54 protein-coding genes (2 of these 54 only partly in view) are annotated in these 55920 nt (G+C 73.6%); 25 read left to right on the top strand and 29 right to left on the bottom strand.

The features are described 5' to 3' along the window. Positions 1-677: the 5' portion of an ABC transporter substrate-binding protein gene (locus AB0C87_RS17690; RefSeq protein WP_345171921.1), read on the bottom strand. It extends 241 nt beyond the left edge of the window; the window shows 677 of its 918 coding nt (coding positions 1-677); the start codon lies at positions 675-677; its stop codon lies off the left edge, out of view. 279 nt (positions 678-956) lie between these two features. Here AB0C87_RS17690 and AB0C87_RS17685 point away from each other — a divergent pair, with 279 nt between their 5' ends. After that, positions 957-1577 carry a helix-turn-helix domain-containing protein gene (locus AB0C87_RS17685; protein ID WP_345171923.1) on the top strand — a complete coding sequence of 207 codons (621 nt, stop codon included), beginning with the start codon at positions 957-959 and terminating at the stop codon, positions 1575-1577. Then, positions 1574-1951 carry a VOC family protein gene (locus AB0C87_RS17680; RefSeq protein WP_360578471.1) on the top strand — a complete coding sequence of 126 codons (378 nt, stop codon included), beginning with the start codon at positions 1574-1576 and terminating at the stop codon, positions 1949-1951. The genes AB0C87_RS17685 and AB0C87_RS17680 overlap by 4 nt, the downstream gene beginning before the upstream one ends. Here AB0C87_RS17680 and AB0C87_RS17675 read toward each other — a convergent pair. Together AB0C87_RS17675 and AB0C87_RS17670 are read right to left on the bottom strand one after the other, a co-directional pair. Beyond that, on the bottom strand, positions 1938-2843 hold the full coding sequence (locus AB0C87_RS17675; protein WP_345171927.1) for an LLM class F420-dependent oxidoreductase: 906 nt from the start codon (positions 2841-2843) through the stop codon (positions 1938-1940). The genes AB0C87_RS17680 and AB0C87_RS17675 overlap by 14 nt on opposite strands. A gap of 349 nt (positions 2844-3192) precedes the next feature. After that, positions 3193-3525 carry a hypothetical protein gene (locus AB0C87_RS17670; RefSeq protein ID WP_345171931.1) on the bottom strand — a complete coding sequence of 111 codons (333 nt, stop codon included), beginning with the start codon at positions 3523-3525 and terminating at the stop codon, positions 3193-3195. 452 nt (positions 3526-3977) lie between these two features. Here AB0C87_RS17670 and AB0C87_RS17665 point away from each other — a divergent pair, with 452 nt between their 5' ends. Further along, positions 3978-4769, top strand: a complete 792-nt coding sequence (locus AB0C87_RS17665; protein ID WP_345171933.1) for an alpha/beta fold hydrolase — start codon at positions 3978-3980, stop codon at positions 4767-4769. 83 nt (positions 4770-4852) lie between these two features. Continuing rightward, positions 4853-5764, top strand: a complete 912-nt coding sequence (locus AB0C87_RS17660) for a hypothetical protein (RefSeq protein ID WP_360578469.1) — start codon at positions 4853-4855, stop codon at positions 5762-5764. A gap of 14 nt (positions 5765-5778) precedes the next feature. On the opposite strand, the gene AB0C87_RS17655 is transcribed toward AB0C87_RS17660, so the two are convergent. From AB0C87_RS17655 to AB0C87_RS17645, 3 genes are all read right to left on the bottom strand, one after another. After that, a complete protein-coding gene (locus tag AB0C87_RS17655) occupies positions 5779-6135 on the bottom strand; it encodes an MmcQ/YjbR family DNA-binding protein (RefSeq protein ID WP_360361233.1) in 357 nt (118 codons plus the stop codon). Between the two features lie 41 nt (positions 6136-6176). After that, positions 6177-6542 (bottom strand): VOC family protein, encoded by a 366-nt coding sequence (locus AB0C87_RS17650; RefSeq protein WP_345171940.1) that lies wholly within the window; start codon positions 6540-6542, stop codon positions 6177-6179. A gap of 185 nt (positions 6543-6727) precedes the next feature. Further along, entirely contained in the window at positions 6728-7678 is a 951-nt protein-coding gene (locus tag AB0C87_RS17645) for an alpha/beta hydrolase (protein WP_360578467.1), read from the bottom strand. Between the two features lie 433 nt (positions 7679-8111). Here AB0C87_RS17645 and AB0C87_RS17640 point away from each other — a divergent pair, with 433 nt between their 5' ends. From AB0C87_RS17640 to AB0C87_RS17625, 4 genes are read left to right on the top strand one after another with little or no spacing between them, the layout of a single operon-like run. Continuing rightward, on the top strand, positions 8112-8756 hold the full coding sequence (locus AB0C87_RS17640) for an ABC transporter permease (RefSeq protein ID WP_345171944.1): 645 nt from the start codon (positions 8112-8114) through the stop codon (positions 8754-8756). Continuing rightward, complete coding sequence (locus AB0C87_RS17635) at positions 8753-9763, top strand: ABC transporter ATP-binding protein (protein ID WP_345171946.1); 1011 nt, start codon at positions 8753-8755, stop codon at positions 9761-9763. Before AB0C87_RS17640 ends, AB0C87_RS17635 begins: the two co-directional genes overlap by 4 nt. Next, positions 9760-10533 carry an ABC transporter permease gene (locus AB0C87_RS17630; protein ID WP_360578465.1) on the top strand — a complete coding sequence of 258 codons (774 nt, stop codon included), beginning with the start codon at positions 9760-9762 and terminating at the stop codon, positions 10531-10533. The genes AB0C87_RS17635 and AB0C87_RS17630 overlap by 4 nt, the downstream gene beginning before the upstream one ends. Before the next feature lie 19 nt (positions 10534-10552). Further along, on the top strand, positions 10553-11509 hold the full coding sequence (locus tag AB0C87_RS17625; RefSeq protein WP_360578463.1) for a glycine betaine ABC transporter substrate-binding protein: 957 nt from the start codon (positions 10553-10555) through the stop codon (positions 11507-11509). Positions 11510-11519: 10 nt separating this feature from the next. Here AB0C87_RS17625 and AB0C87_RS17620 read toward each other — a convergent pair whose 3' ends face one another. Both AB0C87_RS17620 and AB0C87_RS17615 read right to left on the bottom strand, forming a co-directional pair. Beyond that, on the bottom strand, positions 11520-12035 hold the full coding sequence (locus AB0C87_RS17620; protein WP_360578461.1) for a cupin domain-containing protein: 516 nt from the start codon (positions 12033-12035) through the stop codon (positions 11520-11522). A gap of 2 nt (positions 12036-12037) precedes the next feature. Beyond that, positions 12038-13438: a gluconate:H+ symporter gene (locus AB0C87_RS17615; RefSeq protein WP_345171954.1), complete on the bottom strand. Its 1401-nt coding sequence runs from the start codon at positions 13436-13438 to the stop codon at positions 12038-12040. 138 nt (positions 13439-13576) lie between these two features. Between AB0C87_RS17615 and AB0C87_RS17610 the strand changes: the two genes are divergently transcribed. Then, a complete protein-coding gene (locus AB0C87_RS17610) occupies positions 13577-14278 on the top strand; it encodes an FCD domain-containing protein (RefSeq protein WP_345171956.1) in 702 nt (233 codons plus the stop codon). 4 nt (positions 14279-14282) lie between these two features. Here AB0C87_RS17610 and AB0C87_RS17605 read toward each other — a convergent pair whose 3' ends face one another. Beyond that, positions 14283-15134, bottom strand: a complete 852-nt coding sequence (locus AB0C87_RS17605; protein WP_353833622.1) for a DUF72 domain-containing protein — start codon at positions 15132-15134, stop codon at positions 14283-14285. A gap of 434 nt (positions 15135-15568) precedes the next feature. Here AB0C87_RS17605 and AB0C87_RS17600 point away from each other — a divergent pair, with 434 nt between their 5' ends. After that, positions 15569-17887 carry a LuxR C-terminal-related transcriptional regulator gene (locus AB0C87_RS17600; RefSeq protein ID WP_360578459.1) on the top strand — a complete coding sequence of 773 codons (2319 nt, stop codon included), beginning with the start codon at positions 15569-15571 and terminating at the stop codon, positions 17885-17887. Between the two features lie 17 nt (positions 17888-17904). Then, the gene (locus AB0C87_RS17595; RefSeq protein ID WP_360578457.1) at positions 17905-18513 is read left to right on the top strand and encodes a restriction endonuclease; all 609 of its coding nucleotides are present in this window, start codon (positions 17905-17907) and stop codon (positions 18511-18513) included. A 13-nt stretch (positions 18514-18526) separates the two neighbouring features. Here the strand turns inward: AB0C87_RS17595 and AB0C87_RS17590 are convergent, their stop codons facing one another. The 12 genes from AB0C87_RS17590 to AB0C87_RS17535 form a co-directional block, all read right to left on the bottom strand. Then, positions 18527-22201: a CHAT domain-containing protein gene (locus AB0C87_RS17590; protein ID WP_360578455.1), complete on the bottom strand. Its 3675-nt coding sequence runs from the start codon at positions 22199-22201 to the stop codon at positions 18527-18529. A gap of 71 nt (positions 22202-22272) precedes the next feature. Further along, positions 22273-22620 carry a barstar family protein gene (locus tag AB0C87_RS17585; protein WP_360354810.1) on the bottom strand — a complete coding sequence of 116 codons (348 nt, stop codon included), beginning with the start codon at positions 22618-22620 and terminating at the stop codon, positions 22273-22275. Positions 22621-22635: 15 nt separating this feature from the next. Further along, positions 22636-23046, bottom strand: coding sequence for a ribonuclease domain-containing protein (locus AB0C87_RS17580; RefSeq protein WP_360578453.1), 411 nt, complete (start codon positions 23044-23046; stop codon positions 22636-22638). Positions 23047-23262: 216 nt separating this feature from the next. Then, on the bottom strand, positions 23263-23673 hold the full coding sequence (locus AB0C87_RS17575) for a VOC family protein (RefSeq protein ID WP_345171972.1): 411 nt from the start codon (positions 23671-23673) through the stop codon (positions 23263-23265). A gap of 248 nt (positions 23674-23921) precedes the next feature. Then, positions 23922-24794: an alpha/beta hydrolase gene (locus AB0C87_RS17570; protein WP_345171974.1), complete on the bottom strand. Its 873-nt coding sequence runs from the start codon at positions 24792-24794 to the stop codon at positions 23922-23924. A gap of 5 nt (positions 24795-24799) precedes the next feature. Then, positions 24800-25246: a response regulator gene (locus tag AB0C87_RS17565; protein ID WP_345171976.1), complete on the bottom strand. Its 447-nt coding sequence runs from the start codon at positions 25244-25246 to the stop codon at positions 24800-24802. Further along, positions 25243-27009, bottom strand: coding sequence for a CHASE3 domain-containing protein (locus AB0C87_RS17560; RefSeq protein ID WP_360578451.1), 1767 nt, complete (start codon positions 27007-27009; stop codon positions 25243-25245). The genes AB0C87_RS17565 and AB0C87_RS17560 overlap by 4 nt, the downstream gene beginning before the upstream one ends. Continuing rightward, a complete protein-coding gene (locus tag AB0C87_RS17555; RefSeq protein WP_345171982.1) occupies positions 27006-28208 on the bottom strand; it encodes a SpoIIE family protein phosphatase in 1203 nt (400 codons plus the stop codon). Before AB0C87_RS17555 ends, AB0C87_RS17560 begins: the two co-directional genes overlap by 4 nt. 254 nt (positions 28209-28462) lie before the next feature. Then, entirely contained in the window at positions 28463-28906 is a 444-nt protein-coding gene (locus tag AB0C87_RS17550; protein ID WP_360578449.1) for a winged helix-turn-helix domain-containing protein, read from the bottom strand. Positions 28907-29094: 188 nt separating this feature from the next. Beyond that, positions 29095-29460: an STAS domain-containing protein gene (locus tag AB0C87_RS17545; RefSeq protein ID WP_345171986.1), complete on the bottom strand. Its 366-nt coding sequence runs from the start codon at positions 29458-29460 to the stop codon at positions 29095-29097. 67 nt (positions 29461-29527) lie between these two features. Further along, positions 29528-29860 carry an STAS domain-containing protein gene (locus tag AB0C87_RS17540; RefSeq protein ID WP_345171988.1) on the bottom strand — a complete coding sequence of 111 codons (333 nt, stop codon included), beginning with the start codon at positions 29858-29860 and terminating at the stop codon, positions 29528-29530. Further along, on the bottom strand, positions 29857-34035 hold the full coding sequence (locus tag AB0C87_RS17535; RefSeq protein ID WP_360578447.1) for a SpoIIE family protein phosphatase: 4179 nt from the start codon (positions 34033-34035) through the stop codon (positions 29857-29859). Before AB0C87_RS17535 ends, AB0C87_RS17540 begins: the two co-directional genes overlap by 4 nt. Positions 34036-34309: 274 nt before the next feature. Here AB0C87_RS17535 and AB0C87_RS17530 point away from each other — a divergent pair, with 274 nt between their 5' ends. Both AB0C87_RS17530 and AB0C87_RS17525 read left to right on the top strand, forming a co-directional pair. Further along, on the top strand, positions 34310-35632 hold the full coding sequence (locus AB0C87_RS17530) for a GAF domain-containing SpoIIE family protein phosphatase (RefSeq protein ID WP_360578445.1): 1323 nt from the start codon (positions 34310-34312) through the stop codon (positions 35630-35632). Next, positions 35629-35988 (top strand): STAS domain-containing protein, encoded by a 360-nt coding sequence (locus AB0C87_RS17525; RefSeq protein WP_345171994.1) that lies wholly within the window; start codon positions 35629-35631, stop codon positions 35986-35988. The genes AB0C87_RS17530 and AB0C87_RS17525 overlap by 4 nt, the downstream gene beginning before the upstream one ends. A 15-nt stretch (positions 35989-36003) precedes the next feature. On the opposite strand, the gene AB0C87_RS17520 is transcribed toward AB0C87_RS17525, so the two are convergent. Both AB0C87_RS17520 and AB0C87_RS17515 read right to left on the bottom strand, forming a co-directional pair. Further along, positions 36004-36663, bottom strand: a complete 660-nt coding sequence (locus tag AB0C87_RS17520) for a response regulator transcription factor (protein WP_360578443.1) — start codon at positions 36661-36663, stop codon at positions 36004-36006. Continuing rightward, the gene (locus tag AB0C87_RS17515) at positions 36660-37802 is read right to left on the bottom strand and encodes a histidine kinase (RefSeq protein WP_360578441.1); all 1143 of its coding nucleotides are present in this window, start codon (positions 37800-37802) and stop codon (positions 36660-36662) included. Before AB0C87_RS17515 ends, AB0C87_RS17520 begins: the two co-directional genes overlap by 4 nt. 163 nt (positions 37803-37965) lie before the next feature. Between AB0C87_RS17515 and AB0C87_RS17510 the strand changes: the two genes are divergently transcribed. Beyond that, positions 37966-39417, top strand: a complete 1452-nt coding sequence (locus tag AB0C87_RS17510; protein ID WP_360578439.1) for an MFS transporter — start codon at positions 37966-37968, stop codon at positions 39415-39417. A gap of 14 nt (positions 39418-39431) precedes the next feature. Then, positions 39432-39863: a cupin gene (locus AB0C87_RS17505; protein WP_360578437.1), complete on the top strand. Its 432-nt coding sequence runs from the start codon at positions 39432-39434 to the stop codon at positions 39861-39863. Here AB0C87_RS17505 and AB0C87_RS17500 read toward each other — a convergent pair. Next, positions 39814-40305, bottom strand: coding sequence for a flavin reductase (locus tag AB0C87_RS17500; protein ID WP_353834434.1), 492 nt, complete (start codon positions 40303-40305; stop codon positions 39814-39816). The two genes, AB0C87_RS17505 and AB0C87_RS17500, sit on opposite strands and share 50 nt — an antisense overlap. Positions 40306-40355: 50 nt before the next feature. On the opposite strand from AB0C87_RS17500, the gene AB0C87_RS17495 reads away from it, so the two are divergent. The 6 genes from AB0C87_RS17495 (at position 40356) to AB0C87_RS17470 (ending at position 45889) form a co-directional block, all read left to right on the top strand. Beyond that, positions 40356-41510: an FAD-dependent oxidoreductase gene (locus AB0C87_RS17495; protein ID WP_345172003.1), complete on the top strand. Its 1155-nt coding sequence runs from the start codon at positions 40356-40358 to the stop codon at positions 41508-41510. A 48-nt stretch (positions 41511-41558) separates the two neighbouring features. Then, entirely contained in the window at positions 41559-42098 is a 540-nt protein-coding gene (locus tag AB0C87_RS17490; RefSeq protein WP_360578435.1) for an SMI1/KNR4 family protein, read from the top strand. 147 nt (positions 42099-42245) lie between these two features. After that, entirely contained in the window at positions 42246-42935 is a 690-nt protein-coding gene (locus AB0C87_RS17485; protein WP_360578433.1) for a DUF4389 domain-containing protein, read from the top strand. Between the two features lie 90 nt (positions 42936-43025). Then, on the top strand, positions 43026-44066 hold the full coding sequence (locus AB0C87_RS17480; protein WP_360578431.1) for a zinc-dependent alcohol dehydrogenase family protein: 1041 nt from the start codon (positions 43026-43028) through the stop codon (positions 44064-44066). 70 nt (positions 44067-44136) lie between these two features. Beyond that, complete coding sequence (locus AB0C87_RS17475; protein WP_360353188.1) at positions 44137-44970, top strand: universal stress protein; 834 nt, start codon at positions 44137-44139, stop codon at positions 44968-44970. Positions 44971-45022: 52 nt separating this feature from the next. Next, complete coding sequence (locus tag AB0C87_RS17470) at positions 45023-45889, top strand: universal stress protein (protein ID WP_345172012.1); 867 nt, start codon at positions 45023-45025, stop codon at positions 45887-45889. Positions 45890-46019: 130 nt separating this feature from the next. On the opposite strand, the gene AB0C87_RS17465 is transcribed toward AB0C87_RS17470, so the two are convergent. Next, the gene (locus tag AB0C87_RS17465) at positions 46020-46460 is read right to left on the bottom strand and encodes a pyridoxamine 5'-phosphate oxidase family protein (protein WP_360578429.1); all 441 of its coding nucleotides are present in this window, start codon (positions 46458-46460) and stop codon (positions 46020-46022) included. Between the two features lie 101 nt (positions 46461-46561). Then, complete coding sequence (locus AB0C87_RS17460) at positions 46562-48979, bottom strand: glycosyl hydrolase family 65 protein (RefSeq protein ID WP_360578427.1); 2418 nt, start codon at positions 48977-48979, stop codon at positions 46562-46564. A 218-nt stretch (positions 48980-49197) separates the two neighbouring features. Here AB0C87_RS17460 and AB0C87_RS17455 point away from each other — a divergent pair, with 218 nt between their 5' ends. Then, positions 49198-50049, top strand: a complete 852-nt coding sequence (locus tag AB0C87_RS17455; protein ID WP_360578425.1) for a universal stress protein — start codon at positions 49198-49200, stop codon at positions 50047-50049. A 52-nt stretch (positions 50050-50101) separates the two neighbouring features. Here the strand turns inward: AB0C87_RS17455 and AB0C87_RS17450 are convergent, their stop codons facing one another. Both AB0C87_RS17450 and AB0C87_RS17445 read right to left on the bottom strand, forming a co-directional pair. After that, complete coding sequence (locus AB0C87_RS17450; protein WP_345172020.1) at positions 50102-50626, bottom strand: CBS domain-containing protein; 525 nt, start codon at positions 50624-50626, stop codon at positions 50102-50104. After that, positions 50623-53346: an HAD-IC family P-type ATPase gene (locus AB0C87_RS17445; RefSeq protein ID WP_353834441.1), complete on the bottom strand. Its 2724-nt coding sequence runs from the start codon at positions 53344-53346 to the stop codon at positions 50623-50625. The genes AB0C87_RS17450 and AB0C87_RS17445 overlap by 4 nt, the downstream gene beginning before the upstream one ends. Before the next feature lie 199 nt (positions 53347-53545). On the opposite strand from AB0C87_RS17445, the gene AB0C87_RS17440 reads away from it, so the two are divergent. Genes AB0C87_RS17440 through AB0C87_RS17430 form a run of 3 tightly spaced genes read left to right on the top strand, consistent with a single transcriptional unit; the run spans position 53546 to position 55787 of the window. Next, positions 53546-54430 carry a universal stress protein gene (locus tag AB0C87_RS17440; protein ID WP_360578423.1) on the top strand — a complete coding sequence of 295 codons (885 nt, stop codon included), beginning with the start codon at positions 53546-53548 and terminating at the stop codon, positions 54428-54430. Beyond that, a complete protein-coding gene (locus tag AB0C87_RS17435) occupies positions 54427-54924 on the top strand; it encodes a flavodoxin domain-containing protein (RefSeq protein WP_345172026.1) in 498 nt (165 codons plus the stop codon). The genes AB0C87_RS17440 and AB0C87_RS17435 overlap by 4 nt, the downstream gene beginning before the upstream one ends. Continuing rightward, a complete protein-coding gene (locus AB0C87_RS17430) occupies positions 54921-55787 on the top strand; it encodes a universal stress protein (protein ID WP_360578421.1) in 867 nt (288 codons plus the stop codon). The genes AB0C87_RS17435 and AB0C87_RS17430 overlap by 4 nt, the downstream gene beginning before the upstream one ends. A 73-nt stretch (positions 55788-55860) precedes the next feature. Here the strand turns inward: AB0C87_RS17430 and AB0C87_RS17425 are convergent, their stop codons facing one another. Beyond that, positions 55861-55920, bottom strand: the final stretch of a protein-coding gene (locus AB0C87_RS17425) for a response regulator transcription factor (RefSeq protein ID WP_345172030.1). The gene runs 630 nt beyond the window's last position; the window shows 60 of its 690 coding nt (coding positions 631-690); its start codon lies off the right edge, out of view; its stop codon occupies positions 55861-55863.

Below are 55920 nucleotides of genomic sequence, written 5' to 3'. Positions count from 1 at the left end.
TCGCCGGAGGCCTTGTCCGCCTTGTCGGCGATGTTCTGCAGGCCGAACATCCCGTACACCTGGCCCACGAAGGTCTTCGACGTCACCGAGTGGAGCTGGTTGTCGAGCTCGTGGTAGTACGTGAGGCCCTTGGCCTTGGACGACGCGGCCACCGTCTTCTGGATGTCCGCGCGCATGCCGTCGGTGACCTTCTTGGCCTCGGCCTCGTGCCCGGTGGCCTGCCCGAGGTCGCCGATCTCGTCGTAGGCCTCGTCCAGGTTCTTCGCCGCCGGCTCCAGCAGGACCGGGACCTTCACCTTCTCCAGCGCCTTGACGATGCCGTCCATGTCGTCGGACAGCACGACGAGGTCCGGCTTGTGGGCGATGATCGCCTCGGCGTTCGGCTTGAAGCCCGACAGCTTCGTCCGCGGGGTGCCGGCCGGATAGTTGGAGTAGTCGTCCACCGCGACCACCTGCGGCCCGGCGCCGATGGCGAAGAGCGTCTCGGTGTGCGTGGGGGAGAGGGAGACGATGCGCTTCGGCTTGGCCGGGACGGACACGGCCCCGTTGGCGGCCTGGACGGTGACGGCCTTTCCGTCCGGCGCACCGCCGGACTTGCCGTCGTCGCCGCCGCATGCGGCGGCGAGCGTGACGACGCCGATCGCCATCACCGCGCCCAAGGTGCGTACGGGTCTCACAGGTGCCTCCTGGGTGGTGCAGGGAAGCCGCGGCCCGTCATGACGGATCGCCCTTCCACGAGGTCGACAATCGTCGGCGCGCGAGGAGGCGACCTGGCTCGGCCACTTCGAGAGGGGCACCACAGTTGCGGGACAGCGCCGGATTTTCCACCGGACTTCGCTCCTGGCGCGCAGCATCGCAACGGTATCAGCCACCGAATCCTGATCTGTCGGGTTGTTCGGAGTGAGTACTCACTTCGCTCTTGACGGAGTGAGTGCTCACTCCGTACTGTCGCGGGCATGGAGGAGAAGAGCCGGCGCCGCGCTCCCGGGATGAGCCCGGAGCAGCGGCGCGAAATGATCATCCGGACGGCGTTGCCGCTCGTCGCCGAGCGCGGCACGGCCGTCACCACGGCGCAGATCGCCCGCGCCGCCGGCATCGGCGAGGCGACGATCTTCCGCGTCTTCGCCGACAAGGACGAACTGCTGGACGCCTGCGTCGCCGAAGCGCTGCGGACCGACCACGTCCTCGCCGAGATCGGTGCGATCCCGCTCGACCAGCCGCTGCCCGCGCGGCTCGCCGAGGCCGCCGCCGCGATCGACGCCTACCTCGCCCGCATGGGCCTGGTGATCGGCGCGCTGCACGCCTCCGGCCGGCGCGCGCGCCCCGAGCCCGGCGCCGGCGAGCCCGGCCCCGACCGCGCGGCCGCCATGACCCGCACCCGCGAGGCGCTCGCCGAGCTCTTCGAACCCGAACGGGACCGGCTGCGCCTGCCCGTCGACCAGATCGCGGGCCTGTTCCTGGGCTTCGTGTTCAGCCGGGCCCGGCCCGCCGCCGGCCCCGACGCGCAGCCCCTCTCCGTCGAGGAGTACCTGGACGTCTTCCTGCACGGCGCTCTCAAGGAAGGAACCACCGCATGACGATCAGCCTGAACCACGCGATCGTGACGGCCGCCGACAACGACGAGGCGGCCCGCTTCTTCGCCGCCGTCCTGGGCCTGGAGTACACCGGCCCCCACCCGCACGCGCGGCACTTCGTCCCGATCCGCGTGAACGAGGGCCTCACCCTCGACTTCATGACCGTCGCCTACCCGCAGGGCCACCACCTGGCCTTCGACGTGGACGCGGTCACGTTCGACGCGGCCGTGGACCGCCTCGAAGCCCGCGAGATCCCCTACGGCGACGACCCCGCCCACGCCGACGACGGCCGCGTGGACGAGGACCACCCGCTCGGCGGCCGCGGCCTCTACTTCTCCGACGCCAGCGGCAACCTCTACGAACTCATTTCGCCGTGACCGTCTTCAGGAACTCCCGGGTGCGCCGGTCGCCCGGCATGTACTCGGCGGCGACGAAGTCGGTGACGCCCGCCTCCGACAGCTCCTCCAGCTTCGCCGCGACCGCGTCCTCGTCCCCGACGACCGCCAGGTCCTTCGGGCCCTCCACGCCCTCCCGGTCCATCATCGCCCGGTAGGACGGCAGCACCCCGTACACCTCGAACGTCTCCCCGGCCTGCTCCCGCGCGCGCTCCACGTCACCGGTGACGCACACGGGCAGGACGCACACGACGCGCGGCGCGTCCCGTCCGGCCGCCTCGGCCGCCGCCGTGATGGTCGGCGCGATGTGCTCGCGGACGGTGACGGGGCCGGTCATCCACAGCACCGTCCCGTCCGCCCGCTCCGCCGCCAGCTTCAGCATCTTCGGGCCGAGCGCCGCGAGCAGCAGCGGCACCCGCCCCTCGTTCGGCACGTTCAACCCGATGTTGCCCCGCAGCGTCTCGCCGTCGAAGGAGGCGTTCTCCCCTTCGAGCAGCGGCGCCAGCACCGACAGGTACTCGTCCATGTGCCGCAGCGGCCTGCCGAAGTCGTACCCGTACATGTCCTCGATGACGATCTTGTGCGACAGGCCGACGCCGAGAGTGAACCGTCCCCGCAGCGCCAGCGCGGTCGTCCTCGCCTGCTGCGCCAGCACGGCCGGATGCCGCGGATACGTCGGCACCACCGCCGTCCCCAGCTCGATCCCGGACACCCCGCTGCCCGCCACCGCCAGCGCGGTCAGCGCGTCCACCCCGAAGATCTGCGACATCCACGCCGAGGAGAACCCGTCGTCCGCCGCGCGCCGCACGTCGTCCGCCAGCTTCCCCAGCGCCTCGACCCCGCCCCGCTCGTTGAGCAGCACCCCGACCCGCACAGGACCTCCCAGTGAGATAACCAGATCCTTACCTGACCTCTCCCTACCTAAGCGCCCCGCCCCGGCGGCCACAAGGCGGACACCCGGCGAGCCGAAAAGGCCCGGCATCGCGGGAGACGCCGGGCCTTTCCCATGTCGAGGGGGTCGGTCCCGCCGGGCGCCTCGCGCATCCCTGGCGCGGGCGCGGCTGAGCCGGGAATGGACGGTGCCGGTGGCGATGCCGAGGGCCGCGTCGATCTCGGCCGGGGACAGGTCGCCCGACGCGGGCAGCAGCAGGACGTCCCGCTGCCCGCGGTTCAGGGGTGCTGGACCCTGGCCGCCGGCGTCGTGCCGTCGTGAGGATCTGCCGTCAGGCGCCGCCGAGTGCGCCGTGGGGGGAGTGTTCCTGGGCCAGCCTTCTGTCGTTGTCGGCCCATCGGCGGTGGCGGGCGGCCGACTGGAGGTGCAGTTCGGCCTCTTCGGGGTGGACGGTGGCCATGTCCTCCAGAAGCGACGCGGCGCGGTCGTGGGCTCGCGCCGAGGAGACCATCGCCTGCTGCGCGTACTCCTCGGCCGCGCGCCTGTACTCCGAGGCCGTCGCGGAGGCTTCGGGAACGTCCGGCGCCCGCGTCGTCGCGCCGCGCTCGCCGGCTCGCCGCGTACGGCGCGCCCTCACCCGAAGCGTGCGATCTTCGCTGTCCATAGCAGCCAATCCGACGCCAAAGCCCGTCGACCAACCAGCCCACCAGACACGATTGATTTGTACCCAGCACCGTGTCCTTTCAGCCCACTCTGGCGGACAGATACTTAATCCGTCATTTCCCTATGGGCGGCCATGGGGTCGCGGAGGCTCGGGTGCCGGTATCGATGGTGTTGACCTGCGCGGCTTCCTTGTGACCGTGAGGAGGGGAGGAAGGGAATTGTTCTTGGTGCGGGAAGTAATCGCTGGCCCTGGTAATGGCGGATTCCTTGTTCGTTCGTGCGCATGGCGCCGGTCCCCACAGCCTGAGACGGAGACGTATCCGGCGTCGTCGCGCCATAGCAGCGGACGTGCGACGGCCACTTCTTCCCATCCACAACCGTGACGGGCCGCTCGCCGACGTGTCGAGGCGGGTGGTTCTTCGACCATCGCGGCCGATGAGCGACCATGGAAGTGTGGCGACTCCCGAACCGCTCACCCTCTACACCGCCGACGGTGTCCGAATCGACGCAGGTCACACGCCTTCCGACGGGGAGGTCTGCTTCGTCCTGGCGCACGGCTTCACCTGCTCGTGGCGCCGGCCCGCGCTGCGCCGGATCGCGGCGGCCCTCGGCCGGCACGGCGGCGTGATCGGGCTCGACTTCCGCGGACACGGACGGTCCGGCGGCCACTCCACGGTCGGAGACCGCGAGGTGCTCGACATCGACGCGGCGGTCGCGGCGGCCAGGCGACGGGGATACGGGCGGATCGTCCTGGCGGGCTTCTCCATGGGCGGTGCCATCGTCGTCAGGCACGCGGCGCTGCACGGCGGCGTGGACGCCGTGATCTCGGTCAGCGCGCCGGCACGCTGGTACTACCGCGGAACGGTGCCGATGCGGCGCGTGCACTGGGTGATCGAACGGCGCGCGGGGCGGATGGCCGTCCGCCTGGCGCGCGGCACGCGCATCGCGCCCAAGGGCTGGGATCCCGTTCCGGAGGCGCCGCACGAGGTCGCCGGACGGATCGCGCCGGTGCCGCTGCTGGTCGTCCACGGGGCAGCGGACGCGTTCTTCCCCGTCGAACACGGCCATCAGCTCTACGAGGCGGCGTCCGACCCGAAGGAACTGTGGATAGAACCGTCCTTCGGCCACGCCGAGGTGGCCGCCGCCCCTGAGTTGATCGACCGCATGGCCGCATGGGCGACGAGAGTGGTCTCCGCGACGCCCGTCCCAGGCGCAGAGCCGCCACAAGGCCGAACTCGCGACTAGCGCACTGACCTCGGATAACTCAAAGTTATCCACATTCTCGCCACCCCCTGCCCGGCACCGCCGGACAAGGCATCCTCAATCCCATGGACGGATTCACCCTCACCTGGAAGCGGACGGCCGCCGACTCGATCATCCCCATCGGGCCGGACGCCTACTTCGTCCCCGTCAAAGGGACCGGCCTCGCCGCGCGCGCCGCGGCGTTGAGCAGCATCCTTCCCCCGGAAGCCGTCATCGCGCGGCGCACCGCCGCATGGATCTGGGGCCTGGACGTCTTACCTCCGGGAGTGAGCGAGCTCGACTGGGACGTCGAACTCGTCACTCCCCGACCCCCTGAGGCCCCACCGGCCCCGGTCCCGATCACCGCCGACAGCGTCGACCTCCCGCCCGAACACATAGTGAAGGAATCCGATGTACGCCTCACCTGCCCGACCCGCACCGCCCTCGACTGCGCCCGCTGGCTTCCCCGCTACGAGGCGGTCGCGGCGCTGGACCAGTTCCTGCGCCGAGACGTGGCCGTGGAGGAACTCGCCGCGATGGCCCGCACGCTGCGGGGATACCGCGGGAACCAACGGCTGCGCCAGATCCTCAGGCTCGCCGACCGCGGCGCGGCCTCCCCCGGCGAGAGCTGGATCCGCGTCGCCGTCGCGGACACCGGCTTCCCGCGCCCTGAGACGCAGATCCCCGTGCGAAGCGCGAAAGGCAACTGGTTCTATATCGACCTCGGCTACCGCGAGTTCCGCGTCGGCCTCGAATACGACGGCGAACGCCACCACACCGGCCGAGAGGCCAGAAGCCACGACGCACAGCGCCGAAGCTGGCTCGACAAGGAGATGGGCTGGGACGTCATCCCCGTCACCAAGAACTTCTTGACTCGTCCCGCCCCTTACCTGGGCGCTCTCCTGACGGCGCTGCTCCAGCGCGGCTGGCAACCCGACAACGCCACGATGGACCACATAGCCGCACGCCTCGCACGTCTGGAACGCCGACCACGCTGAACGCCAAGGGCCGGCTACCCGCGGTCGAGGAGATCGACCAGCCGTTTGGGGGCGATGAGCCGGTAACTGTCCTCGATCAGCTCGGCCATCTCATCCCAGTCGTGGTCGGCGTCGAGCCGCGCGCCGACCCAGCCCTTGGCGCCCACGTACTTCGGGACGAAGAAACGCTCGGGCGCCTCCGCGACCAGAGCTTCCTGCACACCGGGTCCGGCCTTGAACGTCAGAGACAGGCCGTCCTCGGAGGTCATCGCGAACAGCTTGTCGCGCACACGGAAGGAGGGCGCTGTATGACCGCCGAAAGGCTTCTCCGTCACCTCTGGCAACGACATGCAGATCTCTCGAATCCTGAGCAGGGCATCAGAGTCGTCCATCGCCGATTCCTTCTTCTCCAGGCGGCATGGTCGCGGGACCGCTATTCGATGAGGGAGGCGTGAGGCCGCAACACACAGAACTCGTTCCCTTCGGGATCCGCGAGCACGACCCACGACACGTCGGCGGACTGGCCGATGTCGACGCGGCGAGCACCGAGGGCGAGGATGCGCTGGACTTCGGCCTCCTGGTCGTCCGGGTCGAGGTCTATGTGCAACCGGTTCTTCACAGCCTTCGTGCCGTCGACCCGGAGGAAGCACAGCCCGGGATAGGTGTGGGGGTCCGCGCCGACGATGACCTCGTCCTCCGAGCGGTAGAGCACCGGCTGATCGAGGACGGCCGCCCAGAACTCGGCGAGTACGGAAGGCTCCCGAGAGTCGACGACCAGGTGATAGAAGCGCGATGCCATCCCCAGAGGCTAGCCCCCGCCCCCGACACCCCGAAAAAGCCAACAAGGCGCGCCCCATCCCCAAAGCCACCCCCACCAGCCCAACCCAAGCCAACCCAACCCAAGCCAACCCAACCCAGGCCAGGCCAGGCCAGGCCAGCCAAGAGGCGGTGATTTGTGGGATGCGGTTTGGGGGCCTGCTGGGTTCACGGGATGGGGTGGAGGGCGCGGTGGAGGGCGGTGGTGCGGTCGGCGATCATGCGTTGGGTCACGGGGGCTTCTGTGATCATGGTGGAGCCGTGGAAGGTGCCGGGGTAGTGGTGCAGTTCGGTCGGGACGCCCGCCTGGATCAGCCTCTGCGCGTAGGCCAGGCCCTCGTCGCGTAGCGGGTCGAACTCGCACGTCGTGACGTAGGCGGGTGGTAGGCCGGAAAGGTCCTCGGCGCGGGCGGGGGCCGCGTACGGGGAGACGCCGTCGGTGCCGCGGACGCCCTTGCCCAGGTAGTAGTCCCAGCTCAGCTCGGCGTTGGAGCGGTGCCAGATCGGTGTGTCGGTGAAGGCGCGCATGGACGGGGTGTCGAGCCGGTCGTCCAGCTCCGGGACGCCGAGGAACTGGAAGCGCAGCGGCGGGCCGCCCCGGTCGCGGGCGAGGAGGGCGACGGCCGCGGACAGTCCGCCGCCCGCGCTCTCGCCGCCTATGGCCAGCCGCGCCGGGTCGATCCCGAGGTCGGCGGCGTTCGCCGCCGTCCAGGTGAGAGCGGCGTAGCAGTCTTCGAGCCCGGCCGGGAAGGGGTGCTCGGGAGCGAGGCGGTACTCGACGGACACCACCACGGCGTCGACCTCCATCGCGAAAGCGGTCGCGTCGTCAGAGGACAGGTCGATGCTGCCCAGGACGAATCCGCCCGGGTGGAGGTAGACGAGCCCAGGGAGGACTCCCGCCCGGTTCGCCGGCGCATAGATGCGAAGCGGGACGGCCGGTGCGTTGGGCGGGCCGGGAATGGTGAGGTCGCGGGTCTCGACCGGTGCGGGAGGGGTGTATTCCGGCGTACCGGCGAACATGTCTTTCTCGTCCCGGCGGGTCTGCTCGATGTCGGCGATCGAGAGGCGCGGGACTCGCTCCATCCACGGGAGGAGGTCTGGATCGTAGGCGTAGGGCACCTCGGGGCTCCTTTCGGCGTGACCAGTGTCGGACGGTTCGTGGCGCTTGCCCAGTTGTTGATCGCTTGTTGCTGGTGGGGGGTGTTGTGGGGTGGGGTGCCTGCCCGTTCGGGGCTGGTCTTGGGGTCGGTGTCGGACGGTTTGTGGGGCTTGCCCAGTTGTTGTTCGCTTGTTGCTGGTGGGGGGTGTTGTGGGGTGGGGGCCTGCCCGTTCGGGGCTGGTGTCGACGCGTGCGGTGCGTGCCGTGAGGGGGCGTGGTGGGGGGCCTTCGCGGGCCCCTGGTGCGGCGGTGGGGACGTGTTCGAGCGTTCGGTCTCACCGATCCGTTATTGCCAGACTGATCATCCGTAGGCAGCCTCTGAGGTATGGGAGACGCGAACCCCACCGTCCTTGCCCGGGCTCCCGCCGCCGCGCGCGGTGACGGGAGGCGGCGATGAGCTTCTCCGAGTACCTGTCCGAACGCTGGCCCGAGATCGCCCGGATGATGGGCGAGCACGCCGAGGTCGTCCTGATCGCCGTCGCGATCGCGGCCGTGGTCGGGATCGGGCTCGGTGTCGTGGTCGAGGGGCGGCCGAGGGCGCGGGGACTGGCCCTCGGCGTCACCGGCACCATGCTGACCGTCCCGTCGCTCGCGCTGTTCGGGCTGCTCATCCCGGTGTTCGGGCTGGGGCTGGCCCCGACGATCACCGCGCTGGCGCTGTACGCGGTGTTCCCGATCCTGCGCAACACCATCACCGGCCTGGACGGTGTGCCTGGCGCGGTAGAGGAGGCGGCGCGGGGGATGGGGATGAGCCCGCTGAGCCGGATGCTGAGGGTCAGGCTGCCGCTGGCCTGGCCGGTCGTGCTCACCGGCGTCCGGGTCGCCACGATCATGACGGTGGCGATCGCGGCGATCGCCGCCGCCGTGGCCGGTCCTGGGCTGGGCGAGCTGATCTTCGGGGGGCTGTCGCGCATCGGCGGCGCCAACGCGCTGAACGACACCCTCGCCGGAACGCTCGGCGTCGCCGTCCTGGCGCTCGTCCTGGACGCGCTGTTCGTCCTGCTGTCCCGGCTCACCACCTCCAGGGGGCTGCGATGACCGAACCCGCCGCGACCGAGACCGCGCGGCCCGCCCCAGCCGGGCGGGAGATGATCCGGCTTGAGGGCGTCACCAAGCGGTATCCGGGGCAGGACGCCCCGGCCGTCGGCGACCTCACGCTCAGCGTCCGGGACGGGGAGATCGTCGTGCTGCTGGGCCCGTCGGGCTGCGGCAAGACGACCACGCTTCGTCTGATCAACCGGCTGATCGAACCGACCTCGGGCCGCATCCTGCTCGACGGGGAGGACGTCACCCGCGCCGATCCCGACCGGCTGCGCCGCCGCATCGGCTACGTGATCCAGCAGGTCGGGCTGTTCCCGCACATGACGATCGCCGCGAACGTCGGGCTCATCCCGCGGACGCTCGGCTGGGACGGCGGGCGCGTCCGCGCGCGCGTCGACGAGCTGCTCGACATGGTGGGGCTCGATCCCGGCACGTACCGCGGCCGGTATCCGAAGGAGCTGTCGGGCGGGCAGCAGCAGCGCGTCGGGGTGGCCCGCGCCCTCGCCGCCGACCCGCCCGCGATGCTGATGGACGAGCCGTTCGGCGCACTCGACCCCATCACGCGGGAGCGGCTGCAGGACGCGTTCCTGGAGCTCCAGGCCCGGATCGGCAAGACGATCGTGCTGGTCACCCACGATCTCACCGAGGCGCTGAAGCTCGGCGACCGGATCGCGATCCTCGGGCAGGGGGCGAGGCTCGTGCAGTACGACACGCCCGCGGCGATCCTCGCCGAGCCGGCCGACGGGTTCGTCGCGGAGTTCGTCGGGGCGGGCGCGGCGATGCGGCGGCTGCGGCTGGTCGAGGTCGGCTCGATCGGGTTGCTGCCCGCCGGGGAAGGCGCCCCGGCCGCGACCGTCCGCGCGGACCAGTCCCTGTACGAGGCCCTCGACGCGATGCTCCGCGCCGGGACGGAGACCGCCACCGTCCTGGACGAGGACGGGCGCGCCGCGGGCGCCGTCTCGTGGTCGGCGATCGTCCGGCAGAACTCGGAGCCGAGGCCGTGACCGTCACGGCGGTGCCGGAGCGGACGAGGCCTGGCGACGAGGCCGCCGGGCGCTCCCTCGCCGGGCTCCTCGCCACCCCCGTGTTCCTCGTCGCGGTGTCGGCGGCGCTCTACCTCTACGTGCGCGGCCTCGACCTCGACGCGATCGAGCGCAGGTCCCTCGACCGGTCCGAGATCACCCACCAGTTCCTCCAGCACGTCAGGCTGGTCGCGGTGTCCACGACGCTGGTCCTCGCGATCGCGGTCCCGCTCGGCGTGCTGCTGACGCGGGCGCGGCTGAGCCGGTTCTCGGCGCCGTTCCTCGCGCTCGCCAACGTGGGGCAGGCCGTCCCGTCGATCGGCGTGCTCGTCCTGCTCGCCGTCACGGTCGGCATCGGCTTCCAGAAGGCGGTGATCGCGCTCATCCTGGTGTCGGCCCTGCCGGTGCTGCGCAACACGATGGTGGGGCTGCAAGGCGTGGACCGGTCGCTCATCGAGGCGGGGCGCGGCATCGGCCTGTCCCGGGCGGCGGTCCTGTTCCGCGTCGAGCTGCCGCTCGCCGTCCCGGTGATCCTCGCCAGCGTCCGGGTCGCGGTGATCCTCAACGTGGGCAGCGCGACGCTGGCCGCGTTCACCAACGCCGGCGGGCTCGGCGACCTCATCAACACCGGCATCTCCCTCAACCGGACCCCGATCCTGCTCACCGGAAGCGTCCTGACCGCCGTGCTCGCGATGGCGGCCGACTGGCTGATCGGCATCGTCGAGTTCGTCCTGCGCCCCCGCGGCCTCTGAAACCCGAGGAGAAGTCACCATGCGCAAGCTCGCCGCCGCCGCGTCCCTCGCCGCCGTCGCCCTGACCGCCGGCTGCTTCAGCTCCACCGGAACCGACGCCAAGGCCGGGAGCCTGGCCGAGGGCAACTCGCTGAAGGGCGTCACCCTCACGGTCGGGTCGAAGGAGTTCACCGAGCAACTCGTGCTCTGCCAGGTCACCGCCCTCGCGCTGCGCTCGGCGGGCGCGACCGTGAAGGAGAAGTGCGGGCTCCAGGGCAGCAACACCACGCGGGCCGCGCTGACGTCCGGCAGCATCGACATGTACTGGGAGTACACGGGCACCGCCTGGGTCAACTACCTCAAGCAGACGGAGCCGATCGGCGACCCGGCCCGGCAGTACGCGGCCGTCGCGGAGCAGGACCTCGCGAAGAACAAGGTGAAGTGGCTGGCCGCGGCGCCCGCCAACAACACCTATGCCCTCGCGGTGAAGACGGCGACGATGCGCCGGCTCGGGATCGCGGACCTGTCGGGCTACGCGCGGCTGGCGAAGAGCGACCCGTCGAAGGCGTCCACGTGCGTGGCGAGCGAGTTCGCGGGACGCAGTGACGGGTGGCCCGGTTTGCAGAAGGCGTACGGGTTCAGCCTGCCGAAGGCGGACGTGGCGACGCTGGCCGAGGGCGCCATCTACGACGCCGTCGGGAAGGGCAAGCCGTGCGCCTTCGGGGAGGTCGCCACGACCGATGGGCGGATCAAGGCGCTCGGCCTGACCCCGGTTCCGGACGACAAGAAGTTCTTTCCCGTCTACAACCCCGCCCTGACCGTCCGGGAGACGGTCCACCGGGACGATCCCGCCATCGAGAAGATCGTGAACCCGATCGCGGCCGCGCTCACCGACGCGGTCCTGCAGGAACTCAACGGCGAGGTCGACATCAAGGGCGAGCAGCCCGCGAAGGTCGCCGAGACGTGGCTGAAGTCCAAGGGCTTCATCGGCGGGTAGCCGCCCGGCGTCACACCATGTACTGGTCGTGGCGCCGGTACAGGTCCGTCCACTCCTCGTCGCTGAGCCGCCGGCCGGTCGCGGCGATCTCGGCGAGCTCCTCGAAGTAGGCCTCGCGCGGAGCGCCCGGGGTGAAGAGCAGGAGCATCGCCGCCAGCTCGCCCGACTCGTTGCGGAACCCGTGCACGCCGCCCTCGGGGACGAAGAGGAAGTCGCCGGCCGAGGTGTCCTTCCAGCCCGTCCCGTCGTGCAGCCGGACCGTTCCGGACAGGATGTAGAACGACTCTGTGATCGTCCGATGGAAGTGCGGCATCGGGCCGGAGGGCTTCGGCCCCATCTCCCAGCGGTAGAGGCCGAACGCGCCGTTCGTGGAGCCGCCGGTGCCCAGGTAGTGGACGCGCGTCCCGCGGTGGACGCCGTCGCCGTCGACGGCGCCGATGAGCAGGTCGGGCGCCGCCCCGGCGGGGCGCAGCGTCCCGCTGCTCTCGCCGCCGTCCCCGAGATAGCGGGCGTCGGGATAGGTCATGGCTACACCACCAGGTTCAGCAGGAGGACGAACACGAGGCCGCACACCGAGATCACGGTCTCCATCAGCGACCACGTCCTGATGTTCTGCCCGACGCTGAGCCCGAAATACTCCTTCACCAGCCAGAAGCCCGCGTCGTTGACGTGGGAGAAGAACAGCGAGCCGGCCCCGATCGCGAGGACGAGCAGCGATGTCTCGCCGCTGTCGAGCGTGGTGGCCAGCGGTGCGAGGATCCCGGCCGCGGTGACCGTGGCCACGGTCGCCGAGCCGGTGGCGAGCCGGATGAGGACGGCGACCAGCCACGCCAGGAACAGCACCGAGAGGTCGCTGTCCTTGACCCAGTCGGCGACGAGGTCGCCGATGCCGGTGTCGACGAGCGTCTGCTTGAAGCCGCCGCCGGCGGCCACGATCAGCAGCGGGCCGGCGATGGGCGGCAGGGAGCCGGCCAGCGAGGAGGCGATCCCCTCCCGGTCCATGCCGGAGCCGCGGCCGAAGGTGAACATGGCGACGACGACCGCGATGATCAGCGCGACCAGCGGGGTGCCGAGGTTGTCCAGGACGGTGCGCACCCGGTCGCCCTCGTCCAGGGTGATGTCGGCGACGGCCTTGCCCAGCATCAGCACGACCGGGAGCAGCACGGTGAACAGGGTGACGGGGAAGGACGGGCGACGGCGCCGCTCGGCGTCCACGGCGGCGTGGTCGTCGGCGTCCCGCCCGTCCGCGGCCGTGACGTAGAGCTCCGGCGCGGGGACGTCCACCCAGCGGGAGGCGAACCGGGCGAACACCGGGCCGGACAGCGCGATGGTGGGGAGCGCGACGGCGATGCCGAGGGCGAGCGTGAGACCGAGGTCGGCCTTGAGGGAGTCGATCGCGACGAGGGGCCCCGGGTGCGGCGGGACCAGCCCGTGCATCGCCGACAGTCCCGCCAGCGCGGGGATCCCCACCGCGATGACGGACATCTGGGCGCGCCGCGCCACCAGCAGGATGACCGGTACCAGCAGGACGAGCCCGATCTCGAAGAACATCGGCAGCCCGATCAGCGCTCCCACGAGGGCCATGGCCCAGGGCAGGAACCGGCGCCCGGTGCGGCCGATGATCGTGTCGACGATCTGGTCGGCGCCGCCGGAGTCCGCGAGCAGCTTGCCGAACATTGCGCCGAAGGCGATCAGCGCGCCGACCCCGGCGGCGGTGTCGCCGAACCCCTTGGTGAAGGCGTCGATGGTGTCGGCCACCGGAAGCCCCGCGACGATCCCGACCAGGAGCGAGCCGAGCGTCAGGCTCAGGAACGGGTGCACCTTGAGATAAGTGATCAGTACGACGATCAGGGCGATGCCGGCGAGCGCGGCCGGCACGAGCCTCCCGCTCGACGCCGCCGGCGCCGCGGCCAGCACGATCGGGTGCATGCGTCATCCTCCTGGGAGCCGGAGTGAACGAGGGTGCTCGCCCGAGTGTGGCGGCTATAACCTGCCGTTAACAAGGGATAGCTCCGTAAAATCATATCTTTGTCAGAGGTTGTCCGGCTTCATGTGATGATTAGCGGCATGGTGGAGACCCCGTCGACGGGCCTGCACGGCAGCGTGCTCGACCGGCTCGGCATGCTGATCACGTCCGGCGCGCTGCCCGCGGGCGAGGTGCTGCGGATCGAGCAGCTGGAGGCGCGGTTCGCCGTCTCCCGGTCGGTGATCCGGGAGGCGATCCGCGTCCTGGAGTCCATGGGCATGGTCAGGAGCCGCCGGAGGGTCGGCGTCACGGTCGCCGACCGCTCGGGCTGGAACCTGTTCGATCCGCAGATCATCGGCTGGCGGCTCGACGGCGACGGCCGGGACGAGCAGCTGCGCTCGCTCGGCGAGCTGCGCCGCGGGCTGGAGCCGGTGGCCGCCGCGCTCGCCGCGCGGAACGCGACGCCGGCGCAGTGCGGCGCGCTGACCGGCGCGGTCATGGAGATGGCGGTGCACGGCAGGTCCGGCGACCTGGAGGCCTACCTGGCCGCGGACATCCGCTTCCACCGGACGCTCCTGGAGGCGTCCGGCAACGAGATGATGGGCGCGCTGAGCGGGGTGGTCGCCGCGGTCCTGGCCGGCCGCACCCACCACGACCTGATGCCCGCGCACCCCGAGCCGGCCGCGATCCGCTGGCACGCCGAGGTGGCGCAGGCGGTGCAGGCCGGCGACGCCGAGGCCGCCGAACGCGCCATGCGCGACATCGTCGAGGAGGCGACCCGGGCGATGCTGGAGCCCGGCTGACCGGTCAGAACAGCGTCGGCGGCTCCGCCGGGACGGGCTCGGGCAGCGGCTCCAAACCGGGCACGCGGGCCCTCACCTCGTCGTGGAAGCGGCGGGCGAGCGCGGGCGCGTCGGCGTTGTCGGGCGTGTGGACGAACACGGTCGGCGAGCGTCCCTCGGCAAGCCACTCCGCGACGCGGCCGACCCAGAACCGCCAGCCCTCGACGGTGCGCTCGGTGTCGTCCCGTCCCAGGTAGCGGACGATGGGACGGTCCGTGAGCGCCTCCGCCCTGCGCGGCACCCGCGGCTTCTTCGTCCAGGCGTCGCGTTCGGCGTCGCTGGTCGGACGGCTCTGGAAGAACGCGGTCGTGTCGAACGGGACCCACTCGGCCTCGGCGCGGGACAGGACGCGCTCAAGGTCGCGCACGGCTCCCGCGTCCTCGAAGAACGCGCGGTGACGCACCTCGACGGCGTACCTGTGCGCAGCGGGCAGCCCGCGCAGGAACGCCGCCAGCGTTCCGAGGTCACCCGGGCCGAAGGAGCCGGGGAGCTGCACCCACAGCGCGTGCGCCCGCGACCCGAGCGGCTCGATGGCGTGCAGGAACGCCCGCAGTTCCTCCCCGCCCCCGGCGAGCCGCCGCTCGTGTGTGATCGTCTTCGGGAGTTTGGTCACGAACCGGAAGCCGGGCCCGGTCTGCTCCGCCCACGACTCCACGGTGCTCCGCGCCGGCGTCGCGTAGAAGGTGGTGTTGCCTTCCACCGCGTTGCACCAGCTCGCATAGGCTCGCAGCCGCTCGCCCGGAGGCAGCGACGGCGGGACGAACCGCCCCTGCCACCGCGTGTGAGCCCACATCGCGCACCCCACGTGAAGCCGCATCCTCCGACGCTACCGGTGATCCGAGGGCCTCCGGTCCGGCCGGCGGGGCCTCGGGCGTGGACGCTCGTGGCGAGGAGGGGACGCGTGCCGTGTTCCGGCGGCCGGGGGTCTCCCCAGACCCCCGGCCGCCGGGCCGGCGAACCCGCATCGGAACGCCGGCGGACGGGATCCGGCCGCCGCGGAATCGCGGGAGCCGCGCTCACTGCTCCCGTCCGCTGGGACGGGGTCCCCCCGCGAGGCGGACCTTCCCCCAGTCCGGCTGGGAACCATCCTGCCGGGCCGCCGGGGAGCCGGCATCGGTAGATACACCGATCCGTGTACCGATTCGAGGGCCGATCGGACTTTAGGAAAGTCGTAGCAGTGCGTATTGGTATGACTACAATTCAGGTCACCCCTGGAGCCGGTAACCCCGGCGATAGCTGACTGGAGACGCCGTGCCGCTGACCGCGACGCTGGAACGACAGACGGGACGACTGCCCGCGGAGCTCACCAGCTTCATCGGCCGGGAGGCGGAACTGGAGCAGGCGCGGCGGCTGATCGACGGTCACCGGCTGGTCACCCTGACCGGGTCGGGCGGCGTGGGCAAGACCAGGCTCGCGGTCCGGGCGGCCGACCTGGCGCGCGACGCCTTCCGCGACGGCGTGTTCTTCGTCTGCCTGTCGGGCCTGAGCGAGCCTTCCCTTCTCGCGCAGGCGATCTGCGAGGCGCTCGGGGTGGGGGAGCGCGGCGACGGGCCCGCCGACGCTCTGCTCGCCGACCATCTCGCCGACCTGCGGATCCTGCTCGTCCTCGACACGTGCGAGCACATGGTCGACGAGTGCGCGAAGCTGTGCGAGGCGCTGCTGCGGTCGGCGCCGGAGCTGCGCGTCCTGGCGACCAGCCGGCAGTCGCTGGACGTCATGGGCGAGCACACGTTCACGGTTCCGCCGCTGGGCGGGCCGCGAGCCGCCCACGACGCCGGTGCGGACGGCCGGGAGTGCGACTCGGTCACCCTGTTCGCGGAGCGCGCGGCGGCGACCGTGGAGGGATGGACGCTCACGGGCGCGAACCGCGACGCCGTGGTGCGCCTGTGCACCCGCCTCGACGGCATCCCGCTCGCGATCGAGCTCGCCGCCGTCCAGCTGCGGGTGTTCTCACTGGACCAGGTGCTCGGCCGGCTCGGCACCCACCTGTTCCAGGCCCGGGGGCGGCGGACGGGCCTGCGGCGCCACCAGACCCTGCGGGCGACGGTCGACTGGAGCCACGCGCTCTGCTCGCCCGAGGAACGGCTCCTGTGGGCGCGGCTGTCGGTGTTCGCGGCCGACTTCGACCTGGCCGCCGCCGAGCACGTCTGCTCCGGGGACGGCTTGGACGCCGAGCACGTCGCCGAGGTGCTGACGGACCTCCTGGAGAAGTCCATCGTGCAGCGCGCCGACCGCGGCAGCCGGGTGCGCTACCGGATGCTCGACACGCTGCGGCAGTACGGCGCCGAGCGCCTCGCCGCGCGGGGAGGCGGCGAGGAGGTCCGGCTCCGGTCCCGCTGCTTCGCCTGGTACGCCGGACGGCTGGAACGCGCCCGCGAGGAGCTCACCGGCCCTGAGCAGGTCCGGTGGCTGGACTGGTTCGACCGCGAACGCGCCAACGTCCGCCACGCGCTGGGCAGGGTGCTCGCGACGGCCGACGCGGACGCGGTCCGCGGCGCCATGGAGACCCTCGGGCGGTTCTGGGTGCTGAAGGGCGTGCCGGGCGAGGGCCGCCACTGGATGGACCGGCTGCTCGCGACCCGCGACACGACGGGCCCCGGTTGGTCGGGACTGCTCACGATGGCGGCCATGGCGAGCACGATGCAGAACGACCTCGCCGGGGGCGGCGAGCTGCTGGAACGGGCGCTGGCCCAGGCCCGGGCGGACGGCGATCGGGCGGCCGCCGCGGACGCCCGCACCGGCCAGGGGCTCCTCGCCCTGTTCGCGGGCGACTTCGCCCTGGCGCTGGAGCGGCTCGACAGGGCGGACGAGCTGTACCGGGAGACCGGGTACGACGACGTGCTCGGGCTGCTCGTCGAGATCTTCCGCGGCACGGCGCACCTGTTCGAGAACGACTTCTCCGCCGCCGTCGCGCACGCCGACCGGGCCGTACGCGCGGGCGAGGAGCGCGGGGAGTTCTGGGTCCGCTCCTACGGGATGCTGGTGGGCGGGCTCAGCCTGTGGCTCGCCGGCGACCTGGACGGGGCGATGCGGCGGCTCCGCCGGTCGCTGCGCACCAAACGCGACCTCGGCGACCGGCTGGGGATCACGCTGGGCCTCGAAGCGATCGCCGGTTGCCTGTGCAGCGGTGGCGACCACGTCCGGGCCGCCCGGCTGCTCGGCGCCGCGGACCGGATGCGCGAGTCCACGCGGACGTCCTGGTTCGGCCCCTACCACGCCGTCCTCCGGGACGTGCACATCGACAAGACCGTGGAGGCCCTGGGCGAGGCGCGGTACCGCGCGGCGTTCGAGGAGGGCGAGCGGCTTCCCCTGACACGCGCGATCGCGGAGGCGCTGGACGAGCCCGTTCCCGGGGGCGAGGAAGGCGCGGACGGCGGCGGGTCCCCGCTCACCGAGCGGGAACGGCAGGTCGCGGAACTCGTGGCCGAGGGGCTGTCCAATCGCGGCATCGCCGAGCGCCTGACGATCGCGAAACGCACCGCCGACTCGCACGTCGAGCACATCCTCGCGAAGCTCGGCTACTCGTCCCGCACCCAGATCGCCGTGTGGGTCAGCGGGCGGGAGCAGTGAACTCGTAGGATCCGACCGTGAGCGATCAGGAGGTCCGCGCGGAGCCGCCGTCCGGGGCCCGGGCCGGCATCACCCCCGCGGAGTTCGAGGAGTTCGTCGCCGATCGGCTCCTCGGGTCGGCCGCCCCGCACGTCAGCGGGCTGAGCGTCACGCTGCACGAGAAGGTGGCCGGCTCCGACGGGACCTACGACCTCGACGCGACCGTCCGCTACGGCTTCGCGGGCATGGACTTCCTCGTCGTGGTCGAGGCCAAGCACCACCGGAACCCGATCAAGCGGGAGCTGGTGCAGGTGCTTCACCAGAAGGTCCAGAGCGTCGGCGCGCACAAGGGCGTCATGGTGTCCACCGCCACGTACCAGAGCGGCGCCGTGGCCTTCGCGCGGGCGCACGGCATCGCCCTCGTGACGGTCACGGACGGCCGGTTCCTCTTCGAGACGAGGGACGCCGCGCCGACCGAGGGGCCCGCCGGTTCCGGCCCGCCGCCCTTCCTCGTCCACTGCCATGCCTTTCCCGGCGGGGGACCGGGCACGTCGCGGGTCGTGCTCATGGCGCCGGACGACGACGACTACCCGCGGCAGGCGGCGGAGATCCTGCTGGGCCGCCCGTTCGAGGGCCTCGCCCCGTAGCGCGGCGGGCCGGTCAGGCGCCGACGTGGACGTGCGACGCCCACACCGAGGGGTACTCCGGCCACAGGTCCCGCATCCGCCGGGTCGCGGCGTGGACCGCGCCGGCGACGTCGCCGCCGTCCGCGACGGCCGTGTAGACGAGGTCGGCGATGTCGACGGCGTGCCGGTCCCCGATCGGCCACAGGGTGCCGATCACATGCCGGTAGCCGGCGAGCTGGAACGCCGACGCCAGGTGGATCGCCTCGTCCGCGAGGCGCGCCCCCGGCCGGGCGGTCGAGCACGCCGACAGGAAGGCGAGTTCGGCGCCGTCCATGCGGAGCCCGGCGAGGTCCGTCACCGTCAGCGGCCGGGTCTGGTGGTCGGCCAGCAGCAGATGGCCGGACGACGGGTCGGCGAGGTCGCTGTGCCCGTGGCAGGCGAAATGCGCCCACCGGGCCTTGGGCAGAGCCGCGAGCACCGCCTCGTGGGTGGCGGCCGGCCCGGTGAGGACGTCGACCGGGCCCGGGAAGCGCCGGCCGACCAGCGCCGCCTCGGCCTCCGCGCCCGGCAGGTCGGACCGGCCGCCGGGGGTGCCGGGCATCGCGACGGCGACCGCCCGGTCACCGTCGGTCGGCGCCGTGTCCGCCGCGTCGCGCCGCGCGTGGGTCAGGGCCCGGAGGGTCGGGGTCGTCGAGCACACGACGCGGTCGACGACCGTCGCCGGGGTCTCGCCGGCCGCGGTGCCGTGGTAACCCGCCGCGTGCACCGGGAGGAACGACAGCAGCCCTGACAGGCACCACCACAGCCTCGGCCACGGCGCGCCGTCCTGGGGCGGCCCGCCGATGCCGAGGTGGTCGAGCACCGGACCGGCCACCGCGTCCCACAGCCATTCGAGCGTCCGCGACATCCGGTGCTGCCCGGCCGCCCACGCTCTGGCGCTCCCCGCGCCGATCTCCTCGACCGCGGCCAGGAACGCGCCGACCTCCGCCGTCACCGCGTCGGGGGTGAGCGCGGGCAGCGGCACGGCCGCGACGCCCGCGCCGGCGTCGAGGACCAGCGCGTGCGACCCGAAGTCCGACACGTTGACGATCACGACGTGGCCGCGGGCCGGTGCGAGGTCGCGGACGGCGGGCGGGCGCAGGAAGCGGTCGAGGCCGGGAAGTTCCCGGATCTCCGCGACGAGCCGGTCGAACGCCGCGGCCGCGGCGCGGCGCTCCACCGACGGCTGGGGCGCCGGGTCGGCGCCGCTGCCGGGGACTCCCACCGGGGGCGCGGAACGGTCGAGTTCCGCGCAGAGGGAGGTGAACCGCCCGGCCAGATCCGGGTCGCGCTCGGCCAGCTCGGAGAGGTCGGTGCGGGTATCGAGCGCCCGGCCGAGCAGCAGCCCGCGTCCCTGCTCGAACAGCGCGACTGCGTGCTCGACCTGCCCGGCGCGCACGCAGCAGGCGGCGGCGTCCGAACCGATCCCGCCCATGTCGCCGAGGAGGATCTCCTGGTCGCGGCGTTCGAGGCCGCGCGGGACCGTCCGTCCGATCAGGTCGACGACCGTCGTGTAGGCGGACACGGCGTCCTCCCAACGTCCGGCCTCGGCGGCGAGCCTGGCCCGGCGGGCGGCCGCGACCGCGCGGACGCGGGGCGGAGCGGCCTCGGCCGCCGCTCCCTCCCGGCATGCCGCGAGCGCCTCGTCGAGGTCCGGTCCGGCGCCCGCGCGGGCGAACCGGGCGCCGAGCGCCTGGCCCAGGTTGGCCAGGTAGCCGGCGCGGTCGGGATGGTCGGGGTCGATGGCGTTGACCGCGGCGCGGGCGGCGCCGATCGCCGCGTCCACGTCCGCGGCCTCGCCGGTGCGCTCGAACCGCCGGTGCAGGACGAGCGCGCGGTTCGACAGCACCGCGGCACGGCGCGGGTGGCCCTCGGGGACGGCCGCCGCGGCGGCCTGGACGGTCTCGACCGCCTCGTCGATGTCGGCCCGCTCCCCGCTGATCGAGAACCGGGCCTGCAGGGCCGTGCCGAGGTTGGACAGGCGCACGCCCCGGCTGGAGTGCCCCGCCGGGGTGGCGAGGACCGCCTTCCGGCAGGCGTCGACCGCCTCGTCGATGTCCTCGCGGCGCCGCAGGGAGTCGTACCGGATCTGCAGCGCGCCGCCCAGGTTCGCCAGCATCGTCCCGCGGTCGGGGCTCGCGTCCGGCGAGGCGGCCACCGCCATCCGGAGCGCGTCGACCGCCTGGTCCAGGTCCGTCTGGGCGCCGGTGCCGCGGAACCGGGACAGCGAGGCCGCCCCGAGGTTGCCGAGGTAGGCCGCCAGGTGCGGGTGGCCGGGCGGCGCGGCGGCGACCGCGGCGCGCCCAGCCTCGACCGCGGCGTCGATGTCGGCATCCTCTCCGGTGCGCTCGAACCGCACGCGGAGGATGTCGCACAGGTTCGACAGGCGCGAGGGCCGGTCGGGATCGTCCGGCGGGGTGGCGGCCGAGGCCCGCCGGGCGAGCGCGACCGCCTCGTCCAGTTCCCTCCGGCCGCCGGTGCGCCGGTGCAGCTCGCACAGCGCGTTGGCGAGGTTGGACCGCCGCCCGCACAGATCCGGATCGTCGGCGGGGGTGGCCGCCACCGCGGCACGCCCCGCCTCGACCGCTTCGGCCAGGTCGCGCTCGTCTCCGGTCTGGACGGACCGGATCCGCAGGACGTCACTGAGGTCGGACAGGTGGTCGGGACGTCCGGGGTCGTGCGGCTCGGCGACGGCCGCCGCCTCCCGATGGGCCTCGACCGCCTCGTCCAGGTCCGCCGGGTCCCCGGCGCGGTCGAACCGGGCCAGCAGCGCGTGGCCGAGCTGCGACAGCTGCCCGGCGTGCGCGGGGTGGTCGGGGGCGGTGGTGATCACCGCGTCCCGCGCCAGGTCGATCAGCTCGTCCAGCTCGGTGACCCGGCGGGCCAGCGCCTCCCTCGTCCGCAGGGCGAGATCGAGGTTGGAGGCCATGGCGGCGCGGTCGGGGTGGTCGGGCCAGCCGGTGACCGCGGCCTGCCCGGCCTCGATCGCGGCGTCGAGGTCCGCCTCGCCGCCGAGGTGCTCGAACCGGGTCAGCAGGGCGTTGCCGAGGTTGGACAGGGAGAGGGCGCGTTCGGGGTCGCCCGGCCCGGCGGCCTCCACCGCCGCCCGGCCGAAGGTGATCGACTCCTCCAGGTCGGACGGCGCGCCCGTCCGCTCGAAGCGGGTCAGCAGCGCGCTGCTGAGGTTGGTCCGGCAGCGGCCGTGCTCGGCGTGGCCCGGCCCGGTGGCGTCGGCCGCCAGCCGGAACAGCTCGACGGCGCGGTCCAGGAGGCCGGGGTCCTGCGAGGCGAGCGTGTCCCGGTAGAGCATCCGGCCGAGGCGGGCCAGCAGCCCGCCGCCGTCCGGGGCGTCCGGGGGATCGCGGTCGAACAGCTCGCCGATCAACGGAGGGACCGCGGCCGGAACCAGCCGGTGCACCGGATTGAGCAGGTCCAGGGCGACGGTGAGGTCCGGTTCGCCCTCGGTCGAGCCGCGGGCGGCGAAGCGCAGCCAGAACAGCCAGCCCGCCGCCTGGGCGACCTCGACGTCGTCCACCGGGTCCGGGACCGAGCAGATCAGGTCCACCGCGTCGGCGACGGCCCGGGGGGCCAGGACCAGGGTCGCATCACGCTCGGCGTTGAACCGGTCGACCCGATCCCGCACCTGTGCGAGCAGACGCGTTCGCACCACCGACGCTCCAACCATTCCGACAGCGGGGGAGAGCAGCAGTGAGGAACCATAGCCGTTCGGCGGCGGGGAGTTCAGGGGAGTGCGGCGGCCAGTCGGGTGCGCAGGACGGGCATGCGCTCCGGGGCGGCGGCGAGGGTCGTGGGAACCTCCCACTCGGCCAGGATCCTGAGGAGGATCGCGAGGTGCCGCGGGTCCTCGTCCGCCAGGAGTTCGTCGGCGCGGGCCACGGTGAGGGCGGGCCGGTCGAGGTCGCGCAGGCAGTCAAGGAACGCGTCCCAGTTGTGGCCGAAGTAGTCCGGGAAGGCCAGGGCCCGCGCCGCCTCCCGGAAGAAGGCGGCGCGGGTGCGGCACGCGTGCCCGTCGACGGCCGCGCGCACCGGATCGCTGGTCAGCGTCAGCCAGTGCGGCGGCGTGGTCATCGGACGGGTCCCTTCCTAGGAGAGCTTGTAGAAGTTGGAGTAGTGGTCCGGCGAGAAGTAGACGGTGCCGGTGCTGCTGTGGACGATCCGGTAGGCGTCGCGCGAGGCGCCCTTCGCCCGCGAGTAGACGTCGTACTCGTGGTAGGACACGCCGACCGGGAGCTGGCCGTCGTAGTTGTGGTAGACGCCGCCAGTGTAGTTGTACCGGCCGTCAGGCCAGGAGTACCAGCCCGAGCTGGACGGCCAGCCCTTGCCGGCCCACACCGAGGCGGCGTACCGGCCGTCGGAGCAGCGGGAGATCGTGCAGGAGCCGTAGACCGCGGCGCCTGCCGGGACGGTGGCGGTGACGCCCGTCGCGCATGTCGCGGCCGCCAGGGTGACGGCGGCTCGTTTCGTCCAGGACGGCCGGGAGCGCTGCCTGAGCACAGGTACCTCCTACGAACGAGTGCGTCCCGAAGGGGACGTTTCCCCCGGACCCGGACCGCGCCCGGATCGAGGGCGACCAGCCGTCATGATGACCTTGCGGAGGGGCGTAGTCGATACAAAGCCGCCAAGTTTCTATGAACAGGATCTGACGCCACGACTGGGACTTAGTGCCATTGACCGGACGGCGCGCCAGGCCGAGGCCGCGGTTCGCCGGGGTCAGCGCCGCTCCTGGATGCGGATCAGGTTCCCCGCGGGATCGCGGAACGCGCAGTCGCGCACCCCGTACGGCTGCTCGATCGGCTCCTGGACGACCTCGGCCCCCGCGGCCTGCACCCTGTCGAAGGTGTCGTCGAGGTCGGGGGAGGCGAGCAGGATCCAGCCGTAGGTCCCCTTGGCCATCATCTCGGCGATGGTGCGGCGCTCGTCGTCGGTGATGCCGGGATCGGTGGTCGGCGGCGCGAGCAGGATCGAGGTGTCGGGCTGCTTGGGCGGCCCCACCGTGATCCAGCGCATCCTGCCGCCGCCGACGTCGTTGCGGACCTCGAAGCCGAGCGCGTCGCGGTAGAAGGCCAGCGAGGCGTCCGGGTCGTCGTGCGGGAGGAAGCTCGTGTGAATGGTGATGTCCATACCGGTCACGCTAGCCGCGGCTTCTTCACCCGCGCTTCTCGATTCCTGACCGGTCTCGCCCAAGGGCCGCAAGGGCATCGCAATGCGCCGGCGGCGGAGATCCCGGGTCGGAGGGCGATCGCCCTGATCTTTGCGCTAGGCAATAATCCGTCGGCACCCGGACCACCCGGACCACCCGGACCACCCGATCTCGCCGGGCTCACGCGGCATGCCGGGCGTCTCCCTGGCGGCGGGGTCTCCGTCCGGCCCTAGCGGGCGTGGCGGTCGAGGAAGGCGCCGATCGCGCCGGCCACGGGCCCGGGGGCCTCCTCGGCCATGTGGTGGCCGGAGTCGATGGGACCGCCGCGGACGTCGTCGGCCCACGCCCGCCAGATCCGCACCGGATCGCCGTAGATCTCCTCCAGGTCGTCGCGGGCCGACCACAGCACCAGCACCGGGCACTGGACGCGGCGACCGGCACGGCGGTCGTCCTCGTCGTGCCTCCGGTCGATGCCCAGTCCGGCCCGGTACTCCTCCAGCATGCCGTGCACGGTCGCCGGGTCGTGGATCGCCTCGCGGAAGTCGGCCCACGCCTCGGGGGCCATGTGCTCGCCGGTCGCGGTGTACCAGGCGTCGGGGTCGGCGCTGATGATCCGCTCCGCCGGTTTGTCCGTCTGCCCGAAGAACCACCAGTGCCACCACCGGGCCGCGAAACGGGCGTCGCAGCGCTCCAGGTGCTCGACCACCGGCAGCCCGTCCATGGGGATCAGCGCGGTGACGGCGGCGGGATGGTCCATCGCCGTCCGGAACGCCACGAGGGCCCCGCGGTCATGCCCCGCGACGGCGAACGACCCGTGGCCGAGGGCCCGCATGAGGGCGACCATGTCCCCGGCCATCGCGCGCTTGGAGTACGGCGCGTGGTCGGCGTCGGTCGGCGGCTTGGACGACTTCCCGTATCCCCGCAGGTCCGGGCACACCACAGTGAACCGGTCCGCGAGGAGCGGCGCGACCTTGTGCCAGGTGGCGTGCGTCCGGGGATGGCCGTGCAGCAGCAGGAGGGCCGGTCCCGTCCCACCGTGCCGCACTCGCAGGGTGGCGTCGCCGACGTCTACCCGGTCCAGGGTGAAGCCGTCGAAGTACACGGGGGTCAGTGGCGGGTGGGGAGGCGGACGACCGTGACGAAGAAGTCGTCGATCTGCCGTATGGCCTTGATGAACTGGTCGAAGTCGACGGGCTTGGTGACGTAGGCGTTGGCGTGCAGCTTGTAGCTGCGCAGGATGTCCTCCTCCGCCGACGACGTGGTCAGCACCACCACCGGGATGGAGGCCAGCTCCGGGTCGGACTTGATCTCTTCGAGGACCTCGCGGCCGTCGCGCTTGGGCAGGTTCAGGTCGAGGAGGACCAGGTCGGGACGGGGCGCGTCGGCGTGCTCCCCCCGCTTGTAGAGGAAGTCCAGGGCCTCCGCGCCGTCGCGGACGACCTGCAGGGTGTTGCCGACCTTGTTGTGCTCGAAGGCCTCACGGGTCATCAGCTCGTCGCCGGGGTCGTCTTCGACCAGCAGGACGGTGATGGGTTGGACGGCGGTGCTGGTCACGAACTGGCTCCTTGGAGGTCGGTGGTCGGGGAGGGAACGTCGGCGTCGGGCGTGCCGTCCGCGGACGCGCCGGCGCCGTCCGCGGTCCGGCCGTCGGGGGCGTCGTCGGAGGCCTCCGCGCCGGAGGGCGCGGCGGGCGGGTCGTCGGCCGCGAGGGTGAAGTGGAACCGGGAGCCCTCCTCGCGGTCGGGGTCGAGCCAGATCCGGCCGCCGTGGTATTCGACGATCTTCTTGCACAGCGCCAGGCCGATGCCGGTGCCGGCGTAGGCGTCGCGGCTGTGCAGCCGCTGGAAGATGACGAAGATCTTGTCGGCGTACTCGGCGGGGATGCCGATCCCGTTGTCGGTGACGGTCAGGTGCCAGTGCCCGTCCTCCCGCTCGCAGGTGACGCGGACGACCGCCTCGCGGTCGGGGGAGCGGAACTTGACCGCGTTGCCGATCAGGTTCTGCCACAGCATCACCATGAGCGTGGGGTCCGCGGTGAGCTCCGGGAGGTCGTCGGGCCTCTCGACGCGGGCGCCGGACTCCGTGAGGGGGCCGTCGAGGTTGGCCAGCGCCTCGTCGAGCGGCTCGCCCAGCGAGAGCGTCCGCTGGTGCTGGTGCAGGCGGCCGACCCGGGAGAAGGTCAGCAGGTCGTTGATCAGCACCTGCATGCGCTTGGCGCCGTCCACCGCGAAGGCGATGTACTGGCGGCCGCGGTCGTCGAGCTGGTCGGAGCAGCGGCGCTCCAGCATCTGGCAGAACGAGGCGACCTTGCGCAGCGGCTCCTGCAGGTCGTGGCTGGCGACGTAGGCGAACTGCTCCAGCTCGGCGTTGGAGCGGCGTAGTTCCACGGTCTGCGCGTCCAGCTCCGCGGTGCGGCTCTGGAGCAGGCGCTCGCGTTCGGTGGACTGTTCCAGAGCCATCGTGATCCGGCCGCGCATCGCCTCCACGGCGAGGGCCACGTCGCGGACGTCGGCGGGGCCGTGCGCGCCGATGACATGGGTGAAGTCTCCGTCGGCGACCCGGCGTGAGGCGGAGCGGAGCATGCGCAGCGGCCGGTCCACGGCGTGGTGCAGCAGGATGGCCAGCAGCGCCGCGGTCGCCAGCAGTGCGATGAACAGGGTGGTCAGCGTCCAGTCCCGCATCGTGCGGGTGTGGCGCAGGTCCGCGCGGCTCTCGGCGCGGACCTGGCTCAGGTGGCGGTTCTGGACCGCCCAGGTGGCACGGACCTGGTCGAAGGCGGGCTTGCCCCGGGCCGCGGTGGCGGCCGCCTCGCCGCCGGAGCCCTGCTCGCGGACCTGGTCGATGACGACGGCGCCGTAGTCGCGGCGCCACGCGTCGATCGCCCGCCCGGTCGCGTCGAGGTCGGCGCGCAGCGCGGGCTCGTCGGCCAGCAGCCGGCGCAGCCGCGCGGAGGACTGCTGCTCGGTGGCCAGCCCGTCGGTGTAGGGCTGCAGGAACTGCCGGTCCCCCGCCAGGGCGTAGCCCCGCACGCCGGTCTCCTGGTTGAGCATGGCCATCTGCATCCGGCTCGCCTCGACCTGCGCCGGCGCGATCCTGTCCACCAGCCGGTCCGAGGCCCGCGCGGTCTCCTCCAGCAGGCTGTGGACCACCGCGGCGCCGGTGACGGTGAGCGCGACGATCAGCAGCGCGGCCAGCATGAACCAGGCGCGGACGGTCAGTCCCCGCCGCGGCGGGGGGCCGCTCGCCGGCGGCGGTGCGGCGAGATCGGCGGATTCGGCCGTCTCGGCGTCCCGCACCGTCAGGGGCGGTGTGCTCATGTGGGGGTCCATCCAAGGTGAATGACGGCGACGTCGTCGGCCAGCCCGCCGTGCTGGAGCGAGGCCGCCTCGACGTCGGTGATGAGTGTGTCGACGAAGTCGCCGGGGGAGAGCGCGCGGTGGCCTTGGGCGAGCCGGAGCAGGCCGGTCAGGTCGAGGCGGCGGCCCTCGTCGTCGATCTGGCCCTCGAACAGCCCGTCGGTGAACAGGACGAGCGAGGCGCCCGGCGGCAGGGGGATCTCGTGCTCGCGCCAGCCGGCCAGTCCGGGCACCATGCCCACGCCCAGCCCGCCCGGCGGCTCGACCAGCCGCACCTCGCCGTTGCCGTGCATCAGGAACCCGGGGTGCCCGGCGCGGACCACCCGCGCCACGGAGCGGTCGGGGAACAGGGTCGCCGTGATGAGGGTGACGAACATCTCGGAGCCGCCGTCCTCCCCGGCCAGCAGCTCCTCCAGGAGTTCGACCACCCGCGCTCCGCGCGTTCCGGCCAGCACGAACGACCGCCACGCCACCCGCAGGCTGACGCCCAGGGCCGCCGAGGCGGGACCGTGCCCCGCCACGTCCCCGATCACCGCGTGCACCAGGCCGTCGCTGGTCTCCACCACGTCGTAGAAGTCCCCGCCCAGCAGGGAGTGGGCCCGCCCGGGGCGGTACCGCGAGACGACCCGCAGGCGCGGATTGGACACCCTCGGCCGCGGCAGCAACCCGCGCTCCAGCCGGGCGTTCTCCTGGGCGCGCATCTGCTGGACCTGGAGCGCCGCGACCGCCTGCTGGACCTGGCGCCGCTGCACCGCGTACCGGATCGCCCGCCCGAGCCGATCCGCCTCCAGCTGGTCCTTGGAGAGGTAGTCCTGCGCGCCGGCGGCCATCGCGGAGGTGCCCGCCTGAGACTCGGCGAGCCCGGTCAGCACCACCACCGCGGCGCCCGGCGCCCACTCCAGCACCTGCCGGAGCACCGCCAGGCCCTGCGACTCGCCCAGGTGCAGGTCGAGCAGCACGCAGTCGGGCATGGGGTTCGCCGACAACGGGCCCCGCGCCTCGGGAAGCGAACGCACCCACTGCAGCGACGCCCGCAGCCCGGTGTCGGCGAGGGTGTCCTCCACCAGCAGCGCGTCGGCCGAGTCGTCCTCCACCAGCAGGACCCGCAGCGGCCCGAGCTCCGGCTCCCCGTCGGCGGCGCCGGTGATCGCGATCGGCATGCGCGGTCCGGGCGGCGCGGAAGGGCGCGCCCCGAGGCCGGCCGCCTCAAGACCCTGCGACATCAGTCCGTCCACCGCCCTTCCCCCCTCCGACCCGCCGGTGCCGCGCCGATAGTAGTTGCCTTATGGCAAATATGCATCCGCGGCGCACCGCCGCGCGACGCATCCGCGTCGTCCGTGACCTGCCCGACCGCGACCGTAACGCACCGGTGCCCGTGACCCGTCCGGACGGGTCCCCTCCCGTGGCGCACCTTCTACCGGCTTCGCGCCTGAGCGGGAACGCCGGCCTCGCCGCGCGGACCACCGCCCGCGCCGGGCGCTGTGTCACTGCCCGCGCCGGGCGCTGTGTCACCGCCCGCGCCGGGCCCTGTGTCACCGCCCTTGCCGGGGGCCGTGTCATCGCCCGCGAACAGCTCGATGAGGACCTGGACGTCGTGGTCGGCTTCGGCGGGGTGCCGGAAGGGGCGGTCGGCGTTGACGGTGTAGCGGTTGCGGCGCCCGATCCGGGTGCGGGTGAGGTACCCCGCCTCCTCCAGATCCGTGATGATCAGCTGGGCCGCGCGCTCGGTGATGCCGATGTCCTGGGCGACGTCGCGGACCCGGAGGCCGGGGTCGCGCGCGATGGCGATCAGAACCCGCGCGTGGTTGGTCAGGAACGTCCACGGCTTGTCGTCGCGCCGCCTCGGCGTCCTCTCCATCCGCCCGCCTCCCCTTCCCGCGTCCGCCTTCCCCGCCGCGGGCGCGCGGTGTGCGCCGGTCGGCGGGATCCGCCGCCGGGGAGGGGGAGGCCGTGCTCAGAGCGTCATCATACGAGGAATCTTTGCGGAATAATATTTCCTGTAACGGAAGTGATGCGTAGACGTTCCCGGCGCCCGCGCCGCAGGGCTCACCCGCTGCGCCCCGCACCCGGCGGCAGCGACTCGGCCAGCGCTGCGTCCAGGGTCGGGTGGATGGTCAGGCGCTCGTCGACGTGCGTGATCTGCAGGACGCGCCGGACCGCGTCCTGCAGCGGTCCGGCCAGTACGGCGCTGCCGCCGCGTCCCTCGGCCGCCAGGTAGAACCGCATCAGCAGGCTGAGGCCCACCGAGTCCAGGTACCGCAGCCCGCTCAGGTCGAGCACCAGGTGCTCGCCGTGCTCGCTGCGCAGGCCGCGCATCCGCTGCTCGGCCTGCTGCGCGGTGTCCAGTGCCAGATCCCCGGTCATCGTGATCACTGTCCAGCCGTTCCGCGCGTGGCCGGTCACCTCGGCCATGGCGTTGCCTCCACGTCGTTCCGCTTTCTCTGGGTCGGGGCCCTGCGCCGTCGGCGCGCCGGGCACGTCAGGGGTGGTCGGTACCGGGCGCTGCGGCGTCGGGCGGGGCGAGGCGGACGGTGGCCAGCTCCGGGAGGCCGGAGAGGGTCAGCACCGGTTCCAGCAGAACCGGAGCGATCAGTTCGAGATGGTCGGCATGGGCGAACAGGACGCTCAGCCCCGCGCTATCAAGGTACTCGACCGCGGTGAGGTCGAGGACGAGTTCGCCCCCGTCCTCGCGGGCGGTGTCCAGCGCCGTGGCGAGGGCCCCGCTGTTGCTCATGTCGATCTCGCCGACGGCCGTCACGAGCGCCCTCCCGTCCGGGCGCCGGGCGGACCTGAGGGTCAGGGGTGTGCTCATGAGCCAATCCAGGTGTGCATGTGGACGGTGGTGCCGTCCGGGCCGGGCGTGATCGTGAGCTTGCTCATCAGCGCCCGCATCAGGGCGGTGCCGCGGCCGCGGTTGAGGTCGGCGTCGGGCCCTCCGGGCGGCTTCCACCGGCCGGTGTCGGCGATGGTCAGGTGCAGCTGGTCGACGAAGGCCTCGGCCCGCAGCCGGACGGTGTGCACTCCGGCGGCGGGCCGGCCGTGCTCGACGGCGTTCGCGCACGCCTCGCCGGCGGCGACCAGCACGCCCTGGGCGGTGCGGCGGGGGAGCTGGCACTGGGCCAGCCAGCCGCGCAGCGCCTCCCGCAGCGGGGCGAGCTGCGCCGACTCGGCGGGGAAGCTCACGTCCAGCGGCGCGGGGTGCCGGTACAGCATCAGCGCGACGTCGTCGTCGTAGCCGCCCGGCGGGGCCAGGCTCGTCATGATGTGGGTGGCGAGCTCGTCCACCCCCCGCTCGCCGCCCTCCTGGACGGCGTGCCCGACCCGCTCGATGCCCTCGTTCAGGGAGCGGCGGCGTCGTTCGACGAGGCCGTCGGTGTACAGCAGCACGGTGGCCCGGGCGGGGATGGTGGTCGCGGCGTCCGGCCGGGGCCGCGGGGAGCCGACGGCGATCGGGACGGACCTGCCGCCTTCGAGCAGCTGGGTGGTGCCGTCGGCCCGGGCGAGGATGGCGGGCGGATGCCCGGCGCTCGAATAGGTGAGGTCGCCGGTCGCGGGGTCGAGGACGCCGCAGAACACGGTGGAGCAGCGGGCCCCCGGGACGCCGGCGGCGAAGCGGTCCAGGGCCGTGAGCGTCCCCGCGGGGCCCGCGTCCTGGAGCAGGAGGGCCCGGCAGGCGCTGCGCAGCTGGCCCATGACGGTGGCGGCCTCCAGCCCGCGGCCGACGCAGTCGCCCACGATGATCCCGATGCGGCCGTCGGGAAGGGCGAAGATGTCGTACCAGTCGCCCCCGACCTCCAGCGGCCGCGCCGCCGGCTCGTACCGGACGGCGAACCCGTCGGGCAGCTCGGACGGCCCGAGGATGGCGCGCTGCAGGGCCAGGGCGGTGTCGCGCTGCTGGTCGATCAGGTTGGCGCGGGAGAGCCCCTGGGAGAGGCGTCCGGCGAGCAGGGACAGCAGCAGCCGGTCCTGGTCGGTGAACGGGCGCCGCTCGGTCAGGTCGATCCAGAGGACGAGGGTGCCCCGGGGGTGTTCGAGCGTGATCGCGGTGGGGTGCTCGGCGACGGGGGTGAGAGGCGGGTGCTCGCGCAGCGCGGCCAGCTCCCCGCGGCGCTCCTCGGACAGGTCCTGCCAGCTCTGCCCCGGCTCGGTCGAGGTCAGCTCCGGCGGTCCGCCGCCGAAGACGGCCGCCATCACCCGCTCGGCGTGCCAGAGGTCCCGCAGCTCCTCCAGCGCGCCGACCAGGGTGTCGCGCAGGCTCACGGCCTCGGTGAGGCGCATGCTGAGGGCCGCGAGGGCGCTCTCGCGCTGGATGGCGTAGTGGTCGGCGGTGACGTCCCGGAAGGTGCCGACGATGACCCGCCGGCCGGATTCGGGGTCGCGGACGTGGTTGAAGGCGACGCTGACCCAGACGCGATGGCCGTCACGGTGCCTGACGGGGACGTCGAAGGTGCCGCGCTCCCGCACGAGCATGCTCTCGAAGGCCTGGGCGACCTGCCGGTGCGCTTCGAAGTCGGTCTTCTCGTCCGGCCACCAGGGAGGCTTCGGGGGATAGGGCAGCCCGGCGGCCTCGTAGCCGAGGATGTCGGTGAAGGCGGTGTTGAACTCGACGACGCCGCCGTCCTCCGCGCAGACGAAGAACGCCTCCTGGAGGGAGTCGACCAGCGCGGTGCGCCACCGAGCGTGGTGACCGCGCAGCCGGGCCAGCTCCACGTTCGCCCGCACGCGGGCCAGGAGCTCGGCGGCGGCGAAAGGCTTGAGAAGGTAGTCGTCGGCGCCCGCCCGAAGGCCCTCGATCGATGCCTCCTGGCCGGCGCGGGCCGACAGCAGCAGCACCGGCAGGGCGGCGGTGCGCTGGTCGCCGCGCAGGGCGGCGACCAGCTCCAGCCCGTCCACGTACGGCATCATGACGTCGCTGACCACCATGTCGATCCCGCCCTCGCGGACCGCCCGCAGGGCCGCCCGGCCGTCGGCGACGGTCTCCACCTCGTAGCCGGCGCCGCGCAGGAGCCGGGTGAGGTACTCGCGCATGTCGGCGTTGTCGTCGGCGACCAGCACCCGCGCCGGGACCTCGGGCGCGGGCACCGGGACCGGCTCGGGCGGCGTCGGGTCGGTCGAGTTCGGGTCCCCGCCGGAATGCTCGGCGGGCAGCCAGCGCAGCGCCTCCTGCACGTAGGGGTCGGCGGTGACCGACGCCGCCGTGGAGGAGCGCGGCGGGGCGACCGCGCCGGGAGGCAGGTGGTCGCTCCCGAACGGCAGCCGGACGGTGAAGCGCGTGCCCTCGCCCTCGGTGCTCGCGGCGTCGATGGTCCCGCCGTGCAGGCCGACGAGCTCCTTGACCAGGGCCAGGCCGATGCCGCTGCCCTCGTTGGACCGTGCGCGGGTGTTCGCGACGCGGTGGAACCGCTCGAACAGCCGCGGCACCTCGTCCTCGGCGACCCCGACCCCGGTGTCGGCCACCGTCACCAGCGCCCGGCCGTCCTCGACGCCGACCCGGACGTGGATCGCCCCGTCGAAGGTGAACTTCAGCGCGTTGCTCAGCAGGTTCAGGATCACCTTCTCCCACATGTCGCGGTCGACGTAGACCGGCTCGGGGAGCGGCTCGCACTCGACGGTGTAGGCCAGGCCCGCCCTGTCCACGGCGGAGCGGAAGACGCTGGCCAGCTCGGCGGTGACCTCGGGAAGGTCGACCGGCTCGTACCGCGCCTGCATCCGGCCGGCCTCGATGCGGGAGAAGTCCAGCAGCGAGTTGACGAGCCTGCCGAGGCGCAGCCCGTTGCGGTGGATGACGTCCAGCTCGCGGTGCACCTGCTCGCCGGCGCCCTCCAGGCTCGCGCGCAGTTCCTGCACCGGGCCCATGATCAGGGTCAGCGGGGTGCGGAACTCGTGGCTGATGTTGGAGAAGAACGTCGTCTTGGCCCGGTCGAGCTCGGCGAGTTCCTCGGCGCGCCGCCGCTGCGCCTGGTAGCCGCGGGCGCTGCCGATGCCCGCCGCGACGTGCCCGGCCGCCAGTTCCACGAAACCGCGGTAGGCGTCGTCCAGCTGGCGGTAGGGGTTGAGCCCGGCCACCAGGAAACCGTACGGCGCGCTGCCCTGCCGCGGCAGCGGCACCACCAGGGCCTGGTCGGGTGGCTGGGGCCAGTCCCCCGAGGGCAGGACCCCGAACCGAGGATCATCGAGCTGCATCAGCACCGATTCTCCCCGCGTGAGCACCGCCGCGGGCCAGATTCCGCCGGGTTCGTCCGCCGACATCGCGGCGGGGACGGCCGGATGGTCGCGGGCGACGCCGGTCGCCCCGGCGAGCCGTGCCGTCCCGCCGTCCTCGAACAGGTAGGTCAGCGTGAAGGGAAGGTCCTTCCGGTTGCGGTCGAGCTGCCGGTCGACGAAGGCCAGCGTCTCCTCCTCGGTCCGGATCACGCTGGGGTCGGAGCCGAGCTCGCGCAGCGTCGTCATCCGCCGATCGCCGATGACCCGCTCGGTCTCCTCGCTGACCACGCACAGCATGCCCACCACGTCGCCCGCGTCGTCGCGCAGCGGGCTGTAGGAGAAGGTGTGGTAGGTCTCCTCGGGGTAGCCCGATCGTTCGAGGAACAGCAGCAGGGCCTCGTCCCACGTGGCGTTCCCCGTGCCGAGCACCGTGTCGATCCTCGGTCCGATGTCGGGCCAGATCTCGGTCCACACCTCGCGGGCCGGCCGGCCCAGCGCCCACGGGTACTTGCGTCCGAGCGTGTCGCGCCGGTAGGCGGCGTTGCAGAAGAAGGTCAGCCGCGGCCCCCAGGCCATCCACATCGAGAAGCGGGACGACAGCAGGATGTCGACCGCTGTCCGCAGGCTCTGCGGCCAGCCGTCCGGAGGGCCGAGCGGCGTCGCCGTCCAGTCCACCGCGGCGAGATCGGGGCCGATCTCCCTGTCGGCGGAGAAGACGCCGGCCCCCGCCCGCGGCTCGCGTCCGGCCTCCTCAGAACGCTCGGCGTCCTCCGAAAGCGCCACCGCACCCCTCTTCCATTAAGGCGATCACCTACCGCATCCGGCGGACGCCCGCCGCGCCCGCTCCCCGCATGGCCCTGCCTTTACCCCGGATGACCCGGAGGCAACAACCGTTTCGCCAGAACCTGGACGTCCGTCGTGCCGCGCCTTTCCGCGGCGCGCCGCCGCCGTCGCGGCCGCGCGTCCAGGTCATTACTTACGTGATAAGCAGTACAAACAGGGTAAAGCCCTTTTTCTGGCGGGACTGCCGCCACGGTCCCGACCAGAGGAGGTGACGGTGACGGAGCACGCCCGCCACCTCGAACCCGCGCCCGCCCCCACCGCCGCCGAACGGGAGCGGCTCGCGGCCGTCCGCCGCTACCGGATCCTCGACACCCCGCCCGACGGCACGTTCGACACCATCGCCTCCCTCGCCGCACGCAGCTGCGGCGCGCCGATCGCCACCGTGGCCATCGTGGACAGCGACCGTATCTGGTTCAAGGCGGCCCACGGCCTGCACGGCGTCTCGCAGATCGACCGCGACCCCGGGCTGTGCGCCTCCGCCATCCTGCACGGCGGCCCGTATGTCGTCAGGGACGCGCTCACCGACCCGAGGACGGCCGCCAACCCGCTCGTCCACGGCGAGATGGGCGTGCGGTTCTACGCGGCGGCCCCCATCACCACCGCGGACGGACACCGCCTCGGCACCGTCAACGTGCTGGACACCCGTCCCCGCGACGCGTCCGAGGACCAGCTGGCCATCCTGACGGACCTGGCGGCCCTGGTCGCCCAGGAGCTGGAACTGCGGCTGTCGTCGATCTGCACCATCACGGCCGAGCGCACCATGCGCACCGGAGCCGAGCGCCTGGTGCGCACCCTGCAGCGCACCCTGCTGCCGCCCGCCCTGCCGAAGGTGCCCGGCCTCGACGCCGCCGCCGCGTACCACCCGGTCTCCCAGGACGAGGTCGGCGGCGACTTCTACGACCTGTTCCCCCTGGACGACGGCCGCTGGGCGTTCTTCCTCGGCGACGTGTGCGGCAAGGGCGCCGAGGCCGCCGCCCTGACCTCCCTCACCCGCTACACGCTGCGCGCCGCCGCCATCTACGAGCCCGACCCCTGCGCCGCGCTCGGCAACCTCGACTCCGTCCTCAAGGGGGAGTACCAGAGCGACCCCCGCTTCTGCACGGCCCTGTTCGGGGTCCTGGACCCCGAACCGGACGGCTCGTTCGCCGTGACGCTGGCCGGGGGCGGCCATCCGCCCGCCCTGGCGGTCCGCGCGGACGGCACGGTCGAGGCCGTCGACACCCCGGGCGGGCAGCTCATCGGGATACTGCCCGAACCGCGCTTCGCGCAGGCCGACGTGCGCCTCGCCCCGGGCGACGCCCTCCTGCTGTACACCGACGGCCTCACCGAGGCACGAACCCCGGACGGGGCGATGCTCGGCGACGAGGGTCTCACCGCGCATCTGACCAGCACGCCCTTCGACGGAGCGGATAATCTGCTGGCGAACATCCATAAACTGCTCACGGAACTGGGCGCGGGAGTCAGCGACGACACGGCGCTGCTGGCCCTCTCCGTGCCCCGCCGTGCCGAACCGTCCGGACAGGAGCCTCTTCGGTGACCGACCACACCTTCACCGTCAACCTCCCGTCCGAGGAGGCCGAGGTCCCGGTCCTGCGCGTCGCGGGAGACCTCGACTACCACACCGCCCCCCGCCTGCGGGAGGCGCTGGAAGCCCTGCCGCTGGCCCCCGGCGGCGGCGCCGTGCTCGACGTGACGGAGCTGAACTACTGCGACTCCACCGGCATCACCGTGCTCATCGCCGGCTACCGCCGGGCGCAGGCGGCCCGGAGCAGGATCGTGCTCGCGGGGCTGAACCCCGACCTCACCCGGGTCTTCGAGATCACCGGGCTCGACCAGGTCTTCGCCTTCCACCCCACCGCCGAGGAGGCCGTCACGTCCCTGCGCGGGGCCTGAGGCCGCCCGGCGGGCTCAGGCGCGCCGCGGGGTGACGAGGCCCGACTCGTAGGCGAACACGACGAGCTGGGCGCGGTCCCTGACGCGCAGCTTGGCCAGCACCCTGCTGACGTGCGTCTTCGCGGTGGCCGGACTGATCACCATGTGGGCGGCGATCTCGTCGTTGGACAGGCCCCGGGCCACCAGGACGGCGACTTCGCGCTCCCTCCTGGTGAGCATGCCGAGCCCCTCGGGGGCGGGCTCCGGGCGGCGCGCGACGTACTCGCCGATGAGACGGCGGGTGATCGCGGGCGACAGCAGCGCGTCGCCGCGGGCCGCGACCCGGACGCCCTGCACCAGGTCCTCGGGCTCGGTGTCCTTGACCATGAAACCGCAGGCCCCGGCGCGCAGCGCGTTGAAGACGTACTCGTCGAGGCCGTAGTTGGTGAGGATCACGACATGGACGCCGCTCAGCCGGGGGTCGGCGACGATCAGCCGGGTCGCCTCGATGCCGTCCATCACCGGCATCTGGATGTCGACGAGGGCGACGTCGGGCCGGTGCTCGGCGGCGAGCGCGACGCCCCGCTCGCCGTCGGCGGCCTCGGCCACCACCTCGATGTCGTCCTCGTTCTCCAGCAGGGCCCGGAAGCCGCCGCGGATGAGCGCCTGGTCGTCCACGAGCAGCACGCGGATCACGAGGGATCTCCCAGGGGAAGCTCGGCGCGCACGGTGAAGCCGCCCTCGGGGCGGGGCCCGGCCCGCAGCCGCCCGCCGAGCGCCGCGACGCGCTCGCGCATGCCGAGCAGGCCCGTGCCGGGCACGGGCGGCGCGTCCGGGTCGGCCTCGCCGTCGTCGTCGACCTGCACGACCAGTTCCCCGGTCGCGTAGTCGACGCGCACCGCGGCGGCGGCGCCGCCCGCGTGCCTGGAGACGTTCGTGAGCGCCTCCTGGACGATCCGGTAGGCCGCCCGGTCCACTTCGGCGGGCAGGTCGCGCCGCGTGCCGGAGATCGTCACCGTGGCCGGCAGCCCGATGGAGCGGGCCCGCTCCACCAGGTCGTCGAGCCGGTCGAGGCCGCTGGCGAGGGACTCGCCGTCGGAGCGGTCGGCGTCGCGCAGCACCTCCAGCGTGGCGCGCAGCTCGCGCATGGCGTCGCCGCTGGCCTCCTGGATGGCCAGCAGCGCGGGCGGCACGTCCTCGCCGCGCCTGCGCGCCAGGTGGACGGCCACCCCCGCCTGGACCTTGATGATCGAGATGCTGTGCGTGAGGGAGTCGTGCAGCTCCCTGGCGATGCGCAGGCGCTCCTCGCCGGCGCGGCGCCGGGCGGCCTCCTCGCGGGTGCGCTCGGCCTCGGCGGCCCGCCGCTCGGCCTCCTCCAGGTAGGCCTGCCGGTGCCGGGTCACCGTCGCGGTCACCCCGGCCGCCGCGAACCACCCGACCAGCAGCGAGAGGCTCTGGAGATCGCGCAGGGACCCGTCGGCGCTGGGCAGCCGCACCATCAGGCCGAGGCCGAGGAAGGCCGTGCCCACCAGCGCCGTCGCGACCCGGTGGCCCGCCCGGAAAGCGGCGAACACCGCCACGATGACGGGAAAGGCGGCCGCCGGGCCCGGCCGGACGTGGGCGGCGAGCGCGAGCATGCAGACCGCGCTGACGACGAGTGCCGCCAGGGGCGCCCGCCGCCAGGCGACGAGCGCGAGCGAGCCCGCCAGGGCCGCGGCCAGGTCGAGCGCCCCCGCGTGCGGGGTGATGGCCACGACGACCGACAGGAAGAGGGCCATCGCCACGGCGAGCAGGCCGTCCTGGACGAGCGGCCGCCACCCGTTCATGGAGCTCATCCGTGCAGATTAAGACCGTTTCCATCCAGATTCCTCGGCGGAACGGCGGAGAAATCACTACATCTCGCGGTGTAGTAGCACTGAACGTACGCTCCGGGCGTCAGTGGAAAGGCCATCTCCCGCTCGATGTGCGCTGACCTGCTCGAACACCACGATGTCAGGCATGCACACGATCGAAGACAGAAGCGGGATCCGCCCCGGGCTCACGCTCGCCGCGGTGGCCGTCGTGCAGTTCATGGTGTCGCTGGACCTGTCGGTGGTGAACGTCGGGCTCCCGCGGATCGCCGCCGGCCTCGGGTTCGGCGCGGTCGGGGTGACCTGGGTCATCCACGCCTACGCCCTCTCCTTCGGCGGGCTGCTCCTGCTCGGGGGCAAGGCCGCCGACCGGTACGGCCGCAAACCCGTCCTCCTGCTCGGGCTCGTCCTGTTCGGCCTGGCGTCCCTCGCCGGCGGCCTGGCCCAGGCGCCGGGCCATCTCGTGGCCGCCCGCGCCGCCCAGGGCGTCGGCGCGGCGGCGCTGGCGCCGGCCGCGCTGGCGCTGCTGACCGCGACGTTCCCCTCGGGCCGGGAGCGGGTCCGGGCCTTCGGGATCTGGAGCGCGACGAACGCCGCCGGGGGCGCGCTCGGCGTCCTGATCGGCGGCGTGCTCACCGAGTACGCCGGCTGGCGGTGGGTGATGCTGGTGAACGTGCCGATGACCGCCGGCGCGCTGGCGCTGGCCTGGCGCGGGGTCGCCGCCGGTCCGCCCCCGGACCGCAGGGGCCGTCCGGACGTCCTCGGCGCCGTCCTGGCCACCGCGGGGATGAGCCTGCTGGTGTTCGGGATCGTGCGCACGGACCGGCACGGGTGGACCTCGCCCGTCACCCTGACGACCTTGGCCGTCGCCGCCGCGCTGCTGGCCGCGTTCCTCCGCCAGGAGAGGACCACCGCACGCGACCCGCTGATCAGGCTGGGGCTGTTCTCCAACCGCTCGGTGGCCGGGGCCAACGCCTTCAACCTCCTGGTGGGCGCCGCGATGGCCTCGTCCTTCTACTTCATGTCGCTCTACCTGCAGCGGGTGCTCGGGCACGGAGCGGCGCTCACCGGGACCATGTTCCTGCCGTTCGCGCTGGCAGTGGCCGCGGGGTCGGTCCTGGCCGTCAAGCTCGGCTACCGGTCGGCCCCACGGACCCTGCTGGTCGCCGGCGGGCTGCTGACGGCGGCGGGGTTCGCCTGGTTCGGCATGATCAGTGCGGACGGCGCCTTCGCCGCCGACGTGCTGGGGCCCTCGATCGTCGCCGGGGTGGGCTTCGGGCTCTGCCTGGCGCCGCTCGTGTCCGTCGCCACCGGGGGCGTCGCGGCCCGGGAGACCGGCACCGCCTCGGCGCTGCTCAACAGCTCGCGCCAGATCGGCGCCTCCCTCGGCCTGGCCGCCCTCGGCACCGCCGCGCAGCACCGCACCGGCGGCGCCTCCACGCCCGCGGCCCTCAACGACGGGTACGCGCTCGGCCTCGCCCTCGGCGCCGCACTCCTGATGGCCGCCGCCCTCATCGCCCTCACCGTGCTGCGCCGCACCGCCCCGCCCGCAATGGCCGAGCGGCTCGACGACCGCGACCTGCTGACCGTCCAGGACTGAAAGGACGTCCCGTCATGACCGTTACTCCGATCGACCTCTCCACCTGCTTCCTCCACCTCGACCGCGGCGGCGGGATCTCGACCGCGCCGCGCGCCTGGAGCCCCGAGCGGGACGGGTGGCGGGTGACGGTCTTCCACGCGAAGACCAACGCCGACGTCCACGCCGACCGGTGGGAGGTCCACCCCGAGGCCGAGGAGGTCGTGTCCTGCCTCATCGGGAAGATCCGCCTCTGCCTCCGCCTGGAGGAGCCGGGTCCGCGGGAGGAGGTGATCAGGCTGACGGCCGGGAGCGCCGCCATCGTCCCGCGCGGCCGCTGGCACCGCATTGAGCTGGACACGCCGAGCAGCATCATGGCCGTCACCCTGCCGCGCGGCAGCCGGAGGGAGGAGCGGACCGTCAGCCCGCCTCGTGGCCCGGATCCAGGTCGGGCAGGGCCTGGAAGGTGAGCGGGTCGGCCTCGGCCTCGATCGTCACGTCGATCGGGGCCAGGAGGAACCCGGCGTGGTCCCCGAGCTCGGTGCGCTCCACGATCCGGCCGACCATGCGGCGGGGGACGCCGGTGAGCAGGGGCACGCCCTCGGGGCCCGGCCGCCAGGAGCAGCGGGCGAACTTGTCGATCTCGTCGCCGGTCCGCTCTCCGAACAGGGCCGCCAGTTCCCGCTGGTCCTCACCGCGTCCGAGGACGTGCACGGCCAGCACCGACGCCCTCTCGGCCGCGCGGTAGGTCCGGTTGCGGCGGGACAGGCACACCAGGAACCTGAACGGCTCGATGCTGGTCTGCGTCGTGAACCCGACCAGGCAGCCCGCCCGCGTCCCCGCGCCGGGATCGGCGGCCGTCACCACGAACATCGGGTAGTCGAATCCGGCGACGAACCTATCGCTGTCCACCGCGCCAGCCTACGGTGATGATCCGGTCCACGGCGGAAGGAAGCATCACGATGGGCACGTACGTCGTCGTCGGGGCTGGCCTCGTCGGTGCCGCGAGCGCCTGGCAGCTGGCCCGGCGAGGGCATGAGGTGACGGTGCTGGAGGGCCGCACGCCGGCCAATGCCGAGGGCAGCTCGCACGGGTCCGCGCGGATCCTCCGGTACGGCTACGCCGACCCGTTCTACGCCCAGATGGTCGTCGACGCACGGCGCGAATGGCAGGAGCTGGAGCGTTCGTCCGGGGAGCGGCTCGTCACCCGCACGGGTTCCCTGGACGCCGGGGCGGGCCGTGACCCGGCGGCGCTCGCCGCGGTGCTCGCGAGGGTCGGCGTCGAGCACGAGCTGCTGACCGCCGCCGAGGCGGCCGCGCGCTGGCCGCAGTTCCGCTTCGGCGGCGGCGAGGTGCTGTGGCACCCGGACGCCGGGGTGGTCGACGCGGAGGCCGCGGTGGCGGCCATGCTGCGGCTGGCGGAGGCCGAGGGCGCCCGGGTCGAGACCGGCCGCCCGGTGGCGGCCGTCGAGCGGGTGGGCACCCGGCACCGGGTGGTGGGCGTGGACGGGCGGGCGGAGGAGGCCGAGAAGGTCGTCGTCGCCGTGGGCGGCTGGCTGCCCGACCTGCTCGGCGGCCTCGGGTTGCCGGACTCGCTCCTGGCGGCGTTCCCGCCGCTCCAGGTGATGCAGGAGAACGCCTACCACTTCCCCTACCGGGACGATCCGGGGGAGCCGTGGCCGACGTTCATCCACAAGGAGTCGGACACGCTGGTCTACGGCCTGCCCGGCGGCCGCGACGCCGCCCTCCCGGACGGCCGGAGCGGCCAGAAGGTGGCCGAGTTCAACGGCGGACGGCCGATCCGGAGCGCGGCCGCCCAGACCGGTGCGGTCGACCCGGCCAACCGCGAGCGGATCGTCGCCTACGTCCGGCAGGCTCTGCCCGGGGTCGTCCCCGAGCCCTACGCGGAGACGACCTGCCTGTTCACCAACACCCCCACCGAGGACTTCGTGGTCGACGGCGCCGGCGGGATCACGGTCGCCTCGCCGTGCTCCGGGCACGGCGCCAAGTTCGCGCCGCTGCTCGGCCGGATCATCGCCGAAGCGGCGTCGGACGAGCGCCCGGCCCCCGACCGGTTCCGGGTGGGCGCCGGCCGCGCGGCCCCGCCCGCGCGCTGATCCGCGGCTTCCGCCCCGGCACGCGCGAAGATCGCTTAGCCTGCCGGGGTGACGAACACGCCTGGGGAACTCGCGCTGCCCGCCGCTCTCGCCGAGGTGGCCGCGATCGGCTTCGAATGGGAATGGGACGACGAGACCGACGAGGCGAGCGGCTGCGACTTCGAGATGTACGACGGCTTCGAGGACCCGGCGAAGACGGCGTGGTGGTTCCGCCTCTGGACCGGCAACCCGGAGGCGGACGGCGGCGTGTTCCGCTTCTTCGGCTCGACCGGGGCGGGCGACTACGCCGGTTTCTGGCTGGTGCGGCCCGGCGTGCCGGTCACCGGCCAGCCCGTGGTCTACATCGGTTCCGAGGGCGACCGCGGCGTGATCGCGCGCGATCTCGGCGACCTGCTGTGGCTGTTCGCCGCCGGCCTCGGGCCCGGGGAGGCGTTCGAGGACCCCGAGTCCCCCGAGGAGCCGAACGACGCCTTCCGCGCGATCGCCGAGCGCCACGCCCCCGGCCGCCGTTCGCCCGCCGAGGTCGTGGCCGCCGCGCGGGCGGAGTTCCCGCACTTCCCGGACCTCATCGCCTCGATGTGCCGCTGAGCCCGTAGGCGCCGGGCGCCCCCGGACCTTGGTCCCTGAGGGGTGCGGACGTTCCTCCCTACGCCGCCGCGGCGCGGAAGCCGACCGTGGTCCTAGGACATGCCCGGTGGCACCGGGTCGCCGGACGCTCGGCTGAGGGAGGACGAGATGGACGGCCGGGACATGCCGGTCCACGTGGGGGGACGGCTGGAGGAGCCGCTGTCGCGGTGGCTGTGGCTGGTGAAGTGGCTGCTGCTGATCCCGCACTACATCGTGCTGTTCTTCCTGGGGATCGCGTTCACCGTGCTCACCGTGGTCGCGTTCTTCGCGATCCTGATCACCGGCCGCTACCCGCGGTCGATCTTCGAGTTCGACGTCGGGGTGCTGCGCTGGGCGTGGCGGGTGGCGTTCTACGGGTACGGCGCCCTGGGCACCGACCGGTACCCGCCGTTCACGCTCGGCGACGTCCCGGACTACCCGGCCCGGCTGCGCATCGACTACCCCGGGCCTCTGTCGCGGGGGCTGGTGCTGGTGAAGTGGTGGCTGCTGGCGATCCCGCACTACCTGGTGGTCTCGCTGTTCACCGGCGGCGGCATGGGCGGGGAGAACTGGAACTCGCCGGGCGTGGTCGGCCTGCTGGTGCTCGTCGCCGCGGTCGCGCTGCTGTTCACCGGGAGCTACCTGCGGAGCGTCTTCCCGTTCGTGATGGGGATGGACCGGTGGGTCCTGCGGGTGGCCGGCTACGCCTTCCTGATGACCGACCGCTACCCGCCGTTCCGGCTGGACATGGGCGAGACCGAGCCCGGTGACGCGCCGGGCCTCGCGACGCCCGCGGCGCCGGACGCGCCGGGACGTTAGGCCCCCGCCACGGGACGTTAGGCCCTGCCGCCGGCAGCGCCCCGAGATCGACTCTGGTAGCGAACCTGAGGACGATGAGGGAGGCTCGCCATGCGGGCGCTGGTGTACCACGGGCCCGGCCGGAAGTCCTGGGAGGACGTGCCCAAGCCCGAGATCGTCGCGGACGGCGACGCGGTGGTGCGGGTGGACGCGGTGACCATCTGCGGCACGGACCTGCACATCCTCAAGGGAGACGTCCCGGCGGTGACCGACGGGCGGATCCTCGGGCACGAGGCGGTCGGCACGGTCGAGGCCGTCGGTCCCGGCGTGCGAACGGTCAAGCCGGGCGACCAGGTGCTGGTGTCGTGCATCACCGCGTGCGGCACGTGCCGGTTCTGCCGCGAGGCCCGCTACGGGCAGTGCCTGGGCGGGGGCGGCTGGATCCTCGGGCACAGGATCGACGGGACGCAGGCCGAGTACGTCCGGGTGCCGTTCGCCGACACCTCGGTGCACCCGCTGCCGCCGGGCGTGCCCGCCCAGGACGTGCTGATGCTGGCCGACATCCTGCCGACCGGCTACGAGGTCGGCGTGCTCAACGGCGCCGTCCGCCCCGGCGACGTCGTGGCGGTGGTGGGCGCCGGGCCGATCGGGCTCGCGGCGATCATGGGGGCGCGGCTGTTCAGCCCGAGCCACGTCGTCGCGATCGACCTGGCCGACAGCCGGCTGGAGGCGGCCAAGCAGTTCGGCGCCGACGCCACGGTGAACAACTCCCGGCAGGACGCCCTGGCGGCGGTCCGCGAGATGACCGGCGGCCTCGGCGCCGACGTGGCCATCGAGGCCGTCGGCGTCCCCGAGGCATTCGAGCTCACCGTCGCGCTGGCCCGCCCCGGCGGGCACGTCGCCAACATCGGCGTGCACGGCGCTCCGGCCGCGCTGCACCTCGAAGAGCAGTGGATCCGGGACATCACCATCACCACCGGACTGGTGGACACCTTCTCCACGCCCACCCTGCTCCGGCTCGTCGCCGGCCGCCAGCTGGACGCCGGACGGTTCGTCACCCACCACTTCGCGCTGGACGAGTTCCCGAAGGCCTACGACGTCTTCTCCGACCCCGCTCACACCGGCGCCCTCAAGGTCGTCCTGACCCGCTGAACCCCGTGCGGCCGTCCGCGACCGCCGCGCCGTGCGGGCGAGCGGCGAGACGACCCGGAAAGGAGAGGCCATGCGGACCCAGATCATCGTGGGCGTCGACGGCTCCGCCCACGCCTGGCGGGCCCTCGACTGGGCCGCCGACTACGCCGTCCGGCACCGCCGGCCGCTGGAGCTGGTGCACGCGTCCCGCGCGCTGGTGGACGACGGGGTGATCCCCAGGGACGCGCTGAGCCGGCTGGTCGCCGAGCGGGAGGACCTGCTCGCCGAGGCGCGCCAGTACGCGCTGAAGGTGCATCCCGACCTCGACGTCGCGACGCGGCTGGAACGGACGGACCCGGGCGGCGCGCTGGTGGAGGGCAGCGAGCACGCGGCGCTCGTGGCCGTCGGATCGCGCGGTCTGGGCGGGTTCGAGGGCCTGCTGTTCGGGTCGGTCGGGCTGTACACCGCCGCGCACGCCCGGTGCCCCGTCCTCGTGGTGCCGCATGAGACGCCCTACCCCGCCGAGGCCCCGGCGCGGGTCGTGGTCGGGGTCGAGGACCGCCCCGGCGAGAGCGCCATGGCCGGCTGGGCCTTCGAGGAGGCCGCCTCGCGCGGCGCCGCGATCCTGGCGCTGCACGCCGTGGGCGGCGAGTTCGGGTCCCCCCGGAGGCGCGTGATGGAGGACCTGGAGCTGTCGGAGGCCCTGGCCGGGCTGCGCGAGCACCATCCGGACGTCCGGGTCGAGCAGTTCGTCTCGGACCGCGCGGCGGCCCAGGCCCTTGTCGAGGCTTCGCGGTCGGCCGCCCTGGTGGTGGTCGGAGCCGCCCGCCGGACGGGCCGGATCGGCATGGCGCTGGGCCGGGTCAACCACGCGGTCCTGCACCACGCGCACTGCCCCGTGGTCGTGGTGCCCATCGACCGGTGACCGGCGCCGCCCGGCGGGACGTCCGCCGGGGAGAAGCGAGGAGGAGTTGACCATGTCCGATCCGATCATCGTCGGAGCCGACGGCTCCGTCCCCTCCGAACGGGCCGTGGCCTGGGCGGCCGATGAGGCCGCCCGGTACGGGCGCGCGCTGAGGATCCTGCACGCGGTGGAGCGGTGGGGGTTCGACGTGCCGCTCAACACCGCCCCCGGCGAGGTGGTCTCGCTGACGCGGCAGGGCGAGGAGGTGCTGGCCGCCGCCGAGCGCGTCGCGCACGCCCGGCGGCCGGAGGTGCCGGTGAGCCTGGAACTGGCGTCCGCGCGCACCGTCCGGGCACTGGCCGAGCATTCGGAGGAGGCGTTCGAGGTGGTGGTGGGCAGCCGCGGTCTCGGCGGGTTCGCGGGCCTGGTCCTCGGCTCGGTCGGGCTGGGCGCGGTCCGCCACTCCGCCTGCCCGGTCGTGGTGGTGCGCGGCGAACCGGCCGCCGAGCGCGGCGAGATCGCCGTGGGCGTCGGCCTCGGCGACGACTCCGCCGTGCTGGAGTACGCGTTCCGGGCCGCCGCCGTGCGGGAGGCGAGGCTGCGCGTCGTGCACGCCTGGCCGTTCCCCGCGGTCCTGGACGGGCACGGAGAGAACCTCGACCTCCGGCGCTTCGAGGAGCGGGCCCGGTGGCGCGTCATCGAGGCGCACGCGCCCCTGCGCAAGAGCTTCCCCGGGGTGGAGGTCGTGGAGGACCTCGTGCAGGACAACCCCGCCGCCGCGCTCGTCGCCGCGTCCCGCGACGTCGACCTGGTGATCGCCGGCTCGCATCCCCGCGAGGGCCTGACCGTGCCGCGCAGCCGCGCGGTGACGCACGGCCTCCTCCACCACGCGCACTGCCCGGTCGCCGTCGTCCCCATCGCGGGCGCCTCCGCTCCTTGAGCGCACATCGGATCCTTGAGCGCACATCGGACATGGACGCCGCATCGCGCAGGGCCCGGCACCTCGCCGGGCCCTACGCGATGAACGGGCGGCACAAGCCGCCTCGGGCGCCGTCACGCCGCCGAGTCGTTCAGGCCGCGGTCTCGTGGGCGTCGACGGGGGAGACCCCGACGCGCTGACCGGTGATCTGCCGGCAGGAGACCAGGATGAAATCCGCCCCGGCTCCGGCCGTCCAGGGCCGGAGGGCCTCGCGGGCGCGCTCCCCGGGATCGCGGACGACCCGTGCCCGCCCGATGACGGTGACCGACCACCCGCTGCGGCGGGCGGCGTCCAGATCGTCCGCCTGGAAGGCCACGATTGCGCCCCGGGTCGCGGCCGGCAGCCGGGAACCGCGCGGCACCGCGATGACCACGTCCTCGCCGTCGACGACGAAACCGACCGGCGCCACGGCGGGCAGCGCCTGCTCGGTGAAGACGATCCGGCCGACGGTGGCGGTGCTCATGAGGCGCAGGCACTCCGCTCGCGTGAGGCCCGCCGCCTCGTCCGCGCCCCTCATGGCTTCCTCCCTCATGTCTCCATGCTCCGCTCCGCCCCCGGCGAGCGGGAGGGGCCAAGGTCACCTCGCCGGAAGCCGTCCGTCCCCTTCCGGCCGGGCCCTTCGAACGGCCCGGCTCAGCCGCCGGCCGGCGGCGGCCTGCCGGCCAGCAGGGGGCTCTCCCAGGACGCGCCCGGCTGGATCTCGATCTCCTCGGCGCCGTAGGAGATGCGGATGGGGGAGGCCGCGCCGGGGCGCAGCGCGACGCGGACGAGGTCCTGGCGGCAGGTCAGGTCGATGCCCCAGTTGCCGCGGTAGCGCAGCCCGAGGCGCAGCTCGCCGACCGCCGGGGGCAGGCGCGGCTCCAGCCGCAGCGCGCCGCCCCGGGTGCGGACGCCGGCGTGGCAGCGCTGGACGAGGTCGACGGTGCCGGCCATCGCGCCCAGGTGGACGCCCTCGGCGATGGTGCCGCGCTGGACGCCGGTGACGTCGGTGAACAGCGACTCGAGGAAGACGCCCCAGGCCTCGTCGCCGTCGGTGTGGGCGAGGATCCAGGCGTGGACGAGCGAGCTCAGCGTCGATCCGTCGCAGGTGCGGGGCAGGTAGTAGGCGATGGTCCTGGCGGCGAGCTCGGGCCCGTGCTCGTAGCCGAGGTTCCGCAGGACGGCGTCCAGCTCGCCCGGCGAGAGCACGTAGAAGAGCATGAGCACGTCGGCCTGCTTCGAGGCCTTGTAGCGGTTCGGCGAGTCGCCCTCGGCCTCCAGGATCCGGTCCAGCCTGCGGATGTCGCCGTAGCGTTCCCGGTAGCGGGCCCAGTCGAGCTCCTCCAGGCCGCCGTAGCCCTCGAACTGGCTGATCACCCCGGCGTGGAAGGGGACGTACATCTTGCGCGCCACGTCCTCGAAGCGGGTGATCTCCTCGCGGGTCAGCGCGAGCCGTTCGCGCAGCTCCCCGCGGCGGTCCTCGGGGAGGACGGCGAGCGCCTCCAGCGCCCGCTCCAGCAGCCAGGCGGCGAGGACGTTGGTGTAGGCGTTGTCGTCCAGGCCGGGCCGGTCCCGTCCCGGGTAGGCGTCGTGGTACTCGTCCGGGCCCATGACGCCGCGGATCCCGTACCGGTCGGTGGAGCGGTCGTAGACCGTCAGGTCGGCGAAGAACCGGGCGACCTCCAGCATGATCTCGGCGCCGTACTCGGCGAGGAACTCGGCGTCGCCGGTCGCCTCGTAGAAGCGCCAGACGTTGAGCGCGATGGTCAGGCCGACGTGGCGCTGCAGGTGCGTGTGGTCGGGCAGCCACCGGCCCGACCGCGGGTTGAGGTGGACGAGCTGGGTCTCCTCGCGGCCGTCGGCGGCGCTCTGCCACGGGTACATGGCGCCGCGGTGCCCGGCGGCCGCCGCGGCGCGCCGGGCGGCGGGCAGCCGCCGCCACCGGTACAGCAGCAGCGCGCGGGCGATCTCGGGGAACCGCATGGTCAGGAACGGGAGGATGAACACCTCGTCCCAGAAGACGTGGCCGCGATAGGCCTCCCCGTGCAGGCCGCGGGCCGGGACCCCGACGTCCAGGTCGACGATGTGCTCCGACACGGTCTGCAGCAGATGGAAGATGTGCAGGTTGAGGACGCGCTGGACCTCGACGTGGTCGACGCTCAGCTGGCAGCGCCGCCACAGCCGGTTCCACGCCAGGGTGTGCCGCTCCAGCAGGGCGTCGAAGCCGCCCGCCTCCGCTGCGGCGCCCAGCGCGGCCTCCCCGGCCTCCTCGACGGCGCGGTCGCGGGAGGTGAACACCGCCGCCACCTTCTCGACCGTGACGTGCGCGCCCTGCGCGGCGTCGACGGTCAGGTCCTGGGCGGCCCACCCGTCCTCGGCGAGCCGGGAGGCCTCGGCGGGGACCGACACCCGGGTGCGGGCCGCGACCCCGATGCCGATCTTCGAGGAGACGGTCGAGGCGCGCAGCAGGAGCGGCCCCCGGTCGTCCCGCCGCAGCGGCTCCTCGCGGGTCAGGTGGGTTCCGGGCAGGTCGCGGTACCGCTCGACGCCGGCGTTGGAGACCCGGCCGTCCAGCGCGGACCGGATGCGCAGCGTGCCGCTCCAGTCCTCGGCGACGATCGTGGTCTCGAGCGCGGCCAGGTGCGGGTCGTCCATGGAGACGATCCGGCGCTGGGCCAGGCGGAACGTCCGCCCGGCCCGGTCGCGCACGCGGACGAGCCGGGTCAGGACGCCGCGCCGCAGGTCGAGTTCCTGCCGGTAGGACAGGAGCCGGTCCTCCTGGAGGGCGGCGTCCGGGTCGAACCACTCGCCGTCCTCGGCGCGGAAGGTCAGCGGCAGCCAGTTCGGCATGTTGACGAGGTCGGCGTTGTCGGCCCGCAGCCCGCCGATCTCGGTCGGGAGCCGGTCGTAGCAGCCGGCGACGTAGGTCCCGGGGTAGTGGACGCCGTCGGCCGCCGACTCGGGGGCGGCGCCCCGGGTGGCGACATAGCCGTTGCCGAGCGTGCACAGCGCCTCCCGCAGCCCTTCCGTCGCGGGATCGTAGCCGTCGTAGGCCAGGATCCACCGGCTCATGGCGTCTCCTCACACCGTCGTCGGGGCCCTCGGCCGGGCACTCCCGCCAACCACGCTGTCATCGGCCCCTCGGCTCCCGGCAGTACCGGACGACCCGGCGCGGCGGGACCTTCGGCCCGTGCCCCGTGGCCCGGACCGGCCGAGACTGAAGTCGGGACCTCTGTTCGAGGAGGGGTGGACGGATGGCGGCGCTGACGAGGGCTCAGAGGTCGAACGTCTTGTTCGGCTATGACGGGACCAAGGAGAACGACCCCGCGCTGCGCTGGGCGGTGGAGGAGGCGCGGCTGCGTGGGCTCGACCTGATGCTGTGCTACTGCTGGCACTGGCCGTACCCCAGCGGCCACGTGGACGCCGGCGTGCAGGCGGTGCTCCAGCGGGCGGGAGAGAACCTCCTGCGCAAGGGGGCGCGCCGGGCGCGCGACCTGGGCGCGCAGGGGAAGGTGCGCACGCTGCTGAGGCGGGAGCCCGCGTGCGACACGCTGGTCTACGAGTCCGACGACGCGGAGCTGATCGTGGTCGGCTCGCACGAGCGGCACCTGCTGCCCGCGGGCTCGACGGCGACGGAGCTCCCGGCGCGGACCCGCCGCCCCGTGGTGGCCGTCCGCGGCGCCGACGGCCACCGCGGTCTCATCGTGGCCGGAGTCGACGCGTCGGAGCACGCGGACGCGACGGTCGGCTTCGCCATCGAGGAGGCCGCGCTGCGCGAGTGCGACCTGCGCGTCGTGCACGGGGCGTGGGAGCCGGGCGCCGTGCCCGAGAGCGACCTGCCGCTGTTCGCCGATAAGGCCAGGCTGTTCCAGGCGCGGGCCGCGATGCTGGAGCGGCTCGTCCACCCCTGGCGGCGGCGGTACCCGAAGGTCCACGTGGACGTCTCGCTGCTGCTGGAGCGGCCCCGCGAGACGCTCCTGAACGCCGCCGACGGCGCCGACCTGCTCGTGGTGGGCGACCGCGGCACCGGAAGCCTCGATCCGCTGCTGCTGGGGGCGACCAGCTCGGCGATGCTGCACCACGCCCCCTGCTCGGTCGCGATCGTCCCGGCGCCCCGGTACACCGCCCAGAGAGTCGCCTGAGGGGAACGCCCCGCCGGCCGCTCGCGCCTCGCCGCGGGCGGCCGGCGCCGGTTCAGTCGGGGGCGATGTTGCTCCGGCCCGGGTGCGGGGCCCGCGTCTCGCGGGGGAGTACCGGCTCGATCCGGTACAGCGACGGCATGCCGCCGGTCCGCGCCGGGATCTCGCGGTGCACCCCGGCGAGGGCGCAGACCAGGTCCCGTGCGGTGACGAGGCCGGCCAGGGCGCCGTGCTCGTCCGTCACCGCCACGTAGTCGCGGTCCGACTCCAGCATGGCCAGGGCCGCTTCGGCGACGGCGGCCGACGGGCGCACCGTCGCGGGCGGCCGGGACGGCAGGAGATCCGTGACGGGGCGGCGCGCCTCGCGGGGAACGGCGGCGTCCCAGGCCGAGGTGAGGGTCTGGGCGTCCAGGACGCCGAGGAAGCCGCCCTCGACGTCGGTGACGGGCAGGTGGTGGATCTCGGCCCGGCACATCAGCTCCCAGGCCATGATCACGGACTCGTCCGCGGCGATGGTGAGCAGGTCGCGGCTCATCAGCTCGGCGACGGCGCGCTGCTCCAGCGGTGGGCTCGGCGTCATGGCTCCTCCTCCGGGCCGAACGGATTGCCTCCGGCTCCAGACTCCTCCGGGACGCCTGCCGCCGGCAGGGGCGAACGTCCCCCGACCCGGCGCCGGAGGGCCGGATCGGCGCGCGACTGGACGTACTTCAGAATCTCGATCACCACGTAGGAGACGGCGGCGATGACGACGATCCGCGCCCAGGCGCCGGCGCCGAGCGGGGCGGAGTGGAACAGGCCGTTCATGAAGGGCGCGTAGGTGTAGAGCGCCTGGACGGCGACGAGGGCCAGGACGCTGGCGCCGACCCAGGGGTTGCGGCGGACGCCGTGCCACAGCAGCGGACGGTCCAGCGACAGGCAGTTGAAGAGGTAGGTGAGCAGTGTCAGCGCGAAGACGTTGACGACGATCGTCTGCGCGACCTCCGGCGTGGCGCCGTGGGCGCGTTCCCAGTGCTGGAGGCCGAACGCGCCGGCGAGCAGGATCGCCGAGACCACCAGGACGCGCAGCGTCATCGCGCGGGTGAGCAGCGGCAGCGACGGGTCGCGGGGCGGGCGGCGCATGATGTGCTCGTCCTTCGGCTCGACGGAGAACGGCAGGCCGAGCACGAGCACCGCGGTCATGTTCAGCCAGAGGACCTGCAGCGGCAGGACGGGCAGCGCCGTGCCCGCGACGATCGCGGCGACCAGCACGAGCCCGAGCCCGATGTTGGACGGCAGCGCCCAGACGATGAACTTGACCAGGTTGTCGAAGACGCCGCGCCCCTCCTCGACGGCCTTCTCGATCGAGGCGAAGTCGTCGCCGGTGAGGACCATGTCGGCCGACTCCTTGGCGGCGTCGGTGCCGGCGCGTCCCATGGCGACGCCGATGTCGGCCTGCTTGAGCGCGGGCGCGTCGTTGACCCCGTCCCCGGTCATCGCGATGACGTGCCCCCGGTCCTGAAGGATCTGGACGAGGCGGAGCTTCTGCTCGGGGGAGACGCGGGCGAAGACGGTGGTGGCCTGGACGCGTTCGGCGGAGACGCCCGAGGTCAGCTCGGCGCCCGTCATCACCTCGCCGTCCAGCCCGACGCGGGTTCCGACGGCGCGCGCGGTGGCGGCGTGGTCACCAGTGATCATCTTGACCTGGACGCCGGCGTCGTGGCAGGTCCGGACGGCCCGGGCGGCGTCCTCGCGGGGCGGGTCGAACATGGCCTGCAGGCCGAGGAAGGTCAGCGGGGGCGGTTCGTCCAGCGCGGAGCCGCGGGCGCGTCCCCGGGCGAAGGCCAGCACGCGCAGCGCCTGGCCGCCGTAGGCCTCGGCGCGCGCGGTGACCGCCGCTCGGTCGAGCGGGACGGGCGCGCCGTCCGGACCGGCGGCGTCCTCGCACAGCTCCAGGATCCGCTCGACGGGGCCCTTGACGTAGACGGCGCCGTCCTCGTGCAGGGTGGCCATGTAGCGGCGCTCGGCGGTGAACGGCAGGGTGGCGACGCGGTCCGGCACGCCGTCCACGCCGGCCTTGGCCGCGCTGGTCAGCAGGGCGCCTTCGGTCGGGTCCCCGGTGATGTGCCAGCCGTCCCGCCGGTGCAGTTGCGCGTCGTTGCAGGCGAGGCCGGCCAGCAGCGTCTCCCTGAGCGCCGGGTCGGCCGCGGCGTCGACGTCCCGGCCGTCCCGCCGGATCGTCCCGGTGGGCGCGTAGCCGGCGCCGGTGACGGTGTAGTCGCGCCCGCCGGCGGCGACGGCGGTGACGGTCATCTGGTTCTGGGTGAGGGTGCCGGTCTTGTCGGTGCAGATGACGGTGGTGCTGCCGAGCGTCTCGACGGCGGGCAGGTGCCGGACGATGGCGCCGCGGCCGACCATGCGCGAGACGCCGAGCGCGAGGGTGATCGTGACGACCGCGGGCAGCCCCTCGGGGATCGCGCCGACCGCGAGGGCGACCGCGGCGGTGAGCATCTCGGTCGCGCCGCGCCCGCGGAGCACGCCGATGAGGAAGGTCAGCGCGGCCAGCGCCAGGATCGCCACCGTCACGATCTGGCTGAAGTGTGTGATCTTGCGGGTGAGGGGCGTCCGGACCGCGCCGGTGCCCTCCACCAGCCGGTGGATGCCGCCGAGCTCGGTGTCCGCGCCGGTCGCCACCACCAGGCCCGCGGCGCTTCCGGACGTCGCCAGCGTGCCGGAGAAGGCCATGCCGGTGCGGTCGGCGAGGGCGGCCTCGTCTTGCGCCGCGGTGTCCTTGGCGACGGGCACCGACTCGCCGGTGAGCGCCGACTCGTCCACCGCGAACTCGTCGGAGCGCAGCAGCCGCAGGTCGGCCGGGACCTTGTCGCCGGCCTCCAGCCTGACCAGGTCGCCGCGCACGAGTTCGGCCGACGGCACGCGCCGGGCCGCGCCGTCGCGGACGACCAGCGCCGCCGTCCGGGCCATGGCGGCCAGGGCGCCCAGCGCCTTCTCCGCGCGCGACTCCTGGACGAAGCCGACGACGGCGTTGACGACCACCACCCCGAGGATCACCAGCGCGTCCACGTGCTCGCCGAGCAGCCCGGTCACCGCCGCCGACACCAGCAGCACGTAGATCAGCGGGCTGTTGAACTGCAGGAGGAACCGCACGACGGGGCCGCGCCCGCGCGCGGCGGGCAGCGTGTTGGGCCCGTCGCGCTCCAGCCGCCTCGCCGCCTCGCCGGAGGAGAGCCCGTCGGAGGCGTCGCCGCCGAACGCGCGCACGACCTCGTCGGCCGTCCTGCGGTAGGGCGCCGGAGCCGTCGTCATCGGGGCCCGCGGCCGCGGCCGCCGGGGTCGGCGACCGCGGGGTCGCAGCGTACGTCCATCGTCGCACCTCCTGCCGCCCCCAGCCTGGCCGCACGCCGCGGCCGGGGGCAGGGCCGAAGGTCCCGGCGTCGGCGGACCCACGCCTCTGACCGCTCCGCCGCCGGTGTTGTGAGTCTTGGAGATCTGGAGGTGGAAGACGATGGACGGAGCACATGTCCTGGTCGGGTTCGACGGTTCCCCCGCCGCCGGGCGCGCCCTGCGCTGGGCGGCGGCGGAGGCGTCCCTGCGCGGCGTGCCCCTGCGGGTCTGCCACGCCTGGAACTGGCCCTATCCCGCGGGGCCGGAGGGGGACGAGGCGCTGGAGATCGTCCGCGGCATGGGCGTCATCGCCCTGGAGGACGGGCTCCGGATCGCCCGGGAGACCGCGCCCGGCCTGGACGTGCGGCCGCTGCTGTCCCAGGGCACGCCGCCCGCCGCGCTGCTGGCGGCGTCGCGGGACGCCGAGCTGATCGTGGTCGGCGCCCGCGGGGCCGGCGGGTTCGACCGGCTGCCCCTCGGCTCCACCGCCGTCCACGTTCCCGCGCACGCCGACCGTCCCGTCGTCGTCGTGCCCGCCCACGACCCGGCGCGGGCCGGGAAGAGGATCGTCGTCGGGGTCGACGGGTCGCCCGCGAGCCAGGCCGCGCTGCGGTTCGCGCTGTGCGAGGCCGGGCTGTGGCACGCGTCGGTGACGCTGGTGTGCGCGTGGTGGGACCCCGCCGCGCTCCCGGGCCCGGACCGGCTGCCGTCCAGCGATCCGCAGGGCCTCGAGGAGCAGGCCAAGGCGCGGTTCGCCGCGGCGGTCGCGCCCCTTCTCGCCGCGCACCCCGGGGTCGCCGTCGAGCGGCGGTTCGTCCTGGAGCGGGCCGGGCGCGCCCTCGCCGACGAGGCCCGGGACGCGAGGCTGCTCGTGGTCGGCGACCGCGGCATCGGTTCGTCCCCGAAGACCCTGCTCGGCGCCGTCACGAGGTTCGTGCTGCACGAGGCGCCGGGTCCGGTCGCGGTCGTCCACGACCGCGACCCGCACACGAAGGAGCCGTCATGATCCGGGTACTGGTGGCGTACGCCTCCGAGCGCGGCGGAACCGCCGAGATCGCCGAATGGGCGGGCGCCGCGCTGCGCGAGTCGGGCGTGGAGGCCGACGTGCGCCCGGCGGGGGAGGTCGACGCCCTCGACGGGTACGACGCCGTCGTCGTCGGCGGCGCCCTGTACGTCGGGCGCTGGCACCGGGAGGCGCGCCGCTTCGTCCGGCACCACGCCGACGCGCTGGCGCACCGGCCGGTGTGGCTGTTCAGCAGCGGTCCGCTGGACGACAGCGCGCGGGAGCGCACGATCGACCCCGTCCCCGGCGTCGCCAAGTACGCCCGCCGGATCCGCGCCCGGGGCCACGCCACCTTCGGCGGGCGGCTGGCTCCCGACGCCCGGGGCTTCATGGCCGGCAAGCTCGCCCGGACGGCGTCGGGGGACTACCGGGATCGCGACCGCGTCGGCGACTGGGCCGCCGGCATCGCCCGCGACCTGCGGAGCGTGGCCGTATGAACAGGATCATCGTCGGGGACGACGGTTCGGAGCCGAGCCTGCTCGCGGTCGACTGGGCCGCCGACGAGGCCGCCCGCCGCGGCGCCTCGCTGCACGTCGTGTACGTGGTCACGCCGTGGCTGTTCGACGTCCCCGCCGATCCGGGCGCCGCCCGCGTCCGCGAGCAGCTGCTGGACGGCGGCCGGGACATCGTCGAGCTCGCCGTGGCCCGCGCGCGCGACCGCGTTCCGGGCCTGGAGGTGACCGGCGAGCAGACCGGCGGGCAGCCCGCCAAGGTCCTCGTCGAGCAGGGGCGCGACGCGCTGATGGTCGTGACCGGCTCGCGCGGGTCGGGGGGCCTTTCGGGGCTGCTGTTGGGCTCGGTGGCGATGCAGGTCGCCGCGCACGCGGCGTGCCCGGTGGTGGTCGCGCGGGACCCGGAGGCGGACCCGCGTGGAGACGTCGTGGTCGGGGTGGACGGTTCCCCGGCGGGCGCGGACGCCGTCGGTTTCGCCTTCGAGGAGGCGTCCCTGCGCGGGGTGCGGCTGCGCGCCCTGACCGCCTGGACGCACCCGGTCCCTTCGGGCCGGGGCGACACGCAGCCTCTCGTCTACGACCGCTCCCTGGTCGCCGCGGAGGAGGAGCGCGTCCTCGCCGAGTCGCTCGCCGGGTGGTGGGCCAGGTACCCCGACGTCAAGGTGGTGTCCGAGGCCGTCAACGGCCGGGCCGCGAAGGTCCTGGCGGACGCGTCCGTCAACGCGGGCCTGCTGGTCGTCGGCTCCCGCGGGCACGGGGGGTTCGCCGGGCTCCTGCTGGGATCGGTGGGCCACGCGATGCTGCTGCGCGCGCACTGCCCGGTCGCCATCGTCCGTAGGACGCGATGACAGCGACCGTAGGACGCAGGTGATCGGGGAAGCCTGGCCCGGCCGCCCCCCCAAGGCCCGGCCGGGCCAGGGCTCAGTCGCGCCCCTGCCTTGCCTGGGCGCCGTCGGCCTTGAGCTGCGCGGCGAGGGCGGC

Source organism: Actinomadura sp. NPDC048021, assembly GCF_040653135.1.
Lineage (GTDB): Bacteria > Actinomycetota > Actinomycetes > Streptosporangiales > Streptosporangiaceae > Spirillospora > Spirillospora verrucosospora.
This window is presented reverse-complemented; position numbering and strand designations above follow the sequence as displayed.

Coding starts and splice junctions, on each gene's coding strand:
- AB0C87_RS17510 (WP_360578439.1), top strand. CDS start 37,966: ATGCACACGATCGAAGACAGAAGCGGGATCCGCCCCGGGCTCACGCTC.
- AB0C87_RS17515 (WP_360578441.1), bottom strand. CDS start 37,802: ATGAGCTCCATGAACGGGTGGCGGCCGCTCGTCCAGGACGGCCTGCTC.
- AB0C87_RS17555 (WP_345171982.1), bottom strand. CDS start 28,208: ATGCCGATCGCGATCACCGGCGCCGCCGACGGGGAGCCGGAGCTCGGG.
- AB0C87_RS17670 (WP_345171931.1), bottom strand. CDS start 3,525: ATGGACAGCGAAGATCGCACGCTTCGGGTGAGGGCGCGCCGTACGCGG.
- AB0C87_RS17635 (WP_345171946.1), top strand. CDS start 8,753: ATGACCGAACCCGCCGCGACCGAGACCGCGCGGCCCGCCCCAGCCGGG.
- AB0C87_RS17495 (WP_345172003.1), top strand. CDS start 40,356: ATGGGCACGTACGTCGTCGTCGGGGCTGGCCTCGTCGGTGCCGCGAGC.
- AB0C87_RS17475 (WP_360353188.1), top strand. CDS start 44,137: ATGCGGACCCAGATCATCGTGGGCGTCGACGGCTCCGCCCACGCCTGG.
- AB0C87_RS17650 (WP_345171940.1), bottom strand. CDS start 6,542: ATGGCATCGCGCTTCTATCACCTGGTCGTCGACTCTCGGGAGCCTTCC.
- AB0C87_RS17440 (WP_360578423.1), top strand. CDS start 53,546: ATGGACGGAGCACATGTCCTGGTCGGGTTCGACGGTTCCCCCGCCGCC.
- AB0C87_RS17575 (WP_345171972.1), bottom strand. CDS start 23,673: ATGGACATCACCATTCACACGAGCTTCCTCCCGCACGACGACCCGGAC.
- AB0C87_RS17480 (WP_360578431.1), top strand. CDS start 43,026: ATGCGGGCGCTGGTGTACCACGGGCCCGGCCGGAAGTCCTGGGAGGAC.
- AB0C87_RS17450 (WP_345172020.1), bottom strand. CDS start 50,626: ATGACGCCGAGCCCACCGCTGGAGCAGCGCGCCGTCGCCGAGCTGATG.
- AB0C87_RS17615 (WP_345171954.1), bottom strand. CDS start 13,438: ATGCACCCGATCGTGCTGGCCGCGGCGCCGGCGGCGTCGAGCGGGAGG.
- AB0C87_RS17460 (WP_360578427.1), bottom strand. CDS start 48,979: ATGAGCCGGTGGATCCTGGCCTACGACGGCTACGATCCCGCGACGGAA.
- AB0C87_RS17465 (WP_360578429.1), bottom strand. CDS start 46,460: ATGAGGGAGGAAGCCATGAGGGGCGCGGACGAGGCGGCGGGCCTCACG.
- AB0C87_RS17550 (WP_360578449.1), bottom strand. CDS start 28,906: ATGGAGAGGACGCCGAGGCGGCGCGACGACAAGCCGTGGACGTTCCTG.
- AB0C87_RS17505 (WP_360578437.1), top strand. CDS start 39,432: ATGACCGTTACTCCGATCGACCTCTCCACCTGCTTCCTCCACCTCGAC.
- AB0C87_RS17680 (WP_360578471.1), top strand. CDS start 1,574: ATGACGATCAGCCTGAACCACGCGATCGTGACGGCCGCCGACAACGAC.
- AB0C87_RS17610 (WP_345171956.1), top strand. CDS start 13,577: ATGGTGGAGACCCCGTCGACGGGCCTGCACGGCAGCGTGCTCGACCGG.
- AB0C87_RS17655 (WP_360361233.1), bottom strand. CDS start 6,135: ATGGACGACTCTGATGCCCTGCTCAGGATTCGAGAGATCTGCATGTCG.
- AB0C87_RS17625 (WP_360578463.1), top strand. CDS start 10,553: ATGCGCAAGCTCGCCGCCGCCGCGTCCCTCGCCGCCGTCGCCCTGACC.
- AB0C87_RS17640 (WP_345171944.1), top strand. CDS start 8,112: ATGAGCTTCTCCGAGTACCTGTCCGAACGCTGGCCCGAGATCGCCCGG.
- AB0C87_RS17430 (WP_360578421.1), top strand. CDS start 54,921: ATGAACAGGATCATCGTCGGGGACGACGGTTCGGAGCCGAGCCTGCTC.
- AB0C87_RS17605 (WP_353833622.1), bottom strand. CDS start 15,134: ATGCGGCTTCACGTGGGGTGCGCGATGTGGGCTCACACGCGGTGGCAG.
- AB0C87_RS17485 (WP_360578433.1), top strand. CDS start 42,246: ATGGACGGCCGGGACATGCCGGTCCACGTGGGGGGACGGCTGGAGGAG.
- AB0C87_RS17470 (WP_345172012.1), top strand. CDS start 45,023: ATGTCCGATCCGATCATCGTCGGAGCCGACGGCTCCGTCCCCTCCGAA.
- AB0C87_RS17685 (WP_345171923.1), top strand. CDS start 957: ATGGAGGAGAAGAGCCGGCGCCGCGCTCCCGGGATGAGCCCGGAGCAG.
- AB0C87_RS17585 (WP_360354810.1), bottom strand. CDS start 22,620: ATGACCACGCCGCCGCACTGGCTGACGCTGACCAGCGATCCGGTGCGC.
- AB0C87_RS17660 (WP_360578469.1), top strand. CDS start 4,853: ATGGACGGATTCACCCTCACCTGGAAGCGGACGGCCGCCGACTCGATC.
- AB0C87_RS17560 (WP_360578451.1), bottom strand. CDS start 27,009: ATGAGCACACCGCCCCTGACGGTGCGGGACGCCGAGACGGCCGAATCC.
- AB0C87_RS17545 (WP_345171986.1), bottom strand. CDS start 29,460: ATGGCCGAGGTGACCGGCCACGCGCGGAACGGCTGGACAGTGATCACG.
- AB0C87_RS17540 (WP_345171988.1), bottom strand. CDS start 29,860: ATGAGCACACCCCTGACCCTCAGGTCCGCCCGGCGCCCGGACGGGAGG.
- AB0C87_RS17435 (WP_345172026.1), top strand. CDS start 54,427: ATGATCCGGGTACTGGTGGCGTACGCCTCCGAGCGCGGCGGAACCGCC.
- AB0C87_RS17445 (WP_353834441.1), bottom strand. CDS start 53,346: ATGACGACGGCTCCGGCGCCCTACCGCAGGACGGCCGACGAGGTCGTG.
- AB0C87_RS17620 (WP_360578461.1), bottom strand. CDS start 12,035: ATGACCTATCCCGACGCCCGCTATCTCGGGGACGGCGGCGAGAGCAGC.